At 72.0% G+C, this 57014-nt stretch carries 50 protein-coding genes, 1 tRNA gene and 1 pseudogene (1 of these 52 cut by a window edge); 15 read left to right on the forward strand and 37 right to left on the reverse strand.

Annotation, left to right across the window (positions count from 1 at the left end; all coding sequences use genetic code 11):
* Positions 1 to 2374: the 5' portion of a sensor histidine kinase gene (locus tag ACZ6TV_RS16175; protein ID WP_465297941.1), read on the reverse strand. It extends 1094 nt beyond the left edge of the window; only the first 2374 of its 3468 coding nucleotides appear in the window; the start codon lies at positions 2372 to 2374; its stop codon lies off the left edge, out of view.
* 246 nt (positions 2375 to 2620) lie between these two features.
* Positions 2621 to 3691, reverse strand: coding sequence for an adenosine deaminase (locus ACZ6TV_RS16180; RefSeq protein WP_465297942.1), 1071 nt, complete (start codon positions 3689 to 3691; stop codon positions 2621 to 2623).
* Between the two features lie 17 nt (positions 3692 to 3708).
* Between ACZ6TV_RS16180 and ACZ6TV_RS16185 the strand changes: the two genes are divergently transcribed.
* Positions 3709 to 4533 carry a putative RNA methyltransferase gene (locus ACZ6TV_RS16185; protein WP_465297943.1) on the forward strand — a complete coding sequence of 275 codons (825 nt, stop codon included), beginning with the start codon at positions 3709 to 3711 and terminating at the stop codon, positions 4531 to 4533.
* Here the strand turns inward: ACZ6TV_RS16185 and ACZ6TV_RS16190 are convergent.
* From ACZ6TV_RS16190 to ACZ6TV_RS16230, 9 genes are all read right to left on the reverse strand, one after another.
* The gene (locus tag ACZ6TV_RS16190; protein WP_465297944.1) at positions 4525 to 5205 is read right to left on the reverse strand and encodes a DUF4272 domain-containing protein; all 681 of its coding nucleotides are present in this window, start codon (positions 5203 to 5205) and stop codon (positions 4525 to 4527) included. The genes ACZ6TV_RS16185 and ACZ6TV_RS16190 overlap by 9 nt on opposite strands.
* A 46-nt stretch (positions 5206 to 5251) precedes the next feature.
* Entirely contained in the window at positions 5252 to 5608 is a 357-nt protein-coding gene (locus tag ACZ6TV_RS16195) for a cupin domain-containing protein (protein WP_465297945.1), read from the reverse strand.
* Positions 5608 to 6888 (reverse strand): thymidine phosphorylase, encoded by a 1281-nt coding sequence (locus tag ACZ6TV_RS16200; protein WP_465298001.1) that lies wholly within the window; start codon positions 6886 to 6888, stop codon positions 5608 to 5610. Before ACZ6TV_RS16200 ends, ACZ6TV_RS16195 begins: the two co-directional genes overlap by 1 nt.
* Positions 6885 to 7598 carry a cytidine deaminase gene (locus ACZ6TV_RS16205; RefSeq protein WP_465297946.1) on the reverse strand — a complete coding sequence of 238 codons (714 nt, stop codon included), beginning with the start codon at positions 7596 to 7598 and terminating at the stop codon, positions 6885 to 6887. Before ACZ6TV_RS16205 ends, ACZ6TV_RS16200 begins: the two co-directional genes overlap by 4 nt.
* 2 nt (positions 7599 to 7600) lie before the next feature.
* Positions 7601 to 8851, reverse strand: a complete 1251-nt coding sequence (locus ACZ6TV_RS16210) for an ABC transporter permease (protein WP_465297947.1) — start codon at positions 8849 to 8851, stop codon at positions 7601 to 7603.
* Complete coding sequence (locus tag ACZ6TV_RS16215) at positions 8848 to 10005, reverse strand: ABC transporter permease (RefSeq protein ID WP_465297948.1); 1158 nt, start codon at positions 10003 to 10005, stop codon at positions 8848 to 8850. Before ACZ6TV_RS16215 ends, ACZ6TV_RS16210 begins: the two co-directional genes overlap by 4 nt.
* A 180-nt stretch (positions 10006 to 10185) precedes the next feature.
* Positions 10186 to 11706, reverse strand: coding sequence for an ABC transporter ATP-binding protein (locus tag ACZ6TV_RS16220; protein ID WP_465297949.1), 1521 nt, complete (start codon positions 11704 to 11706; stop codon positions 10186 to 10188).
* Between the two features lie 69 nt (positions 11707 to 11775).
* On the reverse strand, positions 11776 to 12834 hold the full coding sequence (locus ACZ6TV_RS16225; RefSeq protein ID WP_465297950.1) for a BMP family lipoprotein: 1059 nt from the start codon (positions 12832 to 12834) through the stop codon (positions 11776 to 11778).
* Between the two features lie 193 nt (positions 12835 to 13027).
* Positions 13028 to 13369, reverse strand: a complete 342-nt coding sequence (locus tag ACZ6TV_RS16230; RefSeq protein WP_465297951.1) for a hypothetical protein — start codon at positions 13367 to 13369, stop codon at positions 13028 to 13030.
* A gap of 57 nt (positions 13370 to 13426) precedes the next feature.
* On the opposite strand from ACZ6TV_RS16230, the gene ACZ6TV_RS16235 reads away from it, so the two are divergent.
* Positions 13427 to 14341: a MerR family transcriptional regulator gene (locus ACZ6TV_RS16235; protein ID WP_465297952.1), complete on the forward strand. Its 915-nt coding sequence runs from the start codon at positions 13427 to 13429 to the stop codon at positions 14339 to 14341.
* A 1-nt stretch (position 14342) separates the two neighbouring features.
* Positions 14343 to 15764 (forward strand): glycoside hydrolase family 13 protein, encoded by a 1422-nt coding sequence (locus tag ACZ6TV_RS16240; protein WP_465298002.1) that lies wholly within the window; start codon positions 14343 to 14345, stop codon positions 15762 to 15764.
* Here ACZ6TV_RS16240 and ACZ6TV_RS16245 read toward each other — a convergent pair.
* The 4 genes from ACZ6TV_RS16245 to trpS are packed head-to-tail and all read right to left on the reverse strand — an operon-like array spanning position 15761 to position 18890.
* Complete coding sequence (locus ACZ6TV_RS16245; RefSeq protein WP_465297953.1) at positions 15761 to 16189, reverse strand: hypothetical protein; 429 nt, start codon at positions 16187 to 16189, stop codon at positions 15761 to 15763. The two genes, ACZ6TV_RS16240 and ACZ6TV_RS16245, sit on opposite strands and share 4 nt — an antisense overlap.
* Positions 16190 to 16197: 8 nt before the next feature.
* On the reverse strand, positions 16198 to 17289 hold the full coding sequence (locus ACZ6TV_RS16250) for a YhjD/YihY/BrkB family envelope integrity protein (RefSeq protein WP_465297954.1): 1092 nt from the start codon (positions 17287 to 17289) through the stop codon (positions 16198 to 16200).
* Positions 17290 to 17293: 4 nt separating this feature from the next.
* The gene (locus tag ACZ6TV_RS16255) at positions 17294 to 17863 is read right to left on the reverse strand and encodes a 2'-5' RNA ligase family protein (protein WP_465297955.1); all 570 of its coding nucleotides are present in this window, start codon (positions 17861 to 17863) and stop codon (positions 17294 to 17296) included.
* Positions 17850 to 18890 carry a tryptophan--tRNA ligase gene (trpS, locus tag ACZ6TV_RS16260; protein WP_465297956.1) on the reverse strand — a complete coding sequence of 347 codons (1041 nt, stop codon included), beginning with the start codon at positions 18888 to 18890 and terminating at the stop codon, positions 17850 to 17852. The genes ACZ6TV_RS16255 and trpS overlap by 14 nt, the downstream gene beginning before the upstream one ends.
* 75 nt (positions 18891 to 18965) lie before the next feature.
* Here trpS and ACZ6TV_RS16265 point away from each other — a divergent pair, with 75 nt between their 5' ends.
* From ACZ6TV_RS16265 to ACZ6TV_RS16280, 4 genes are read left to right on the forward strand one after another with little or no spacing between them, the layout of a single operon-like run.
* Positions 18966 to 19559 (forward strand): RNA polymerase sigma factor, encoded by a 594-nt coding sequence (locus ACZ6TV_RS16265; RefSeq protein ID WP_465297957.1) that lies wholly within the window; start codon positions 18966 to 18968, stop codon positions 19557 to 19559.
* Entirely contained in the window at positions 19549 to 20850 is a 1302-nt protein-coding gene (locus ACZ6TV_RS16270) for a hypothetical protein (RefSeq protein ID WP_465297958.1), read from the forward strand. The genes ACZ6TV_RS16265 and ACZ6TV_RS16270 overlap by 11 nt, the downstream gene beginning before the upstream one ends.
* Positions 20851 to 20900: 50 nt before the next feature.
* Complete coding sequence (locus ACZ6TV_RS16275; protein ID WP_465297959.1) at positions 20901 to 21407, forward strand: RNA polymerase sigma factor; 507 nt, start codon at positions 20901 to 20903, stop codon at positions 21405 to 21407.
* On the forward strand, positions 21400 to 22590 hold the full coding sequence (locus ACZ6TV_RS16280) for a hypothetical protein (RefSeq protein WP_465297960.1): 1191 nt from the start codon (positions 21400 to 21402) through the stop codon (positions 22588 to 22590). Before ACZ6TV_RS16275 ends, ACZ6TV_RS16280 begins: the two co-directional genes overlap by 8 nt.
* Positions 22591 to 22597: 7 nt before the next feature.
* Here the strand turns inward: ACZ6TV_RS16280 and galE are convergent, their stop codons facing one another.
* A complete protein-coding gene (gene galE / locus ACZ6TV_RS16285) occupies positions 22598 to 23569 on the reverse strand; it encodes a UDP-glucose 4-epimerase GalE (RefSeq protein ID WP_465297961.1) in 972 nt (323 codons plus the stop codon).
* Positions 23570 to 23654: 85 nt separating this feature from the next.
* Between galE and ACZ6TV_RS16290 the strand changes: the two genes are divergently transcribed.
* Positions 23655 to 24437, forward strand: coding sequence for a hemolysin family protein (locus ACZ6TV_RS16290; protein ID WP_465297962.1), 783 nt, complete (start codon positions 23655 to 23657; stop codon positions 24435 to 24437).
* Between the two features lie 12 nt (positions 24438 to 24449).
* Here the strand turns inward: ACZ6TV_RS16290 and cysN are convergent, their stop codons facing one another.
* The 9 genes from cysN to ACZ6TV_RS16335 form a co-directional block, all read right to left on the reverse strand.
* Complete coding sequence (gene cysN, locus ACZ6TV_RS16295) at positions 24450 to 25739, reverse strand: sulfate adenylyltransferase subunit CysN (protein WP_465297963.1); 1290 nt, start codon at positions 25737 to 25739, stop codon at positions 24450 to 24452.
* Between the two features lie 2 nt (positions 25740 to 25741).
* Positions 25742 to 26650, reverse strand: coding sequence for a sulfate adenylyltransferase subunit CysD (gene cysD, locus ACZ6TV_RS16300; protein WP_465297964.1), 909 nt, complete (start codon positions 26648 to 26650; stop codon positions 25742 to 25744).
* A gap of 19 nt (positions 26651 to 26669) precedes the next feature.
* On the reverse strand, positions 26670 to 27509 hold the full coding sequence (locus ACZ6TV_RS16305) for an inositol monophosphatase family protein (protein WP_465297965.1): 840 nt from the start codon (positions 27507 to 27509) through the stop codon (positions 26670 to 26672).
* A complete protein-coding gene (locus ACZ6TV_RS16310) occupies positions 27509 to 29695 on the reverse strand; it encodes a sugar transferase (protein WP_465297966.1) in 2187 nt (728 codons plus the stop codon). Before ACZ6TV_RS16310 ends, ACZ6TV_RS16305 begins: the two co-directional genes overlap by 1 nt.
* A gap of 134 nt (positions 29696 to 29829) precedes the next feature.
* Positions 29830 to 30417: an aminoacyl-tRNA hydrolase gene (gene pth / locus ACZ6TV_RS16315; protein ID WP_354789509.1), complete on the reverse strand. Its 588-nt coding sequence runs from the start codon at positions 30415 to 30417 to the stop codon at positions 29830 to 29832.
* Positions 30418 to 30484: 67 nt separating this feature from the next.
* Positions 30485 to 31123, reverse strand: coding sequence for a 50S ribosomal protein L25/general stress protein Ctc (locus ACZ6TV_RS16320; protein WP_465297967.1), 639 nt, complete (start codon positions 31121 to 31123; stop codon positions 30485 to 30487).
* 324 nt (positions 31124 to 31447) lie between these two features.
* Entirely contained in the window at positions 31448 to 32428 is a 981-nt protein-coding gene (locus ACZ6TV_RS16325; protein WP_465297968.1) for a ribose-phosphate diphosphokinase, read from the reverse strand.
* 32 nt (positions 32429 to 32460) lie between these two features.
* The gene (gene glmU / locus ACZ6TV_RS16330; protein ID WP_465297969.1) at positions 32461 to 33930 is read right to left on the reverse strand and encodes a bifunctional UDP-N-acetylglucosamine diphosphorylase/glucosamine-1-phosphate N-acetyltransferase GlmU; all 1470 of its coding nucleotides are present in this window, start codon (positions 33928 to 33930) and stop codon (positions 32461 to 32463) included.
* Positions 33931 to 33974: 44 nt separating this feature from the next.
* Positions 33975 to 34049: transfer RNA gene (locus tag ACZ6TV_RS16335), tRNA-Gln, on the reverse strand.
* A 207-nt stretch (positions 34050 to 34256) separates the two neighbouring features.
* Here ACZ6TV_RS16335 and ACZ6TV_RS16340 point away from each other — a divergent pair.
* Positions 34257 to 35249 carry an acyl-CoA desaturase gene (locus ACZ6TV_RS16340; RefSeq protein WP_465297970.1) on the forward strand — a complete coding sequence of 331 codons (993 nt, stop codon included), beginning with the start codon at positions 34257 to 34259 and terminating at the stop codon, positions 35247 to 35249.
* Between the two features lie 74 nt (positions 35250 to 35323).
* On the forward strand, positions 35324 to 35926 hold the full coding sequence (locus tag ACZ6TV_RS16345) for a TetR/AcrR family transcriptional regulator (RefSeq protein ID WP_354789530.1): 603 nt from the start codon (positions 35324 to 35326) through the stop codon (positions 35924 to 35926).
* A gap of 50 nt (positions 35927 to 35976) precedes the next feature.
* On the opposite strand, the gene ACZ6TV_RS16350 is transcribed toward ACZ6TV_RS16345, so the two are convergent.
* Genes ACZ6TV_RS16350 through ACZ6TV_RS16370 form a run of 5 tightly spaced genes read right to left on the reverse strand, consistent with a single transcriptional unit; the run spans position 35977 to position 40928 of the window.
* Positions 35977 to 36447, reverse strand: coding sequence for a DUF4383 domain-containing protein (locus ACZ6TV_RS16350; RefSeq protein WP_465297971.1), 471 nt, complete (start codon positions 36445 to 36447; stop codon positions 35977 to 35979).
* A 20-nt stretch (positions 36448 to 36467) separates the two neighbouring features.
* Positions 36468 to 38264 carry an ABC-F family ATP-binding cassette domain-containing protein gene (locus ACZ6TV_RS16355; protein ID WP_465297972.1) on the reverse strand — a complete coding sequence of 599 codons (1797 nt, stop codon included), beginning with the start codon at positions 38262 to 38264 and terminating at the stop codon, positions 36468 to 36470.
* Entirely contained in the window at positions 38265 to 39215 is a 951-nt protein-coding gene (locus ACZ6TV_RS16360; protein ID WP_465297973.1) for a 4-(cytidine 5'-diphospho)-2-C-methyl-D-erythritol kinase, read from the reverse strand.
* 10 nt (positions 39216 to 39225) lie between these two features.
* Positions 39226 to 40080, reverse strand: coding sequence for a 16S rRNA (adenine(1518)-N(6)/adenine(1519)-N(6))-dimethyltransferase RsmA (rsmA, locus tag ACZ6TV_RS16365; RefSeq protein ID WP_465297974.1), 855 nt, complete (start codon positions 40078 to 40080; stop codon positions 39226 to 39228).
* Entirely contained in the window at positions 40071 to 40928 is an 858-nt protein-coding gene (locus ACZ6TV_RS16370) for a TatD family hydrolase (protein ID WP_465297975.1), read from the reverse strand. The genes rsmA and ACZ6TV_RS16370 overlap by 10 nt, the downstream gene beginning before the upstream one ends.
* A 158-nt stretch (positions 40929 to 41086) precedes the next feature.
* Here ACZ6TV_RS16370 and ACZ6TV_RS16375 point away from each other — a divergent pair, with 158 nt between their 5' ends.
* Positions 41087 to 42289: a hypothetical protein gene (locus tag ACZ6TV_RS16375; RefSeq protein ID WP_465297976.1), complete on the forward strand. Its 1203-nt coding sequence runs from the start codon at positions 41087 to 41089 to the stop codon at positions 42287 to 42289.
* A gap of 231 nt (positions 42290 to 42520) precedes the next feature.
* Here the strand turns inward: ACZ6TV_RS16375 and ACZ6TV_RS16380 are convergent, their stop codons facing one another.
* From ACZ6TV_RS16380 to ACZ6TV_RS16400, 5 genes and pseudogenes are all read right to left on the reverse strand, one after another.
* Positions 42521 to 42760: a hypothetical protein gene (locus tag ACZ6TV_RS16380; protein WP_465297977.1), complete on the reverse strand. Its 240-nt coding sequence runs from the start codon at positions 42758 to 42760 to the stop codon at positions 42521 to 42523.
* A 418-nt stretch (positions 42761 to 43178) separates the two neighbouring features.
* On the reverse strand, positions 43179 to 43670 hold the full coding sequence (locus ACZ6TV_RS16385) for a MarR family transcriptional regulator (RefSeq protein WP_465297978.1): 492 nt from the start codon (positions 43668 to 43670) through the stop codon (positions 43179 to 43181).
* Positions 43671 to 43694: 24 nt separating this feature from the next.
* On the reverse strand, positions 43695 to 44834 hold the full coding sequence (locus ACZ6TV_RS16390) for a PP2C family protein-serine/threonine phosphatase (RefSeq protein WP_465297979.1): 1140 nt from the start codon (positions 44832 to 44834) through the stop codon (positions 43695 to 43697).
* Between the two features lie 158 nt (positions 44835 to 44992).
* On the reverse strand, positions 44993 to 45874 hold the full coding sequence (locus ACZ6TV_RS16395) for a dolichyl-phosphate-mannose--protein mannosyltransferase (RefSeq protein ID WP_465298003.1): 882 nt from the start codon (positions 45872 to 45874) through the stop codon (positions 44993 to 44995).
* A 90-nt stretch (positions 45875 to 45964) separates the two neighbouring features.
* Positions 45965 to 46603 (reverse strand): annotated as a pseudogene (locus tag ACZ6TV_RS16400) (phospholipid carrier-dependent glycosyltransferase); the annotation flags it as partial.
* On the opposite strand from ACZ6TV_RS16400, the gene rsmI reads away from it, so the two are divergent.
* A complete protein-coding gene (rsmI, locus tag ACZ6TV_RS16405; protein ID WP_465297980.1) occupies positions 46558 to 47418 on the forward strand; it encodes a 16S rRNA (cytidine(1402)-2'-O)-methyltransferase in 861 nt (286 codons plus the stop codon). The pseudogene ACZ6TV_RS16400 and the gene rsmI sit on opposite strands and share 46 nt — an antisense overlap.
* Before the next feature lie 7 nt (positions 47419 to 47425).
* Here the strand turns inward: rsmI and ACZ6TV_RS16410 are convergent, their stop codons facing one another.
* On the reverse strand, positions 47426 to 48253 hold the full coding sequence (locus ACZ6TV_RS16410) for a hypothetical protein (protein WP_465297981.1): 828 nt from the start codon (positions 48251 to 48253) through the stop codon (positions 47426 to 47428).
* Between the two features lie 108 nt (positions 48254 to 48361).
* Between ACZ6TV_RS16410 and metG the strand changes: the two genes are divergently transcribed.
* Positions 48362 to 50125, forward strand: a complete 1764-nt coding sequence (metG, locus tag ACZ6TV_RS16415) for a methionine--tRNA ligase (RefSeq protein WP_465297982.1) — start codon at positions 48362 to 48364, stop codon at positions 50123 to 50125.
* Here the strand turns inward: metG and ACZ6TV_RS16420 are convergent.
* Positions 50070 to 52373 carry an ATP-binding SpoIIE family protein phosphatase gene (locus tag ACZ6TV_RS16420; protein WP_465297983.1) on the reverse strand — a complete coding sequence of 768 codons (2304 nt, stop codon included), beginning with the start codon at positions 52371 to 52373 and terminating at the stop codon, positions 50070 to 50072. The genes metG and ACZ6TV_RS16420 overlap by 56 nt on opposite strands.
* 768 nt (positions 52374 to 53141) lie before the next feature.
* Here ACZ6TV_RS16420 and ACZ6TV_RS16425 point away from each other — a divergent pair.
* Positions 53142 to 55916, forward strand: coding sequence for a winged helix-turn-helix domain-containing protein (locus tag ACZ6TV_RS16425; protein WP_465297984.1), 2775 nt, complete (start codon positions 53142 to 53144; stop codon positions 55914 to 55916).
* A gap of 144 nt (positions 55917 to 56060) precedes the next feature.
* Positions 56061 to 56756 (forward strand): PP2C family protein-serine/threonine phosphatase, encoded by a 696-nt coding sequence (locus ACZ6TV_RS16430; RefSeq protein WP_465297985.1) that lies wholly within the window; start codon positions 56061 to 56063, stop codon positions 56754 to 56756.
* Positions 56757 to 57014 lie beyond the last annotated feature (258 nt).

The raw sequence follows: 57014 nt of genomic DNA on the forward strand, positions 1-57014 counted from the left end.
GACCGGGGCCGACCTCACGGGGTCCGCTGTCGCGGAAGGCGCTGGGTCCGCCGTGGCCGCCACCATACGGAGGCTGCCCGTTGGACGCCGGCGGCGTCTCCCGCCGCGGCGGGGCGCCGTTGGCGAAGCCGTTGACCGTCGGCCGCTCACCCGTGTGCGGGCCGGAGCCGAAGAGGCCGCTGCTGGTGAGCGTGCCGAAGCGCGGTCCACTGCCGTTGCCGCCGCCGCCGGCCGGGGCCGGGCCGCTCTCCAGTGCGAGCGGCGAGGCGAGCGGGGAGCGCGGCGCGGGCGTCGACGGGATCGGCCGGGCCTGGACCGTGTCGTTCGGTCCGACGGCGGGCATGCCCGCGGTCGGCATGCCGGCGTTGGCGCGGCCGGACAGGGCCCGCGGCACGAGGACACCGGCGGGCAGCGTCATGTCGGCGATGGTGCCGCGCTCGCGCGCGGCCCGCAGCTCGACCTTGACACCGTGCCGGGCGGCCAGCCGGGCGACCACGACGAGGCCCATCATCCGGGAGACGGCGACGTCGACCATCGGCGGGTTGGCGAGGCGCTCGTTGAGCTCGTTGAGCTGCTCGGGCGAGACGCCGATGCCGTGGTCCTCCACCAGCAGGACGGCGCGGTCGCCGACGCGGCGGGCCTCCACGATGACCGCCGAGTCCGGCGGGGAGAAGGCGGTCGCGTTGTCGAGCAGCTCGGCGACCAGGTGGACCATGTCGTTGACCGAGTGGGCCGCGATCTCGATGTCCCGGTCGATCATGCCGAACTCGATGCGCGTGTAGTGCTCGACCTCGGACTGCGCGGCGCGGAGCACGTCCATGAGCGGGGCGGGCTCGCGCTGGATGCGGGTGGAGTCGGCGCCGGCGAGGACCAGGAGGTTCTCGTCGTTACGGCGCATCCGGGTGGCGAGGTGGTCGAGCTGGAAGAGCTCGGCCAGCCGGTCCGGGTCCTCCTCGCCGCGCTCCAGCCGGTCCAGGTGACCGATGAGCCGGTCGACCAGGATCTGGGAGCGGCGGGCGAGGTTGACGAACATCGTCGCGACGCTGGCGCGCAGTGCGGCCTGCTCGGCGGCGGTGCGGACGGCTTCCAGGTGGACGGCGTTGAACGCCTCGGCGACCTGGCCGAACTCGTCCCGGCTGCGGACCGGGAGTGGCTCCGCGATCTGCAACGCCAGCTGGTGCGGCGACATCTGACCGGCCAGGGCCGGGTCACGCAGTCGCTGCACGGCCTGGGGCAGCCCGTACTGCGCGACGGTCAGCGCGCCGTGGCGCAACTCCCGCAGCGAGCGGGCCATGGACCGGGCCACGATCCAGGCGAAGAGGATGGCCAGCAGCAGCATGCCGAGCAGGGCGCCGGCGGTGACGAGCACCTGGCGCTGCAGGTCGTTGCGGTGCGCGGTCGCGTCCTCGATGTTGTGCTCGTCGAACTCGACCTCGATGCCGCGCAGCAGGTTGGCCTTGTTGACCATCGAGTTGTCCCAGTCGGCCGTGCTGAACAGGCCGCCGGGCAGGGCTTCGGTGGTGAGCGGCGTGAGCTGGCCCTCGAACTTGGCGGCCTCGCGCAGGTCGGAGCCGGCGATCTTCTTGTCGAAGAGGTCGCGGTGCCACGGCTCGGAGACGACCCGGAACTGCTCCTCGGCCTGCTCCTGACCGTTGATCGAGGCGTCGAACTCCTTGCGCAGCTGCGGCGTGAACGCCTTGCTCGTCAGGACCCGCAGCACGACGACCCGCTCGAGGGAGACCTGCTCCTTCATCTCGGAGATCGCCGCGGCGGCGCGCATGTCGGCGCCGAGCGCCGGGTTGTTGGACAACTCGGCGGCGGCGTCGCGGATGCTCAGCAGGTCGTCGATGAGCGTGCGATACCTGCTCACGACGGTGCTGGCGAGGATCTCCTTGCCACCCTCGGAGATCTGCTTGCGCATCCCAGGGAGGTCGAGCAGCTGGGTGTCGATCGAGGCGAGCTGCTTGCGGAAGTCCTCCGGCGGGTCGGCCAGGCCGGACCGGGTGAGCCGGTAGCCCTTGCTCGCTTCCTCGGACTTCTGGATCTGACGGTCGAACGTGGTGCGCGCCTCGACGGCGGCGGACTGCTGGTCGAGCACGCCGAGGAGCAGCGCCGCGTTGGCGCGCTCACTCTGCAGCTCGTGCACGAGGGCCGAGGCCTGGGCCGACAGGCCCGACAGGGTGCGGGCGCGGTCGGCGTCGTTGGCCTGACCGATGTTGTTGACGAGACCGTTGGTGCCGACCACGATCGTCGCGATGATCGGGACGATCATGATGAGGCCGAGCTTCGACCAGATCGGCAGGTCTCGGAGCCGGCCCACCGGGAGACGCAGACGCGACGAGACCGGCTCCCGCGTCGTTGGCCGTTTGCTCACTTCACCGCCCTCCGAACCGGGGCCTCGTGCATCCGAAGGCACCCGCGACCGGCCGACCCTACTGGGCCGAACCTCCGAGATTCCACCATGTCCCGTCGCAAGAAGAAAGCCCAGCCCTCCCGGTAGTCGATATGTTTCGGCTCAAGAAATAAGTCCGTTTACAGCCAACTTCGTCCTATCGGTTCCTTACGCTGGGCGATTTACCCGATACACGCGGATGAAGGTGGCTGACAAATCAGGACAAAGTCACGACATCAACTTCGCGTATGCGGGCTTGATCACGTCGTTGATCAAGGCCAGGCGTTCATCAAACGGAATGAAAGCACTTTTCATTGCATTCACCGTGAACCACTGCAACTCGGACCATCCGTAGCCGAAGGCCTCGACCAGCAGCGCCATCTCGCGGCTCATGGAGGTCCCGCTCATCAGCCGGTTGTCGGTGTTGACGGTGACCCGGAAGCGCAGGTCACGCAGCAGCCCGATCGGGTGCTCCCGGATCGAGGCGGCGGCGCCGGTCTGCACGTTGGACGACGGGCAGAGCTCCAGCGGGATGCGCTTGTCCCGCACGTACGCCGCGAGCCGGCCGAGGGAATTGTCCGGCGCGACGTCGTCGACGATGCGCACACCGTGTCCGAGCCGGTCGGCGCCGCACCACTGGATCGCCTGCCAGATCGACGGCAGACCGAACGCCTCGCCCGCGTGGATGGTGAAATGCGAGTTCTCGCGCTGGAGGTATTCGAAGGCGTCCAGGTGCCGGGTGGGCGGATAACCCGCCTCCGCGCCGGCGATGTCGAAGCCGACCACGCCGGCGTCGCGGTACTGCACCGACAGCTCGGCGATCTCCATCGAGCGGGCGGCGTGCCGCATCGCGGTCAGCAGCGTCCCGACCCGGATCGGGTTGCCCGCGGCGGCCGCCTCGGCGGAGCCCTCCCGGAAGCCGTCCAGGACCGCCTCCACCACCTCGGTCAGCACGAGGCCCTGGGCGAGGTGCTGCTCCGGGGCGAAGCGCACCTCGGCGTAGACGACGCCGTCGGCCGCGAGGTCAAGCGCGCACTCCCGGGCGACCCTGGCGAGGGACTCCCGGGTCTGCATCACGGCGACCGTGTGGGCGAACGTCTCCAGGTAGCGCTCCAGCGAGCCGGAGTCGGCGGCGGCGACGAACCACTCCCCGAGCCCTTCCGGGGTCGCGGCGGGCAGCTCGTGGCCGATGGCGGCGGCGAGGTCGAGGATGGTGGCGGGGCGCAGGCCCCCGTCGAGGTGGTCGTGGAGGAGGGCCTTCGGCGCGCGACGGATCTCGTCGTAGGTAGGAGCAACCATGGAACGACACTAGTAGCGTGCACGCCTCCGTCATCACACATCTTCGGTGTCCTGTCTGTGCCGGCCCCCTCACCGCCGCGGACCGGGCCCTGCGCTGCGCCGCCGGCCACTCGTTCGATCTGGCGCGGCAGGGCTACGCCGACCTGACCGCCGGCAGGTCCGTGCACGCCGGCGACAGCGCCGACATGGTGGCGGCCCGGGAGGCCCTGCTGGAGGCGGGGCACTTCGATGTCGTGTCCGACGCCGTTTCCTCGGCCGCGGCGGGTGTACCGGGGGAAGGCCTGATCCTGGAGGTGGGCGCCGGCACCGGCAGATACCTGGCCCGTGCGCTGGGCCCGGCCCGGGTGGGCCTGGCCGTGGACGTGTCGAAGGCGGCGCTGCGCCGCGCGGCCCGGGCCGACCCGCGGATCGGTGCGGTGCGCGCCGACGTGTGGCGGGGCCTGCCGGTGCGCGACGGCGCCGCCGACGTCCTGCTCGACATCTTCGCGCCGAGATCGGGCCAGGAGTTCGCCCGGGTGCTGCGGCCCGGCGGCGTCGCGGTCGTGGTCACCCCCGCCCCGGGCCACCTCGCGGAGCTGGTGGCGGCGCTGGGCATGGTCGGCGTCGACCCGGCGAAGCCGGAGCGGCTCGCGGCGAGCCTCCAGCCGTGGCTCACCCACCTGGGCACGACCCCGCTGCGGGCGGAGCTGACGCTGGACCGCGCCGCCGCGGCCGCGCTCGTCGGCATGGGCCCGAGCGCGTGGCACACCGACCCGGCCGAGGTCGCCGCCACCCTGGCCAGGATGGCGGAGCCGATCGTCACCACGCTGGAGGTACACCTGAGCAGGTGGCGGTCAGGTTGAGAGATCGACCTCTTCCCAGCCCGGCGGATCCCCGTGATAGGGGCCGGTGAAGACGACCGCCCACTCCAGGGCCCAGCGGCGCTGCCCGACGGCGTTGGAGTCCAGCTGCCCGGGCAGCGGCAGCCGCCGACGGTCCGCCTCCAGATATGACCAGTCCAGGCAGTAGTAGAGGTCGAGCTGGACCGCGGCGGCGCCGGCCCCGCGCGGCGCGGCCAGGGTGCGCTGCCGCCAGGCCGCGAAGGTCTCCCCCTGCGGCAGGTTGGGCAGCCGCTCCATGAGGCCGCCGGCCGCCGGCAGCAGCGGGTCGAGGTCCATGGCGATGCCCAGCAGCCAGGCCAGCGCGAACAGCGCCTCCAGGTGCAGCGCGAAGGAGCGCCCGTCGCCGTCGCCGTCGGAGACGAACTGCCACTCGGGCGCGGTCACCCGCTCCTCCAGCCGCGCCTCGCGCAGCCACTGCGTGGCCAGCTGCGACGGCATGCCGAAGGCCCGGGCGAGGACCACGTTGAGGATCGCCGCGCGCGCCTCGATCTCCTCGCCGGGACGCAGCTCCACCTGGTCACCCGGCTCCCACGCGAGGGGGAAGTTGGGCGGTGGCAGGGGGAGCCGCAGGCGGTGCAGCTCTTCGAGGCTCGCCTCCCGCACCCGCTGCGGATCCGGCGCCGTCACGGTCACCCGGGCACTGTAGCCGCCCGGCCAGGCGGTGTCTCCAGTGCGTTTCCTAGGCGTCCCGGCGGGCCAGCTCCGGCCCGAAGGCGGGCAGGCAGACCGCGACGTACTCCGCGCCCTCGGGGGTCGGGGTGGTGTAGCGGATCCGTTCCCCCGCCCGGGTGACGATCGCCTGACCCGCCACGACGTCGAAGTGGCCGCGGTCGTGCTCGACCCTGACCGTGCCGCGGAGCACGATCGTGAACTCGTCGAACTCCGGGGTCTGGAACGGCTCGGTCCAGCCGCCGGGCGCGATCATCTTCGCGATCGACACCGACGACTCGCCGGAGTTGACCCGGCCGACGTATTCGTCGATGACCTTGCCGCCCGGGACCGGGATCTGCGTCGGGGCGTCGATGAGCTGGGGCATCAGGAGATCCTGTCGAGAATCAGGGGTCGGGACGGTGGTGGCGTGTCGGAGACGGTGACGGCGTCGCGGGCCACGGACAGCGCCGCCGGCAGCTTCGCCGCGTCCTCCGCCCGCAGTTCCATGATCACATCGCCGGCCCGGACGGCGTCGCCGGGCTTGCGGTGCAGGACGATGCCGGCCGAGGCGCTGACCGGGTCCTCCTTGCGGGCCCGGCCCGCGCCGAGACGCCAGGCGGCCACGCCGACCGCGTAGGCGTCCATGGTGGAGACGAAGCCGTCGCGGCCGGCGGTGATCGTCTCGACCTCGTGCGCCACGGGCAGCGGCGCGTCCGGGTCGCCGCCCTGCGCGCGGACGAGCGCCCGCCACGAGTCCATGGCCCGCCCGTCGGCGATCGCGGCCTGCGGATCGGCGTCGCCGAGGCCGGCCGCGTCGAGCATCTCCCGGGCGAATGCCAGGGTCAGCGCGACCACGTCCTGCGGCCCGCCGCCGGCCAGGACCTCCAGGGACTCCTCGACCTCCACGGAGTGCCCGACCGTGCGGCCGAGCGGCACCTCCATGTCGGTGAGCAGCGCGACGGTGGTCACGCCGTGCGCCTTGCCCAGCTCGACCATGGTGCGGGCGAGCTCCCGGGCGTCGGCGACCTGGCGCATGAACGCGCCCGAGCCGAACTTCACGTCGAGGACCAGCGCGCCGGTGCCCTCCGCGATCTTCTTGCTCATGATCGAGCTGGCGATCAGCGGGATGGCCTCGACCGTGCCGGTGACGTCGCGCAGCGCGTACAGCTTCCGGTCGGCGGGCGCGAGCCCTTCGCCGGCGGCGCAGATCGCGGCGCCGACGGTGCGCAGCTGCTCGACGAACTGCTCGTTGGACAGCTTCGTCCCGAAGCCCGCGACGGCCTCCAGCTTGTCCAGGGTGCCGCCGGTGTGCCCGAGCCCGCGCCCGGACAGCTGCGGCACCGCGGCGCCGCAGGCGGCGACCAGCGGGGTCAGCGGCAGCGTGATCTTGTCGCCGACACCGCCGGTGGAGTGCTTGTCCACCGTCGGCCGGCCGACCCCGGACAGGTCCAGCCGCTCCCCCGACGCGATCATCGCGGCGGTCCAGCGGGCGATCTCGCCGGCGCTCATGCCGTTGAGCAGGATCGCCATCGCGAGCGCGGACATCTGCTCGTCGGCGACGGCGCCTCTGGTGTACGCGTCGACGACCCAGTCGATCTGCGCGTCGCTCAGGACGCCCTTGTCGCGCTTGGCGCGGATCACGTCCACGGCCGCGAAGGTCATCAGATGCTCCAGTCCTCGTCGATGCCCGCCGGCCGGGGGGTGTCCCCGGCCCAGCGGGAGATGCCCTGGGCGTCCACCACGATCACCCGTGGCGTGCGGATCCGGCCCCAGGCCACGGCCTCCTCGGCGGTGGCCCAGGTCGGTCCCTCCTCCAAGATGCCCGCCGCCTCGCCGTCGCCGGTGCCGGACGACCGCTCCCAGTAGGAGGTCCAGACCTGCCTGCCGTCGGCCACGTCGGGGTGCACGAACACCGTCCCCGTCCCGACCTTCAGCGCGAGCGCGGCCGGGACGGTGGGTGCCGAGGACGCCGCGCCGCCGCCGATCCGCCCGAGGTCGCGGTCGTCGAACGCGTACGGCAGCAGCGCCGACATCGGCAGCGGGCCGTCGGCGTGGTCGATGAGGCAGTCCGGGCCGCCGTGCTCCCACAGCAGCTGCCGGCAGCGCCCGCACGGCATGAGCGGCTGCCCGTCGCCGTCGACGCAGGCCAGGGCGACCAGCCGGCCGCCGCCGGTGACCTGGAGGTTGGAGACCAGGCCGCACTCGGCGCACAGGCCGAGGCCGTAGGAGGCGTTCTCGACGTTGCAGCCGACGACGACCCTGCCGTCGTCGACCAGCGCCGCGGCACCGACCGGGAACTTCGAGTACGGCGCGTAGGCGCGCGCCATCACGGTGACGGCCGCCGTGCGCAGCGCCACCCAGTCAACGTCCGCCACGCTCAGCCTCCACGCCGGTACGGCTTGCCGTCCGCCGCGGGCGGTCTGAGCCGCTGGGCCGCGAGCGCCAGCACCACCAGCACGGTGATGTACGGCGCCGCCTGCACCATCGCGGTCGGGATGGTGTCCACAGCAAAGAACAATACGTAGGACAGGACGCCGAGGACGGCGGAAGCGATCGCCACGACCCGGTTGCGGCGGATGAACTCCCACACGGCGAGCGCCAGCAGCAGCGCCCCGACCAGGATGAGCAGGGCGTGCACGGACTCGCTGCCGCGCCGCAGCTGCAGCGCGTCGGTGTAGCCGAACAGGGAGGCGCCGACGGCGAGGCCGCCCGGCCGCCAGTTGCCGAAGATCATCGCGGCGAGGCCGATGTACCCGCGCCCGCCGGTCTGCCCCTCGCGGTAGATCGCGGAGGTGACCGTGGACAGGTACACGCCGCCGAGCCCGGCCATCGCGCCGGAGATCACGACGCCGTAGTACTTGTAGCGGTAGACGTTGAGGCCGAGGCTCTCCGCCGCCTGGGGGTCCTCGCCGACGGAGCGGACCCGCAGGCCGAAGGCGGTCTTCCACAGCAGCCACGCGGAGAGCGGGATCAGCAGGACGGCGAGGATCGTCACCAGCGAGACCTCGTGGAGCAGGCCGCGCAGCACCCCGGCGACGTCGCTCACCAGGAACCACTCGTGCTCCTCGAGCCCCTTGAGGCTGTTGACGCCGGGCACCGAGATCCTGGGCACCTGGTCCACGACCTGCGGCGACTGGGTCGCGCCGGCGCTGCCCCAGGTGATGTACGACAGGTAGCGCACGACCCCGGGCGCCAGGATCGTCATCGCGACGCCGGAGATGATGTGGTCGACGCCGAACGTGACGGTGGCGACCGCGTGGACGAGGCCGCCGATGGCGCCGCCGAGGATGCCGATGAGCAGCCCGATCCACGGCCCGAACTCCAGGCTGCCCCACGCGCCGAACCAGGTGCCGAGGATCATCTGGCCCTCGAGGCCGATGTTGACCACGCCGGCGCGCTCCGCCCAGAGGCCGCCGAGACCGGCGAGCCCCAGCGGGACCGCCGCCTGGAGCGCGGCCTGGATGGCCCCCGACGACGTGACGTCGGGGGCGCTGGCGAGCTGGTGGACCAGGGACAGCCCGATCAGCGCGCCGGCGATGATCAGCAGGATCGTGCCGGTGGACATGCGCCGGCTGCGGGGCTTGGCCGCGGGCTGCGCCGCTGCCGAGAGCATCGTGTCGGTGCTCACTTCGACTCCTCCACTACCACGGCTGCGGGCGCGGCCGCGGCGGTGGCCACGCCGACCCGCCGTTGCTGCGCCCGCCTGCCGACGCGGGCCGCGAGCTCGTAGGCGATGACGACCGACAGGACGGTGACGCCCTGCATGATCAGGATGATCTCTTTCGGGATCCCGTCGAGGTCGAGGATGATCTGCGAGCTGGCCAGGAAGCCCCACAGGATCGCGCCGAGGGCCATGCCGATCGGGTGGTTGCGGCCGAGCAGGGCGACGGCGATGCCGGTGAAGCCGATGCCGCCGAAGCCCTCCGTGTAGGTGTGGCTCTCCCCGAGCATGCGGGGCAGGTTGACCAGGCCGGCGACGGCTCCGGAGATCAGCATCGCGGTGATCACCATGCGCTTGGCGTTGACGCCGCTGGCGACCGCCGCGAAGGGGTTGTAGCCGGTGGCCCGCAGGTCGAAGCCGAAGCGGGTGCGGTTGATGGTGAACCAGTACGCGACGCCGAGGACCACGGCGATCGCGAAGAAGCCGAGCACCTTCTGCTCGGTGCCGGAGACGATCGGCAGGCCGGGCATCCAGGAGCTCTCCGGCAGGATGCCGGTGGTCTTGATCTGGGCGCCGGGCTCCGTCACGCCCCAGTGGTCGTTGAGCAGCCAGGTCACCAGCAGGCCGCCGATCGCGTTGAGCATCAGCGTGGAGATGACCTCGCTGACGCCCCGCTGGGTCTTCAGCAGCGCCGCGATGGACGCCCACAGCGCGCCGACGATCATCGCGACCACGATGATGAGCACGATCCGCAGGCCGCCGGGCATCCATTTCATGAACGACGCGCTGGCCAGGGCACCCGCGAAGAACGCGGCGACCTTGGACTGGCCCTCGACGCCGATGTTGAACAGGCCCATCTTGAAGCCGAACGCCACCGCGACGGCGGCGATGTAGAGCTCGCTGGCCTTGTTGAGGATCTCGACCTTCTGGTCGGGCTGCATGCCGAACTCGTACATGTGCTGGAAGGCCAGCAGCGGGTCCTTGTCGCTGATCAGCAGCGCGACCGAGGAGATCGCGGCGGCGATGACCAGCGCGGCGACCGGCGCGATCAGCTGCGGGAGCAGCTTGCCGACGTCGATGCGCCGGGCCCCGACGGCGGGGGCCGCGGGGGCCGCGCTCATGCCGCCACCTCCGCTGCGCTGCGGCGACGGCCTGAGCCAAATGCTGCGTTCATGATGAGCGGCTCCTCGCTCCGCTGCGGCCCGCTCATGCCGCCACCTCCGCTGCGCTGCGGCGACGGCGTGGGGCACCGGATGGGCTGAGCCGATGATGCCCGGCTCCTCCGCTGCGCTCCGGACCGGTCATGAAGGGGTCTCCTCACCTGTGGCGCCGGTCATGGCGACGCCGAGCTGCTCGGGGGTGACGGTCGACGGGTCGGCGTCGGCCACCAGCCGCCCACCGTAGATGACCTTCAGCGAGTCGGACAGACCGATCAGCTCGTCCAGGTCGGCCGAGATGAGCAGCACGCCCATGCCGGCGATCCGGGCGTTGCGGATGTGGTCCCAGATGGCGGCCTGGGCGCCGACGTCCACCCCGCGGGTCGGGTGGGCGGCGATCAGCAGCTTCGGCTGGTGGCTCATCTCCCGGCCGACGATGAGCTTCTGCTGGTTGCCGCCGGACAGCGCGACCGCGGCGACGTCGATGCTGGGGGTGCGGACGTCGTACTCGGCGACGATCCGGGTGGTGTCGCGGCGGGCGCCGCCGACGTTGATCAGGGCACCGCTGGCGTTGGGCTTCTCGGTCTGGTGGCCGAGGATGCGGTTCTCCCAGAGCGGGGCGTCCAGCAGCAGGCCCTGCCGGTGCCGGTCCTCCGGGATGTAGCCGAGGCCCGCCTCGCGGCGCCGCCGGGTGCGCCAGCCGGAGATGTCGGCGCCGTCGAGGCTGACGGTGCCGGTGGAGTCGCGCATGCCCATGATGGCCTCGGCGAGCTCGGCCTGGCCGTTGCCCTCGACGCCGGCGATGCCGACGACCTCGCCCTTGTGGATCGTGAAGGTGGCTCCGTCGACGATCGGCCGCCCGTCGGCGCCGCGGACGGTGAGCTTCTCCACGACCAGGACCGGCACGTCGGTGACGGTCGACTCGCGCGCCTCGGGGCTGGGCAGCTCGCTGCCGACCATGAGGGTCGCCAGCTGGCGGGCGGTGACCTGGTCGGGCTTGACGGACGCGACGGTCGTGCCGCGCCGGATGACGGTGATGTCGTCGGCGACGCCGCGGACCTCGTCGAGCTTGTGGGAGATGAACAGCACGGTCAGGCCCTCGCGGATGAGCTCGCGCAGGTTGCCGAAGAGCTCGTCGACCTCCTGCGGGACCAGCACCGCGGTCGGCTCGTCGAGGATGAGGATGCGGGCGCCCCGGTACAGCACCTTGAGGATCTCGACCCGCTGGCGGTCGCCGACGCCGAGGTCCTCGACCAGCGCGTCGGGCTCGACGCCCAGCCCGTACCGCTCGGAGATCTCGCTGATCTTCCGCTTCGCCTGGGCGCCGATGCCGTGCAGCTTCTCGGCGCCGAGGACCACGTTCTCCGTCACCGTGAAGTTGTCGGCCAGCATGAAGTGCTGGTGCACCATGCCGATGCCGACCGCGATCGCGCCCTGCGGCGAGGAGAACCGCACCGGGCTGCCCTCGATGAGGATCTCGCCCTCGTCCGGCGGCTGCATCCCGTAGAGGATCTTCATGAGGGTCGACTTGCCGGCCCCGTTCTCACCGACGATCGCGTGGATCGTGCCCTTGCGGACGGTGAGGTTGACGTCCGAGTTCGCCACGACGCCGGGGAACCGTTTGGTGATCCCCTTCAGCTCGACGGCGGGTGGGTCCGCGGTCACGAGATGCTCCTTCAACGAGTGATGGCGGGGGACCGGATCACAGTCCCCCGCCTCACGTCCAGCTATGGATTACTTGGTCGGCACCGTGATCTTGCCGGAGACGATGTCGGCCTTGAACTCGTCGAGCTTGGTCTTGATGTCGTCGACCTGACCACCGGAGGTGGCGTAGCCCACGCCGTCGGCCTTGAGGTCGAAGACCGTCGGGCCCGCCTTGAACTTCTCCTCGGAGTAGTCCTTGACGAAGTTGAACACCGCGTTGTCGACCCGCTTGAGCATCGAGGTCATGATGACCGTCTTGAGCGACGCGTCGGTCACGGTGTTGTACTGGTCCGAGTCGACGCCGATGGCCAGGGCGCTCTTGGCCTTGGCGGCCTCGAAGACGCCGGTGCCGGAGCCGCCGGCGGCCGCGTAGATGATGTCGGCCTTCTGGTCGTACATACCGGTGGCCGCGGTCTTGCCACCCGCGGGGTCGTTGAAGCCCTTGCAGGCCTCGGCCGGGGTCGACAGGTAGTTGGTCAGCACCTTGACGTCGGCCTTGGCGGCCTTGGCGCCCGCGGTGAAGCCCGCCTCGAACTTCTTGATCAGGTCGACCTGGCAGCCACCGATGAAGCCGACCGTGCCGGTCTTCGTCTTCAGGGCCGCGGCCGCACCGACCAGGAAGGAGCCCTGCTCCTCGGCGAACACGAGGTCGGCCACGTTGTCGGCGGCGGTGCCGCCGTCGACGATGGCGAACTTCGTGTTCGGGCAGTCCTTCGCGGCACGGGCGAGCGGACCGTTCTTGGCGTCCGCGCCGTCGTAGACGAAGCCGACCGCGATGACCGGGTTGTAACCCGTCGTGCAGAGCAGCTTCAGGCGCGAGTACTTGTCGTTCTCGCTCTCGCCGGCGACCGCGGCCAGGTCCTTGACCTCGATGTTGAGGTCGGTCTTGACCCGGTCCAGACCGGCGGCGGCGGAGTCGTTGAACGACTTGTCGCCGCGGCCGCCGATGTCGAACGCGAGGCCGACCTTGATGCTCTTCTTCGTGCTGCCGCTGCTCGTGCTGCCCGGCTCGTCGCTCTTGTCATCGCCGCAAGCGGCCATGCTGCCCAACGCGACGATCGCCACCGCGGCGGCCGCGAGAACCTTCATCCCACGCACTCGGCGCAAGACGGTCTCCCTTCACCAAAGCACCGCCCCAACGCGGTGAATCCCAACGGCGGGAGCGTACGCCCTCGGACCGGCAGTTCCCCCGTTTGCTGCCGGGTTGGGAGGAGTGCGTTATAGGGCCGTGACGTGCCAGAGGTCCCTTCAGCCTACCGAGATCGATCTTGTAACGCCCGCTTTACTTCCAAAAGACGGCAACGGCGGCGTTAACGAGCGTTAGCCCCACCAAAGCCAGGAAATGCCCCCGGTTGACCTGCTCACGCTTGCGCGAGAAGAACGCCATGGCGAAGATCGCCAGGCCGATGACCGCCTTGACGGCGAGCTTGGCGGCCGGCGGCTCGTCGCCGTCGCGCAACGGCGCGGACAGCGCGATGCCGGTCACCACCTGGACGATCGCACCCCACAACATCGCGTTGTTGATCCGCAGTTTGCCGGTGAGGTACTGGGCGATCGAGCCACCCAGCAGCAGCGCGAAGCCGATGAGGTGGGCATAGAGGAGGATGAGCCGCAAAGGTTCCACCCCGGGAACGTAGCGTCCACTTGACTGTCCAGTCACTGGAGGGTCGACGATGGCGACATGAACATCGGCGAGCTGTCGAGGCTGTCCGGGCTGCCGGTCAAGACGATCCGCTACTACTCCGACGTCGGCCTGGTGCCGGAGGCGGAGCGCTCCGCGGCCGGCTACCGGCGCTACGACCACGACTCGCTGGTCAGGCTGGAGTTCGTGCGCACGCTGCGCGACCTCGGGCTGGACATCGCGACGATCAGGCGGGTGCTGGACCGCGGCGAGGACCTGGGCGCGGTGGCCGCCGCGCACGCCGAGGCGATCGGCGTGCAGATCCGGGTGCTCCGGCTGCGCCGGGCGGCGCTGCGCGCGGTGGCCCGCCGCGATCCGACGCCCGGAGAGCTCGATCGGATGACCCGCATCGCCCAGGCGAGCACCGACGAGCGCCGCCGGATCGTGGACGAGTTCTTCGACACCATCTTCGCCGGGATCGCCGAGACGGAGCAGGCCGCCGAGTTCACCGCGCGGATGCGCGGGGTCTCCCCCGACCTGCCCGACGACCCCACCGACGCCCAGGTCGACGCGTGGATCGAGCTCGCCGGGATGCTCCGTGAGCAGGACTTCCGGGCCCGCCTCAACGAGATGAGCAAGCGGAGCTTCGCGCCGGGCGAGCGCCGCCTGACCCCGACCGACACCTCGGAAATAGCATGGTTCACCGGCCACATCGCCGCGCACATGGACGCCGGGACGGCGCCCGGCAGCCCGGCGGCGGTGCCGGTGGTCGCCGAGGTGCTGCGGCGGTGGGGCGTCGCCGAGGAGGACCGCGACGAGCTCGTCGACCAGCTCACCCTCGCCGTCGACCCGCGCGCCGAGCGCTACTGGCAGCTGATGGCCGTGATCAACGGATGGCCGCCGATCCCCCCGGCGATGCACCGGTGGGAGTGGTTCCTGAACGCCCTCCGTGAGGGCCGCGGCCCGTTAGCGTGACCTGGTGGAGTGGTGGCGGCACGCGGTCATCTATCAGGTCTATCCGCGCAGCTTCGCCGACGCCGACGGGGACGGCGTCGGCGACCTGCCGGGCATCACCGCCCGGCTCGGCCACCTCGCCGACCTCGGCGTCGACGCCCTGTGGCTCTCCCCGTTCTACCGCTCCCCCATGGTCGACGGCGGCTACGACGTCAGCGACTACCGCGACGTCGACCCGGTCTTCGGCACCCTGGCCGACTTCGACGCCCTGCTCGCCGAGGCGCACCGGCTCGGGCTGCGGCTGATCGTCGACATCGTGCCCAACCACACGTCCTCGCGGCACCCCTGGTTCGTCGACGGGCGGCGCGACCGGTACGTCTTCCGCGACGAGCCGAACGGGTGGCAGTCGCTCTTCGGCGGCCCCGCCTGGACCCGGGTCGCCGACGGGCAGTGGTACCTGCACCTGTTCGACCCCGAGCAGCCCGACCTGAACTGGCACAACCCCGAGGTCCGCGACGAGTTCGACGACATCCTGCGCTTCTGGCTGGACCGGGGCGTGGACGGCTTCCGGGTCGACGTCGCCCACGGCATGATCAAGGACCTGGCCGGCGTGACGCTCTTCGACCACGAGGACGTGCACGAGATCCACCGCCGCTGGCGCAAGATCCTGGACTCCTACCCGGGCGAGCGGATGGCGGTCGCCGAGGTGTTCGACACCGCGCCGGACCGGGTCGCCCGCTACGTGTCCGTCGGCGAGCTGCACCAGGCGTTCAACTTCGACTTCCTGGAGGCGCCGTGGGACCCGGCGGTCCTGCGCCGCATCATCGACGCCTCGCTCACGGCGGCGGCCGCGGTCGGCGCGCCGCCGACCTGGGTGCTGTCCAACCACGACCGGCGCCGGCACGTGACCCGGTTCGGCGGCGTGCGGCGGGCCCGGGCGGCGGCCCTGCTGATGCTCGGCCTGCCCGGCAGCGCCTACCTGTACCAGGGCGAGGAGCTCGGCCTGCCGGAGGTCCTGGACCTGCCGGACGAGGTGCGCACCGACCCGCAGTGGGTCCGCTCCGGCGGCAAGGAGCTCGGCCGGGACGGCTGCCGGGTGCCGCTGCCCTGGTCCGGTGCCGTGCCACCGTTCGGCTTCGGGCCCGGGGGCTCGTGGCTGCCGCAACCGGCGGACTGGGCCGGCCTGACCGTCGAGGCGCAGCGGCAGGACCCGCACTCGACGCTGTCGCTCTACCGCGCCGCGCTGCGGCTGCGCCGGCCGTCCGGCGTGCTGCGCTGGCTGGACGCGCCCGACGGGGTGCTGCGCTTCGAGACGGACACGATGCGCGTGGCGGCGAACCTGAGCGGGACCCCGGTCCCGATTGAGCCGGCCACCCCGCTGCTGAGCAGCGACGAGATGGCCGGCGAGCTGCCACCGGACACGACCGCCTGGTGGACGATCTAAGCGGTCAGCTTGGCCGCGATCCGGGCGAAGCCGGCGCGGATCTCCTCGATCGACGGGGCTTCGTGCGTGTGGTCCGGGTCGTCATGGTCGTGGTCGTGATGGTGGTGGTCGTCGCCGTAGTCCGCGAGCTCCTCGTCGAGCGCCGCGGTCTCCAGGTCCTCGTTCTCCGCCGCCAGCCGGGAGGCGGCGATGTCACCGAGGATCTGCTCGGCGGTGACGTGCGGCTGGAGCGGCTCGACCACCGCCATCAGGTCCTCGTCGGCGACGACGGCCTCGGCGAGGGCGAGCGCGTGCGCCCGCTCGTAGGGCCCGGCCACGACGGGCTCCCACTCCTCGTCCTCGTTCAACGGGCCGAAGGTGATGATCCACGGCAGGGTCAGCGCCGGCGCGTCGGCCGGCAGGTCCAAAGTCACAAGTGCACCCACGGCGCCCATCATGACCCCTCGCGCGGCTCCACAGGCGACGAACCGCCGGACGGTGCGATCCGCCCGGCCATGTCGGCGGCCGCCGCCACCGAATCCGGGTCCGGGCCACCCTGGTGGGGTGGGTGGTCGGCGCGTACCTCGGCCGCGACCCGCTGGGTGGTCTCCGCGGCCTCCTCGACCAGCTCGGCCGCGCGCAGCGCCGCCCTCACGTCGCTGCGCGGCTCACCCCCGGCCAGGTCCTTGGCCCGGCCGTGGGTGTCGGTGGCGGCGAGCGCGGCGGCGAACAGCAGCAGCTGGTGCAGCAGGTACATGTAGAGCAGCAACCCGATCGTGCCGGCCACCAGCTGGTATGCCGGGTTGTCCTCGATCCGGGTGATGTAGAGCTTCCCGAGCGTCTTGAGCAGGCCGAGACCGACCGCGAAGAGCGCCGCCGAGGGCAGCAGGCGGCGCAGCGACATCCGCAGCCGCGGCACGCCGGCCAGCAGGGCCATGCCCAGCACCAGGTCCACGATCCCGGACAGCAGCGTCGAGGTGCCCCGCAGCGCCACCCGGACCGGGTCCTGCTCGAAGTCGCCGGCCAGCCAGTACAGCAGCTCCTGGACACCGGCGAAGATGCCGATCGACACGATCAGCAGCAGGCCGAGCGCCACCAGGACGCCGAGGTCGACGAGCCAGCGCACGAAGTAGTTGCCGGGGTGCTCCTGCAGGTGCCACAGGGCACGCTGCGACGAGCGCAGGTTCTCCACCCAGCCGACCCCGGCGATGACCAGGCCGACCAGCGCGATCAGCCCGATCTGCTGGCTACCGGCGAAGACCTGGTCGGAGTGCAGCTGTGGCAGGTTGACCGCCAGGTAGGCCTGCACCCGGGCGACCACGGCGTCGTTGCCGCCGAGCACCCGGCCGAGGATGAAGAACGCCACGACCACCATCGCGAAGACGGCGAAGAAGCCGTAATAGGCCGTGGCGGCGGCCAGGCGGGCCGCGTCGACGTCGAAGTAGCGCTCCTGGGCGCGCCAGACGTGGTCGAACACGCGGGAGCGGCGGCGGCCCGCGGCCACCGCCCGATCGAAGCCGGCTTCCAGCCGGTCCAACAGGCCCACGGTTCTATCGTCGCTGATCGGCGGCGGACCGGCGCGGCGAGAGCCGGTACTGCGCGTGCGGCCGCCACCTGCCGCCCTCGTCGTGCTCGAACAGCGCGAAGCCGTCGACGGCGAAGACCGCCTCGTAGCCGGCGAGGTCGGCGAAGACGGCGTCGAGCGCCTCCGGCGCCACGTTGTGCGCGACCGTCACGTGCGGGTGGTACGGGAACGGCACCGACGCCTCGATCGCGGCGGCGCCCAGCACGGCCTCGTGCAGCCGCTCGCACTCGCTGATGCCGGCCGCGACCGCGACGAAGACCACCTGGGTGAGCGGGCGGAACGTGCCGGTCCCGCGCAGCCGCACCTCGAACGCGCTGTGCCGGGCCGCGACGCCGGTGAGGTGCCGGTCGATCGCGGGCAGGTCGGCGGCGGCGACGACGGTCGGGCCGAGCAGGGTCACGTGCGCGGGCACGTGCGCGGCGGCGGGGTCGCCCGCGGCGAGCCGGGCGGCGGTGAGCTCGCTGCCCCACGGGTCGGGGAGGTCGATCGCGACGCCGATGGTGGTCCGCTCGCGCGCCACGTCAGTGCGCAGCACCCGGTGCGAGGAACCCGATCCGGTCGTAGACCGTCCTCAGGGTGGCCGAGGCGACCGTGCGGGCCTTGTCGGCGCCGATCGCGAGCAGCTTGTCCAGCTGCGCCGGGTCCTCCAGATAGGTGTTGGTGCGCTGCTGGATCGGGCGCATGAACTCCACCACGACCTCGGCGAGGTCCTTCTTCAGGTCGCCGTAGCCCTTGCCGTCGTAGGCGGCGACGAGGTCCTCGATGCTCCGCCCGGTCAGCGCCGAGTAGATCGTGAGCAGGTTGGAGACGCCCGGCTTGGCGGCCTGGTCGAAGATGATCTCGCGGCCGGTGTCGGTGACCGCCGACTTGATCTTCTTCGCGGCCTTCGCCGGGTCCTCGAGCAGCTCGACCAGGCCGGCCGCGGTCGACGCCGACTTCGACATCTTCGCCGTCGGCTCCTGCAGGTCGGTGATCTTCGCCGTGTCCTTGATGATGTACGGCGCCGGCACGGTGAACGTCGCGCCGAACGTGGTGTTGAAGCGCTGCGCCAGGTCGCGGGTCAGCTCCAGGTGCTGCCGCTGGTCCTCGCCGACGGGCACCGCGTCCGCCTGGTACAGCAGGATGTCGGCGGCCTGCAGGATCGGGTAGGTGAAGAGCCCGACGCTGGAGCGGTCGGCACCCTGCTTCTGGGACTTGTCCTTGAACTGCGTCATCCGGCTGGCCTCGCCGAAGCCGGTGATGCAGCCCATCACCCAGCCGAGCTGCGCGTGCTCCGGCACCTGGCTCTGCACGAACAGCGTGCACCGCTCCGGCTCGAGCCCGACCGCCAGCAGCTGCGCCGTGCTCACCCGGGTGCGCTTGCGCAGCAGCGCCGGGTCGTGGCCCGCGGTGATCGCGTGCAGGTCGACGACGCAGTAGAACGTATCGTGCGTGTCCTGCATCGCCACCCAGTTGCGCAGCGCACCGAGATAGTTCCCCAGATGGAACGAGTCGGCGGTGGGCTGGATCCCGGAGAGCACCCGAGGCCGGGCGGTGCTGACGGACGACGACATGCGCGCCATTCTGTCAGCACCACCACAGCGGTGGCGCAACCGGGAGCACGACACAGAGGTCTTCATCGGTGAGGGGGTGACGGGGTGGGTGAAGAGCTCGAGGCGCGCGAAGCCGTCCGTGACGCATATGAGGCGCACTACCGGCGACTGGTCGCTGCCCTCTACGCGCTCACCGGCGACCACGCCGAGGCCCAGGACCTGGTCCAGGAGGCCTACGCGCGCGCCCTCGCCCGGCCCCGGCAGTTCCTCGACGTCGCCGACCCCGAGGCGTGGTTACGCACCGTCGCGATGAATCTCGCCAGGACCCGCTGGCGGCGCCGCCGCCTGTTCGACACACTGGTCCGCAGCGGGCGGGTCGCCCGTCCGGTGGAGAGCGTCCCCGGCGTCGACCCGAACCGGGTCGCCCTCGTCGCCGCGCTGCAGCAGCTGTCGCAGGCGACGCGGGAGACGATCGTGCTGCACCACCTGGCCGACATGTCCGTCCACGAGGTCGCCGACGCCCTCGGTGTGCCGGTCGGCACGGTGAAGGCGCGCCTGTCACGCGGCCGCGCCATGCTCGCCGCCCTGCTCAGCGACACCGAGGCCGACCCCAGGATCGACTACCGGGCCGACGCGCCCCGCCGCCGTCCCGCGCCGCTGGCCCAACCCGACGTCCAGGAGGTGCGGGATGCGCCCTGACCTGGACTTCCGCACCCTTCGCGCGCAGGTCGAGTCGGCGACGTGGATGCCCGACTTCAGCCTGCTGTACCGCCGTGCGGGCCGGGTCCGCATGCGCGACCGGATGGCCGTCGTCGGCGCCCTCGTCGGCACGCTCGCCGTGTTCGCGCCCGTCGCCCTCGCCGGCGTGTTCGGCCGGCCGACCCCCGCCGCCCTCGGTCCCAACCCCGACATCGGCGACCCCTGGAGCCCGCTGCCGACGGCGTCCGCCCCGCCCAGCGGCTCCTTCGAGACGACCCGGTCGATCCGGGCGGCCGCCGGCGACCTGCCCGGCGGCGTGGTCGCGGCCATCGACATCTGCGACGAGGCGCCCCAGGCCCGCCGGTGCAACCTGCAGGTGGTCATGCTCCGGGTCGAGACCGCGCACCGCCGCGTCCCGTTCGTCACCGACGCGCTGCGCACCAGCCCGCTGGACAAGCTCGACCACGTCGAGCTGGTCCGCATCTCCCCGCAGACGTTCATGCTCAGCGCCGAGGTGAGCGGCGGGTCGCGCAGCAGCGTCAAGTTCCGCATCGACGAGGCCGCCAGGGACCCCGACGCCGGGCCGGTGGCCAGCGGACCGGTCATCGGGCCGGAGACCCGCGAGACGCTCGCCGCCGGCGACCAGGCGGTGCAGCTGGTGCAGTACGGCGACCTGTTCGGCGTCCGGCAGGACAACGGCACCCTGAGTCTGCTCGTCGACCAGCCGCCGATGGCCCGGCGGGCCCTCGTCGGCGACCTGCCGGCCGCGGCCGGCTGGTGGGTCACCGGCACCGACCTGCACACCGGCGCCCCCGCGGTCGCGGTCAGCACCGACCAGGGCCGGCACTGGCAGGCCGTCACCCTCAACGCGCCGCCGGGCATCGACGCGCCGACCGTGACCACCGGCGACGGCGTCACGGCCCACGCGTTCATCCGCTACAGCAAGGGCATCCGGCACTTCCGTACCCGCGACGGCGGCCACACCTGGCAGGAGGTGGGCACCAAGATCGAGCTGCCGCCGCCCCTGAACAACGACGGCGCCCTCAACGGCCGTCCCTTCGGCGCGACGGTCCGCCCGGACCGGTCCGTGGTGCTGTGGATCGAGGGCAGCTCCGAGACCGTCTACCTGGACAGTCCCGACGGCGAGCGCTTCGGGATCGTCGCCGGGCCGGGCGGCCCGATCGACACCGTCAGCAACGGCTACGCCTCGCTCGGCGGCCAGCCCCGGCTCTCCGTCGACGGCCGCGAGTGGCCCGCGGCGACGATGTCCGGGACCATGCTGCCCAACTGATCGCCGTTTTTCGTGGGAACCACCCGCCGGGCTCGGGGATCGTGAGCGGTGTGAGCGAGCTCGAGGGGGTCTACCACGCCTGTTACCGCAGGCTGGTGACGCAGCTCTACGCGTTCACGACCGACCTCACCGAGGCCCAGGACGTGGTGCAGGAGGCGTTCGCCCGCGCCGCCGCCCGCCCCGGCGGCTTCACCGGCATCGAGAACCCGGAGGCGTGGCTGCGCACCGTGGCGGTCAACGTCGTCCGCCGCCGCTGGCGCCGGCGGAAGCTGCTCGACCTGATCCTGCTCCGCGAGCGCGCCGTCCAGCGGCACGTCGAGGCCGGCCCCTCGCCGGAGCGCACCGACCTGACCGAGGCCCTCGACGCCATCCCCCGCAGCTACCGGGAGGTCATCGTGCTGCACTACTACGCCGACCTCAGCGTCGAGGAGATCTCCGCCGCGCTCGGCGTGCCGTCCGGCACCGTCAAGTCGCGGCTGTCCCGCGGGCGGGCCGCCCTCGCCGAGCGGCTGCCCGGCTACCGCCCCGCACCCGCGACGGAGGCGCGTCATGCCTGACGAGCTGGAGACCCTGCTGCGCGCCCAGCGGCTCGACTTCGCCCAGCCGCCGCTGGCCGCGATCACCGCCCGGGCCCGCGTCCTGCGCCGCCGGCGGCGGGCCGTCCAGGCCGGCGCGGTCGCCCTGACCGCGCTCGCCGTCGCCGTGCCCTTCCTCGGGAAGGCCCCCGGGAAGACCCCGGACCCGCAGGTGGCGGCCTCGTCGCCGGCGCCCGGCGCGGTCTACACCGGCGGCGGCATCACCGTCAACGGCCTGCCCGGCCAGCCCAGGGACCTGCCCGGCAACGTCGAGGACGTGGAGTTCGTCGACGCCGACCGCGGGTTCATGCTCACGGTCGGCTGTGCCGCCGCCTGTACGGCCTGGGTCAGCGCCACCACGGACAGCGGCCGGACGTGGAGCACCGCCCGTGCGCCCGGCGCGTTCGAGGCGCCCCCGGCCGCCGCGCTGCCCTCGCTGGTCGTCACCGGGTCCCGGATCACCCTCGTCGGCGCGGACGGCACCCGGGCGAGCAGCACCGACGGCGTGGCCTGGGACACCGCGTCCGGCGCCCCGGCCACGCCCGGCACCGCGCTGCCCGGCGACGCCCGGCTGCTGCTGCTCGGCGGGCGGGTCGCCGCGCTGCGGCACGACGGCACCGCCCTGGTCGAGCCGCCGGCCCAGCCGCCGATCACGGTCGACTGGGTGTCGCCGGTACGCGCGGGCGACGGCTCCTGGTGGGTGGGCGGCTCGGCGGCGGGCCACCCGGCGGTCGCCGTCTCCCGGGACGGCGGCGCCACCTGGACCCCGCGCACCTTCCCGGGCTCCGGCACCGCCCGGGTGTCGTTCCTCGGCCGGGACGTGTACGTGGCGCTGCGCGACCCGCGGACCACCCCGGCCGGGCTGACCGGGGTGGCGGGCTCCACGGACGGCGGCGTCACCTTCGACGATCCCCGGCCGGTGAGCGGCACCTCGATCGGCGGTGACCTGGTGCCGCTGCTGGACGGCCGGCTGCTGATCGTCGACGGCGCCGGGCACTGGCTGGCCTCCGCCGACCGCGGCGGCACCTGGCAGCAGATCTCCGGGCTGCACCCGACCGACCACCTCACCAGGACGCAGACCGGGTGGATCGCCTACAGGATGTCGGCGATCTACACGGCCCACTCGGTCGACGGCAGCACCTGGCAGAAGCTCGACGCCCAGTGACGGCAGGTCAGCTGCGGATGAAGTCCCAGGCGTCCTGGACCATCGTGGACAGCTCGGCGAACCGCGGGGTCCAGGCCAGCTCGGACTTCGCCTTGTCGGAGGCGGCGACCAGCTGAGCGGGGTCGCCGGGCCGGCGGGGCGCCATCTCGACCGGGATCGGGTGGCCGGTGACCTCGCGGACGACCTCGACGACCTGCCGGTTGGAGAAGCCGGTGCCGTTACCGAGGTTGAAGACGCGGTGGCCCGGGCCGTCCATGGTGCCCAGGGCGAGCAGGTGCGCCGCGCCGAGGTCGCCGACGTGGATGTAGTCGCGGACGTTGGTGCCGTCGGGGGTGGCGTAGTCGTCGCCGAAGAGCTGCAGCTTCTCCCGGCGGCCGAGGGCGACCTGCAGCGCGATCGGGATCAGGTGCGTCTCCGGGTCGTGCCGCTCGCCGATCATGGAGCCGTCGGGGCGGCGCAGGGCGCCGGCGACGTTGAAGTAGCGGAGGCTGACGGCGGAGATGCCGTGCCCGACGGCCTCGCCGGTGAGGGCGTGGTCGGCGGCGAGCTTCGAGGTCGCGTACGGGTTGGGCGGGCGCACCGCGGCGGTCTCCGGGATCGGCACGACGTCGGGGTCGCCGTAGACGTTGGCCGTGGAGGAGAAGACCAGGCGGCGGGTGCCCGCAGCGCGCATCGCGTCCAGCAGCAGCAGCGTGCCGACGGTGTTGTTCTCCCAGTACTTCTCGGGCTTCTGCACGCTCTCGCCGGCGGCGATGAACGCGGCGAAGTGCAGCACGCCGTCGAACGCGGCGTCGCGGGTCAGCACGTCGCCGATCGCGTCGTGGACCCGCCCGCGGACGAAGACCGCGCCCTGCGGCACGGACGACTCGTGGCCGGTGGAGAGGTCGTCGAGCACTGTGACGTCGTGACCGGCGTCCAGCAGCAGGGCGGTGACGACGCTGCCGATGTAGCCGGCGCCCCCGGTGACGAGCAGTTTCACGGCGTTCCTCCAAAAGTCATCAGGAACCAACAAATTTACACGTCTGCAGTGAACATCGCGGTGCCCGCCGCCTACAATTCCGTGCATGCCGGAGCGCGCCCCCGGAACTATCAGGCAGACCGTGGCGGGTGTGCTGAGCCGCTGGGCGCAACGCCTTCACGCTACCAACGAGCCCTCCGACGTCAGCGAGGCCGAGCTGCGCACGCTGATCGCCGGCGGCACGGGCACCGGCCACGTGCGCGAGGTGATGGTGCCGCGCACCGAGGTGCTGTTCCTGGACGCGGGCCTGACGGTCGCGGAGGCGGTGGCGGCGGTGCGGGCCACCCGGCACTCGCGGTTCCCCGTGATCGACGGCGACCAGGACGACGTGCTCGGCTTCGTGCACGTGCGCGACCTGACGCTGCTGCCGGCCGTCGACCCGTGCCTGCGGCTGCGCGAGCTGACCCGTGAGGTGAAGCGGCTGCCGGCCAGCAAGCGGGTCCTCGCCGCGCTGTCCGAGATGCGCCGGGAGCGGCACCAGCTGGCGGTCGTCATGGACGAGTACGGCGGCACCGCGGGCATCGTGACCCTGGAGGACCTCATCGAGGAGCTCGTCGGCGAGATCCACGACGAGTACGACGCGCCGCCCGGCCCGGTGGAGTCCGCGGAGGTCGACGGCCGGATCAACCTGACCGACCTCGCCGAGCGGACCGGGCTGGCGCTGCCGAGCGGGCCGTACGAGACGGTGGCCGGCTTCGTGATGGCCCGCCTGGGCCGGCTGCCGAGGACGGGCGACGAGGTGCGGCACGACGGCTGGCACCTGCGCGTCGGCACGGTCGAGGGCCGCAGGGTGGCGCGGGTTTCAGTCATCCGCCCGCGCCAGCCATAGGTGAAGCGAAGCTCAGCCGGCCTCGATGATCATGCCGGCGCCGACGGTGCGGTTGGTGCTCTCGTCGATGATGATGAAGCCGCCGGTCGTGCGGTTGCGCCGGTACTCGTCGGCGAGCAGCGGCACCGTGGTGCGCAGCTTGACCCGGCCGATCTCGTTGAGCCCCAGGGACGTCGCCGAGTCGTCGCGGTGCAGTGTGTTGACGTCGAGCCGGTACTGCAGGCCACGGACGACGGCACGGGCCGAGCGGGTCGTGTGCTTGATGGAGTACTTCGCGCCGACCGCCAGCGGGCGGGACTCGTCCATCCAGCAGATCATCGCCTCGATGTCCTGGGCGACCGCCGGCGCGTTGTGCGGCCGGCAGATCAGGTCACCGCGGGCGATGTCGATCTCGTCGGCGAGCCGGATCGTCACCGACATCGGCGGGTAGGCCTCCTGCAGCTCCCCGTCGGCCGTCTCGATGTGCGTGATCTTCGTGGTGAAACCGGACGGCAGGACCATGACCTCGTCGCCGGGCTTCAGCACGCCCGAGGCGACCTGACCGGCGTAGCCGCGGTAGTCCGCGACCGTCGTGGACTGCGGCCGGATCACGTACTGCACCGGGAAGCGCACGTCGACCAGGTTGCGGTCCGAGGCGATGTGCACGTGCTCCAGGTGGTGCAGCAGCGACGGTCCCTCGTACCACGGCATCTTCTCGGACCGGGTGACCAGGTTGTCACCGTGCAGCGCCGAGATCGGGACGACCGTCAGGTCGGGCGCCTCGAGCTTCGCGGCGAACGAGGTGAACTCGTCGGCGATCCGCTCGAACACCTCCTGCGAGTAGTCGACGAGGTCCATCTTGTTGACGCACAGCACCAGGTGCGGCACGCGCAGCAGCGAGCACAGGAAGGCGTGCCGCCGGGACTGCTCGACCAGCCCCTTGCGGGCGTCGACCAGGATCAGCGCCAGGTCCGCGGTGGAGGCCCCGGTCACCATGTTGCGCGTGTACTGGATGTGCCCCGGCGTGTCGGCGATGATGAACTTCCGCCGCGGGGTGGCGAAGTAGCGGTAGGCCACGTCGATGGTGATGCCCTGCTCCCGCTCGGCCCGCAGGCCGTCGGTCAGCAGCGCGAGGTTGGTGTACTCGTCGCCGCGGGAGCGCGAGGTCGCCTCGACGGCCTCCAGCTGGTCCTCGAAGATCGCCTTCGAGTCGTACAGCAGCCGGCCGATGAGGGTCGACTTGCCGTCGTCGACGGAGCCGGCGGTCGCGAAGCGCAACAGGTCCATCTGCCGCTGGGCAGGAGTTTCAACCACGGCGGTCATCTCTAGAAGTACCCCTCACGCTTGCGGTCTTCCATGGCCGCCTCGCTGACCTTGTCGTCGCCGCGGGTCGCGCCGCGCTCGGTGATGCGGGTCGCGGCGACCTCGTCGATGACCTTGTCGATCGTGTCCGCGTCGCTGCGGACCGCGGCGGTGCAGGAGGCGTCGCCGACGGTGCGGTAGCGGACCCGCTCCACGAACGGCTTCTCGCCCGCCTTCAGCGGCAGGAACTCGTTGATCGCGTAGAACATGCCGTTGCGGTCGACGACCTCCCGGTCGTGCGCGAAGTAGATGTCCGGCAGGTCGATGCCCTCGCGGGCGATGTAGTGCCAGACGTCCAGCTCGGTCCAGTTGGACAGCGGGAACACGCGGATCGACTCGCCGGGCGCGATGCGGGCGTTGTAGAGCGCCCACAGCTCGGGCCGCTGGTTGCGCGGGTCCCACTGGCCGAAGTCGTCGCGGAAGCTGAAGACCCGCTCCTTGGCGCGGGCCTTCTCCTCGTCGCGGCGGGCGCCGCCGAACAGCGCGTCGAAGCGGTACTTCTCGACGGCCTCCAGCAGCACCGGGGTCTGGATCCGGTTGCGCATGCCGTCGCCGGACTCGCGCACGAGGCCGCTGTCGATCGCCTCCTGGACGCTCGCCACGATGAGCTGCACGTTGAGCTCGCCGACGCGGCGGTCGCGATACTGCAGGACCTCCGGGAAGTTGTGCCCGGTGTCGACGTGCATGACCGGGAACGGGATCCGGCCAGGCGCGAACGCCTTCTCGGCGAGGCGGAGCATGACGATCGAGTCCTTGCCGCCGGAGAACAGCAGGACCGGACGCTCGAACTCGGCGACCACCTCACGCATGATGAACAGGCTCTCGGCCTCGAGAGCGTCCAGATGCGAGACGCGGTAGGGCGCGCGACTCATGGTTGGCGGAAACCTTTCCCTAGGAAGCGACAGACGCGCTGATCGCGGCCAGCAGCTGAGGCGCCAGTGCCTTCCGACACACCACCAGGTCGGGCAACCGTGGGTCGGGCTGGTTGTATTCCAACGTAGTCCCGTCGATCCGGGAAGCATGCAGACCCGTGGCGACCGCCACAGCGACCGGGGCGGCGGAGTCCCACTCGTACTGACCACCGGCGTGGACGTAGGCGTCGACAGCGCCGTCGATCACCGCTGCGATCTTCGCACCCGCGGAGCCCATCGGCACCAGCTCGATCGGCAGTTGCTCGGCGAGCGCCGCGAGCAGCGCCGGCGGGCGGGTGCGGCTGGCGGCCAGGCGGATCGGCTCGCCCTGCACCCCCGGCATCGGCGGGAACGGCGGCGGGGCGTCGGTGCCGAGGACGCAGTGCTGCGCCGGCAGGGCCACCGCGCCCGCGAGGAGCCGGCCCCAACCGGCGGAGCGCTCCGGCTGCGGGGTGCCGTCACCCGCATACTCGGTGATCCGCGCGGACGTGCGGCCCCACAGGGCGACGTGCACCGCCCAGTCGGCGCGGCCGTCCTCGCCGAACTCGCGGGTGCCGTCGAGCGGGTCGACGATCCAGACCCGGTCGGCGCCCAGCCGGGTGGCGCTGTCTGCGCCCTCCTCGGACAGGACCGCGTCGGCCGGGCGCCAGCGCTCCAGCTGGGCGACCAGCAGCTCGTGCGACAGCCGGTCACCGGCCTTACGCAGGGCCGCCGGGTCGCCGTAGCCCATCTCCTCGCGCAACTTGAGCAGCAGATCGCCGGCACGCTGGGCGAGCCAGCGGGCGAACCCGCCGTCGGTGGCGGGTGGCAGATCGGTCATCAGTACGCTCCAGCCCCTCGGGTCACCGCGCTCAACGTCCGCAGCATGATCACCAGGTCGAGCGACAACGACCAGTTCTCCACATACTGCAGGTCGAGGCGGACCGCTTCGTCCCACGATAGGTCCGACCGGCCGGACACCTGCCAGAGGCCGGTCATCCCGGGCCGCACGGCCAGCCTGCGCCGGGCGTCGTCCGGATACACGGCGACCTCCTCCGGCAGCGGCGGGCGCGGCCCGACCAGTGACATGCTTCCCCCGAGCACATTGAGCAGCTGGGGCAGCTCGTCGAGCGAAAACTTGCGCAGAAACCGTCCGACGCGGGTGACCCGTGGGTCGTTGCGCAGTTTGAACAGCGCGCCGTCGACTTCGTTGAGGTGCCGCAGCTCGGCGAGGCGGGCTTCGGCGTCCGTGTGCATGGTGCGGAACTTGACGATCACGAACTCATGGCCGTCTTTTCCAACCCGTACTTGACGAAACAGTACCGGCCCTTTGGACTCCGCGCGAACCGCGAGCGCCAGACCAGCCAGAAGTGGACTCAACGCGACCAGGAGCACGACGGCGCCGACCCGGTCGACGACCGCCTTGAGGACCCGCCGCGCGCCGGTCAGCGTGGGATGCTCCACGTGCAGCATCGGCAGCCCGTCGACGGGGCGGATGGTCGTACGGCTGCCGGCGACGTCGATCAGCGTGCTGGCCACGATCAGGTCGATGTCGTCGCGCTCCAGCCGCCACGCGAGCCGGCGCAGCGCGTGCCCGTCCAGCTCGTGGCACGACAGGACCAGCACCGTGTCGGCCCTCGCCCGGCGGACCGCCCCGGCGATCTCGTCGAACGTGCCCAGCACCGGCACGCCCTGCACGCTGCCCTCGGCGGCGAGGCAGGCACCGACGACCTTCAGGCCGTGATACCGCTCCCGGCACAGCTGCCTGGTCATCGCCTCGACCGCCAGCTCGTGCCCGACCACCACGACCCGCCGCATGCAGGCACCGCGCGTCTTGCGGGCCCGGTGCAGCAGCTGGCGCAGCACGAACCGGGCGGCCAGGCAGCCGAACGTCACCAGTGGCAGGGCGAGGGCGAACCAGCCCCGGGCGATCTCGATCTCCGCGGCGTAGGCGCCGACGATGGTGGCGGCGGTCAGCGCCAGGCCGGCCCGCAGGACCCGCTGGTACTCGTCGGTGCCGACAAACAGGTAGCGCTTCTCGTAGGCGCGGTTCGCGGCGAGGGTCGCGGTGAAGGCGACCGGCAGGAGCGCGGACAGCAGCGCGTACCGGCTGTTGTAGTTGGTCAGCACCGAGCCGAAGCGGACCTCGAACGCGAACAGCCCGGCGAGGACCCCGATCACGGTGTCGATCAGCAGCAGGGTCCGCAGGTAGCGCCCCTCCCACGCCCACCGGGCCCGGTGCCGGGGTGCCCTGGTGGGCTCCAGCGGCGGTTCGAGTGGTTTCGCCGCCGGTACGAACGTGGCGGCGCCGGCGACCGCGTCCTCCACCTCGGCTTCGAGCTGGGGGGAGACGTGCGCGGGCGGGACGGGCCGGCCGGGGGCCGGCGAGACGGGGGCGGCCGCGGTCCGGGCCGCCGCGGACGGCGTGCGCTCGGGCCCCTTCGCGACGGTGCCACCCATCGGGCTGGGCCGCCGCCTGACCACCTGCCGCTCGGCCGGCTCGGCGGTCTTGACCCTGACCTCGGCCGCCGGCTCGGCGGCCCTGACCTTGACCTTGGTCGCCGGCTCGGCGGGCCTGGCCGGCGCCGCGGGCTCGGCGGGGCGCTGCAGGGTGTTGCTCAGCCGCTCCGGGCGGCGCAGGCCGGCGGAGCGCTCCTCGCGGCGGGCGCCGGCCGGGCGCTCCTGCCAGCGCAACCCGCCAGGACGCTCGCCACGGGCACCGGCCGGGCGCGACTGCCGGGCCACGACCTCGTGATCCTCGTTTCGCGCTCCGAAAGGCCGATCACGGACGGAGCGGGCAGGCCCGTCACCGGCGGCGTCCGAGCCGCCGGCGCCCAGCGCCGCGTCCTCGTGATCCTCGTTCCGCGTCCCTGCGGGGCGATCACCGTTGATCAGCGCGTCGGTGCGGGAAGCACGGCGGACGTCGCCGGTGCGCTCGCCGCGGCGCAGGCCGCCGGGGCGATCCTCCGGACGCAGGTGGGCCGGACGGTGGAAGCCGTCCCGCGTACGCCCGCTGTCGACAGCCACGCCCGCCTCCTCAAGTCCGCCTTCTTTGCAAAAGGTGCGACTTGGAGTACAACGTGCAACTCGGACATGCGTCACGGCGCCACACGGAGCGGCATGGACGGTTCAGACCGGACGGCCGATGGACAACCGGGCCGTTACGACGCGTGATACTGGTTCTGGGCAGGCTCGAGCCCGCGCTCGATTACCATCTCCACGGCGTCGGCGGCGCGGTCGACGAAGAAGTCGAGCTCCTTGCGCTCCGCCGTGCCGAAGTCGGACAGCACGAAGTCGGCCGGGTTCTGCCGGCCGGGCGGGCGGCCGATGCCGAAGCGCACCCGCACGTAGTCCTTGCTGCCCAGCGACTGCGACATGGACCGCAGCCCGTTGTGCCCGCCCTCGCCGCCGCCCTGCTTGAGCCGCAGCTGCTCGTAGGGCACATCGAGCTCGTCGTGCACGGCGATCACCTGGGCGACCGGCACCTTGTAGAACTGCGCCAGCCCGGCGACCGGCCCGCCGGACAGGTTCATGAAGGTCATGGGCTTCACCAGCACCACCCGCGGCCCGCCGATGCCGAGGCGGCCCTCGGCGACGTCGGCGGCGACCCGGCGGTGCCGGGAGAAGCGCAGCCCGGCCCGCTGGGCGATCAGGTCGGCGACCATGAAGCCCACGTTGTGCCGGTGGCGCGCATACTCCGGGCCGGGGTTGCCCAGCCCGACGATCAGCCAGGGCGCGGTGTCCGTCATGACGTCCCCTCATACGGCAAGGTCGCGGACGCCCGGCAGGGGCATCCGCGACCTTGTGCGAAACGGATCAGGCGTCGGCCGGCTCCGGCGCCGCCTCGGCCTCTTCGGTCTCCTCGGCGGCAGCGGCGGCCTCGCCGGTCTCACCCTCGAGCGCCTCGGCGGTCGGGGCGGCGGAGATGACGGCGACGATGGTCTCGGCGTCGGCGGCCAGCTCGGCGCCGGCGGGCAGCTTGACCTGGCCCGCGGTCACGTGGGTGCCGGCCTCGAGGCCGTCGATCGAGGCCTCCAGGAACTCGGGCAGCTTGGTCGCGTCGGCCAGGACGGCGAGCGTGGTGTTCTCCACCATGACGAGCGTGTCGCGGGCGGCCTCACCGGTCAGGTGGACCGGGATCTCGACAGTGACCTTCTCGCCGCGACGCACGATGAGCAGGTCGATGTGCTCGTAGGTGTCCTTGATCGGGTCACGCTGGATGGCCTTCGGCAGGGCGAGCGCGGTGCCGCCGCCGGAGATCTCGATGTTGAAGATCTGGTTCTTGCCGCCGTGCCGGATGGCGGCGGCGAACTCGCGGGCGGGGAGGGCGATGTGGCGGGGGGCTTCGCCGTGGCCGTACAGCACGGCGGGCACCTTGCCGGCCCGGCGCGTGCGGCGGGCACCACCCTTGCCGAACTCGGTGCGGGGCTCGGCGCTGATCTTTACCTCGGACACGGCAAAAACTCCTGATGCGGTTGTGCGGCGGGCACCGGCCGGCGCGACCGGTAACAGTTGTCGTGGTGCGGCGCTCGGGCGAGGAGGCGCACGGGGCACAGGCCCGGAGCACCGCGTCGATCACGGAGCCCGATGGCCGTCATGCTGACCCGGCGACCGGCTTCGCGGTGGTCACTGGATCGCACGCCCGGCCCTTGGAGCACCCTCGCCGTGGCAACCGCACTAGCTTACCCGAGACTCCTGAACGCCCTCACACTGCACCCGTCCGGTTGTCCAGATCACGCGCCTGTGTCAACCGGACGGGCCGACGGGTGTGCCGGAGGATCAGGACAGACCGCCGAAAAGGGTCGTGACCGACCCGTCGTCGAACACCTCGCGGATGGCGCGGGCCAGCAGCGGGGCGATCGAGAGCTGGGTGATCTTGTCGACCTTCTTGTCACCCGGCAGTGGCAACGTGTTGGTCACCACGACCTCGCTGATCCGGCTGGCGTCGAGGCGGTCGCAGGCAGGGTCGGACAGCACCGCGTGGGTGGCGGCGACGATGACGTCGGCGGCACCCTCCTGGAAGAGGATGTCCGCGGCGCTGACGATGGTGCCGCCGGTGTCGATCATGTCGTCGACGATCAGGCAGACCCGGCCCTCGACCTCGCCGACCACCCGGTTGGCCACCACCTGGTTGGGCTTGAGCGGGTCGCGGGTCTTGTGGATGAAGGCGAGGGGGCAGCCGCCGAGGCGGTCCGTCCAGCGCTCGGCGACCCGCACCCGGCCCGAGTCGGGCGCGACGACGGTGATCGGGCGCCCGGCGTACTTGGCGTCGATGTGGTCGGCGAGGGTGTTCATCGCGAAGAGGTGGTCGACCGGGCCGTCGAAGAAGCCCTGGATCTGCGCGGTGTGCAGGTCGACGGTGAGGATCCGGTTGGCGCCGGCCGTCTTGAGCAGGTCGGCGACCAGCCGGGCGGAGATCGGCTCGCGGCCGCGGTGCTTCTTGTCCTGCCGTGCGTAGGGGTAGAACGGCAGGACGACGGTGATCCGCTTGGTCGAGCCGCGCTTGAGCGCGTCGACCATGATCAGGACCTCCATCAGCCAGTCGTTGATCGGCGCGACCATCGACTGCACGACGAACGCGTCCGAGCCGCGCACCGACTCCCGATACCGGATGAAGATCTCGCCGCTGGCGAAGTCGTAGGCGTCCATCGGCGTCGGCTCGACACCGAGCACCGCCCCGATCTCCTCAGCGAGCGCGGGAAACCCCCGGCCGGAGAAGAGCATGAGGTTCTTGCGGTTCTCCGAACTGATGCTGGCCATTGGGTTGCCCGCTCCCGATCTCGTGGTTGGGCTCATTGTTCGTCGCGCGGTCCCTCGTCGGCCACTTGACCGGCCCCGACGTGGTTTTCTTCACGTGCGAGGGCGTCGCGCGCGGCCTGCGCGGCGGCTGTGCCCGGCCGCCTGCGCTCCACCCAGCCCTCGATGTTGCGCTGGTGGGCCCGGGAGACGCCGAGCGCGCCGGGCGGCACGTCCTTGACGATCACGCTGCCGGCGGCCGTGTAGGCACCGTCGCCGATGTGCACGGGCGCGACGAACATGTTGTCCGCACCGGTGCGGGCGTGGGCGCCGATCACCGAGCGGCGCTTCTGCACGCCGTCGTAGTTGACGAAGACCGTCGCGGCGCCGATGTTGGTGCCCTCGCCGATCTCGGCGTCACCGACATAGGACAGGTGCGGGACCTTCGCCCCGTCGCCGACGTCGGCCGCCTTGGTCTCGACGAACGTGCCGATCTTCGACTTGCGTCCGAGCCGCGTGCCGGGACGCAGGTAGGCGAACGGGCCGACCGACGCCTGCGGGCCGATCTCGGAGGACAGCGCGTGCGTCCGGACGACGACGGCGCCCTCCCCCACGACGACGTCGATGAGCGACGTGTCGGGGCCGACGACCGCGCCCTCGCCGACGCGGGTCGCGCCGCGCAGGTGGGTGTTGGGCTCGACGACCACGTCGCGGGACAGGGTGACCGTGACGTCGATCCAGGTGGTCGCCGGGTCGACGATCGCGACGCCGGCGCGCATCCACTCGTCGTTGATCCGGTCCCGCATGAGCGCCCGCAGCCCGGCGAGCTCGGCGCGGTCGTTGGCGCCGAGGGTCTCCGTGGCGTCCGGAGCACGGTGCGCGACGATCGGCGCGCCGGCCTCGGCGAGCAGGCCGATGACGTCGGTCAGGTACTCCTCGCCCTGGTCGTTGTCCGTGGAGAGCTTGCCGAGCATCTCGCGCAGCCGCTCCGCGTCGAACACGTAGGCCCCGGAGTTGATCTCGCGGATGGCCCGCTGCTCGGCGGTGGCGTCGCGCTCCTCGACGATCGCGGCGAACTCGCCGCCCCGGTTGCGCACGATGCGGCCGAGCCCGGTGGGGTCGGCGACCTCGGCGGTCAGCACGGTGGCGGCGGCCTTGGTGCTCTCGTGCGTGTGCACGAGCGCGCTGAGGGTCTCCGCGCGCAGCAGCGGGATGTCGCCGTTGAGCACGACGACGGTGCCGGTCAGGTCCGGGCTCTCGTCGAGCGCGATGCGCACGGCGTGGCCGGTGCCGCGCTGCTCGATCTGGGTGACCGGCACGGCGGCCGGCGCGATCTGCTCCAGGTGGGCCCGGACGATCTCACCGCCGTGGCCGACGACCACGGTGGCGGCACCGCCGATGGCCTCCTCGGCGGCGGCGAGCACGTGGCCCACCAGGGTCCGGCCGAGCAGCGGATGCAGCACCTTCGGCAGGGCCGACTTCATCCGCTTTCCCTCGCCGGCGGCCAGGATGATCACATTTCGCACGGGCGCGCTCCTCGACGGTGTCGGTGCGCCTCATCGTAGTCAGGTGGCTGGGGTGCCAGGATTCGAACCTGGACTGCGAGGCTCCAAAGGCCTGCGGGCTGCCGTTACCCCACACCCCAAAGATCTGCGTGTGCAGCGTACCGGTTGCGACATTCCGGCTCGTATCGAGGCCGGTTCCCTCACCCCGTCGCCGGTCCGGCCGATCTTGCCGGACGAAGATCACACAAGACCGCGGGTAATCGGCTTGACACAGAGCTCGTATGGCGAACCTACGCTTCCGTAAGTTACGGTGACGTAGGCGTAGCGTCGATCCCCTGAGAGGTACCATGTCCGCTGTACTCCTAGATCCCGTCCCTGGTCAGAGCCCTGAGCGTGGGCCAAAAGCCCTCACCGAGGGCCGCCAGAGCGCCGGGATCCTGGTCGCCCTCTGGGGCTTCGTGGTCCTGCCGTTCGTCGCCATCCTGGCGGCCGTCCCCGTCGCCTGGGGATGGGGACTCACCTGGCTCGACGTCGCCCTCGGCACCGTCTTCTACGTGATCGGCGGGCTCGGCATCGGTTCGGGCTTCCACCGGTACCTCACCCACGGCGCCTTCAAGGCGAACCGCGGCCTGCGCATCGCGCTGACGGTCGCCGGCAGCACCGCGATCGAGGGCAACCCGACCCAGTGGGTCGCCGACCACCGGCGCCACCACGCCTACTCCGACCGCGAGGGCGACCCGCACTCGCCGTGGCGCTTCGGGGAGTCCTTCGGCGGCCTGGTCAAGGGGCTGTTCTACGCGCACGTGGGCTGGCTGTTCCACCGCGAGCTGTCCAACCGGGAACGCTTCGCCCCCGACCTGCTGGCCGACAAGGACATCCGGCGCATCGACAAGCTCTTCCCGCTGATCGTGGCGCTCTCCGCGACGCTGCCCGCGATCATCGCCGGCCTGGTCACCTGGTCGTGGCAGGGCGCGCTGTCGGCGTTCTTCTGGGCGGGGATCGTCCGCATCGGGCTGCTGCACCACGTCACCTGGTCGATCAACTCGATCTGCCACGTCTACGGGGAGCGCCCGTTCGAGACCCGCGACGGCGACAAGGCCAGCAACTTCTGGCCCCTGGCGATCCTGTCCTTCGGCGAGAGCTGGCACAACCTGCACCACGCCGACCCGACCTGCGCCCGGCACGGCGTCGACAAGGGCCAGATCGACATCAACGCCCGGCTCATCTGGATCTTCGAGAAGCTCGGCTGGGCGACCGACGTGCGCTGGCCCAAGCGTGACCGGCTCGATGCGAAGCGGGTCGCCGCCGCCTCCGGCGCGGCTGGCACGATGAGCGGGTGACCGATCCTTCGCAGGAATCGCCGCACGTCCGGCGCTCGACGAGCCCAGTGCCACCGCCGAAGTCCCGGGTGCGGATGTCCGCCGCCCAGCGCCGCGAGCAGCTCATCGCCATCGGACGGGCGCTGTTCGCGGAGCGGGGTTTCGACGCCACCTCCATCGAGGAGGTGGCGTCGCGCGCGAAGGTCTCCAAACCCGTCGTCTACGAGCACTTCGGCGGCAAGGAGGGGCTCTACGCGGTGGTCGTGGACCGCGAGGTGCGCAACCTGCTCGACCGCATCACCAACGCGCTGACCGCGGGCCACCCGCACGAGCTGCTCGAACAGGCGGCCCTGGCGCTGCTGGACTACATCGAGCACGAGACCGACGGCTTCCGGGTCCTGGTCCGCGAGTCGCCGGTGATGTCGCCGACCGGCAACTTCATGAGCGTCCTCAACGACGTCGCGCACCAGGCCGAGCACATCCTCGGCTCGGAGTTCAAGCGCCGCGGCTTCGACCCGAAGCTCGCCGAGCTCTACTCGCAGGCGCTGGTCGGGATGGTCGCGCTGACCGGCCGCTGGTGGCTGGAGGTGCGCAAGCCGCGCAAGGAGGTCGTCGCGGCGCACCTGGTCAACCTGGCCTGGAACGGCCTGTCCAACATGGAGGGCAAGCCCACGCTCGTCACGGGCCAGGGCAAGTAGGACGCACGAAGGCGGCGCCCCCCGGGGCGCCGCCTTCGCCGGTCAGACCGTCAGGCGGTGCGGGGACCGCGCCGGAACTGCTCCTCGGCCTCGGCCGCCGACGCGCTGCCGACCCGGTCGTAGAGGCTGGCGGTGCCGGTGATGCCCGCGAGGATGAACGTGACGACGCAGTTGACCATCGAGAACGCGAAGATGTTGGCCTCGGTCTGCAGCAGCGCGAGCGAGCCCATGCCGACCACCGTCAGCACGATGCCGGCCAGCTGGTTGACGTGGTGGCCCAGGTTGCGCCCGATGAGGTTGGCACCGAGCACGACGACGCCCGCGACGAGCGACAGCAGCGAGAAGGCGGGGTTGGTGCGCAGCCCCAGCACCCACTCGGCCCCGTCCGAGCCGGTGAACTGGTTGCCCGACGTCTGGACGAATCCGACCACGCCGAAGACCAGCATGTAGAGACCGGCGATGACGCACAGCAGCCGGTACAGGGGCCGGAGGTGGTGGTTGATCGGAAAGTGAGCGGCCATGACCGCATTCTAGGGCCGGGTCACCCGGCGATCTCCGCGAGGGCGAGCCATTGCTCCTCGATGAGAGCTTTTTCCTCCTGTACGGCGCGCAGTTCCGCGTCCAGCGAGGTGATCCGGGCGTAGTCCGTGGCGTGCTCCGCCAGCTGGGCGTGCAGCGCCGCCTCCTTCTGGCTGAGCCGGTCCATGCTGCGCTCCAGCTTGGACAGCTCCTTCTTCGCGGCCCGCGCGTCCTTGTCCGACGCCCGCAGGTCGGCGGCCTTCTCCTTGCCCGCGGCCGCCGGTGTGCCCTGCGCGAAGCCCTCGCCCTCGCTGTCGATGCGCTGCAGGTACTCGTCCACGCCACCCGGCAGGTGCACGAGGTGGCCGTCGCCGAACATGCCGTAGACGACGTCCGCGACCCGCTCGACCAGGTACCGGTCGTGACTGGCCACCACGATGGTGCCCGGCCACGAGTCGAGCAGGTCCTCCAGCGCCGCCAGGGTGTCGATGTCCAGGTCGTTGGTGGGCTCGTCGAGCAGCAGCACGTTGGGCTCCGTGGCGAGCAGGCGCAGCAGCTGCAGCCGGCGCCGCTCACCGCCGGACAGGTCCGCCACCGGCGTCCACACCCGGGCGCCGCTGAAGCCGAACACCTCGGCCAGCTGCGACGCGGTCAGCTCGCGGTCGCCGAGCTTGACCCGCTTGGCGACCTCCTCGACCGCCTCCAGCAGCCGCAGGCCGGACGGCAGCTCCTTGAGCTCCTGCGACAGGAACGCGGCGCGCACCGTGCTGCCGCGCAGGAGCCGGCCGCCGTCGGGATCCCGTACACCCGCCAGAACCCGCAGCAGGGTCGTCTTGCCGGCCCCGTTGGCGCCGAGGATCGCGATCCGGTCACCGGGTCCCACCAGCCAGTCCACATCGGACAGCAGGGTCCGCTCGCCGGCGCGCAGGTCCACCTTGGACAGCTCGTAGACCTGCTTGCCCAGCCGGGTGACGGCGAGGCGCTGCAACGACACCGTGTCGCGGGCGGGCGGCACGTCGGCGATGAGCGCGTTGGCCGCGTCGATGCGGAACTTCGGCTTGCTGGTCCGGGCCGGCGGTCCGCGCCGCAGCCAGGCGATCTCCTTGCGCAGCAGGTTCTGCCGGCGGGACTCGACCTCGGCGGCGACCCGCAGCCGCTCGGCCCGCGCGAGGGTCCAGGCCGCGTAGCCGCCGTCGTAGGCGCGCACGGTCGCGTCGGCGACCTCCCACGTGGTCGTGCAGACCGCGTCGAGGAACCAGCGGTCGTGGGTGACGACCATGAGCGCGCCGCGGCGCTGCAGCAGGTGCCGGGCCAGCCAGGCGATGCCGGCGACGTCGAGGTGGTTGGTGGGCTCGTCGAGGATCAGCAGGTCGGCGGGGCGCACCAGCAGCGCGGCGATCGCGATGCGGCGCCGCTCACCGCCGGACATCGGCCCGACGGGCGCGTCCAGGCCGAGGTGCGGCATGCCGAGCCCGTTGAGCACGGTGCGCACGCCGGAGTCGCCGGCCCACTCGTGCTCCGCGGCGAACGCGGCGGGCAGCCAGGCGGTGCCGATGATGACGTCGCGGACGGTCGCCGTTGGCGGCAGGTCCAGGTTCTGCGGCAGGGCCGACACCCGCAGGTCGCGGCGGTGCGTGACGCGGCCCTCGTCGGGCTCCTCCGCCTTGGTGAGCATCCGCAGCAGGGTCGTCTTGCCGGCCCCGTTGAGCCCGACCACCCCGATGCGGTCGGCGTCGTCGACGCCGAGGGACACCTCGTCGAAGATCCGCCCCGCCGGGTACGTCTTGCCGACCTTGTCCAGGTTGATGATGTTGGCCATCTACAGCACTCTCGCTCCGGGCACGGGACCGACAGCGGTGCGCACCGCGCGGCAGCAGTTGGCGGCCTCCAGGTCGGCCGCGAGCAGCGCGGCGTGCCGGGCGTCCTCGGCCAGGAAGACGATGGTCGGGCCGGAGCCGGAGACCAGCCCGGCGAGGGCGCCGGCGTCCAGCCCCGCGTCCAGGACCCCCCGCAGCTCCGGGCGCAGGTGCAGCGCGGCGGCCTGCAGGTCGTTGGTGAGGTGGGCGGCGAGCACGTCAGGGTCCTTCTGCCGCAGCGCGGCCATCAGCCCGTCCGGCGGGCCCGCCTCGCTCTGCGCGCCCAGCTCGTCGAACGCCTTGTAGACCGTGGGGGTCGACAGGCCCTCCTCGGCCACCGCCAGGACCCAGTGCCACGCGTGCCCGCCGGTCAGGATCGGGCTGACCAGCTCGCCGCGGCCGGTGCCCAGCGCGGTGCCGCCCAGCACCAGGAACGGGATGTCCGAGCCCAGCGTGCCGGCGATGCCGGCCAGGTCGTCGCGGGACAGCCCGGTCCCCCACAGCTGGTCGCAGGCGACCAGCGCGGCGGCCGCGTCGGCGCTGCCGCCGGCCAGGCCCGCGGCGATCGGGATCTGCTTCTTCAGGTGCAGCCGGGCGTGCGGGTCGTGGCCCGTCTCGGCCGCGAGGGCCCGCGCCGCCCGGACGACGAGGTTGTCCTCGCCGAGCGACAGGTGGCCGGTCCCCTCGCCCTCCATGGTGAGCGTCAGCGTGTCGCCGCGGCGGGCGGTGATCTCGTCGTACAGCCCGATCGCGTGATAGACGGTGGTCAGCTCGTGGTAGCCGTCGGGCCGGGTCGGGCCGACGTGCAGGTGGAGGTTGATCTTCGCGGGCACGCGGACCCGGACCGGTCCGTGCGCGGCCAGGCGCGGCCGGTCGAACTCCTCGTCATCTTCGGAGAAGAGCGGCTCGGTCACGTGGTGCACCCTACCCGTGCGATGCCTGTGCCTGCCGCTGGCTCGCGATGCGGGTGAAGTCCCGCACCGTGAGCTGCTCGCCCCGGGCGCCCGGGTCGACGCCGGCGGCGCGCAGGATCCGCTCGGCGGCGTCGGGCCCGCCGGCCCACCCCGCGAGCGCGGCCCGCAGCGTCTTGCGCCGCTGCGCGAACGCGGCGTCCACCACGGCGAACGTCTGCTTCCGGTCGTCCGTGGCCGGCACGTCGTGCCGGGTGAACGCGACCAGGCCCGAGTCGACGTTCGGCACCGGCCAGAAGACGCTCGGCGGCACCTTGCCGGCCTGCTTCGCCACCGCGTACCAGGCGAGCTTCACACTCGGCACGCCGTAGACGCGGCTGCCGGGCCCGGCGACGAGCCGGTCGGCGACCTCCTTCTGCACCATGACCAGCCCCTTGCGCAGCGACGGCAGCGTGGCCAGCAGGTGCAGCACGACGGGCACGGCGACGTTGTACGGCAGGTTGGCCACCAGCGCGGTCGGTTGCGCGTCGACGTCGACCCGCAGCGCGTCGCCCTCGACCACGTGCAGCTTCCCGGCGTGCTCGGGGGCGAACCGCCGCACGGTCTCCGGCAGCGCCTTCGCCAGCACCGGGTCGATCTCCACCGCGCAGACCGCCTTCGCGGACTCCAGCAGGCCCAGCGTCAGGGAGCCCAGGCCCGGGCCGACCTCGAGCGCCACGTCGTCGGCGGTGAGCTCGGCGGCGCGCACGATCCGCCGCACCGTGTTGGGGTCGTGGACGAAGTTCTGCCCCAGCTGCTTGGTCGGCCGGACCCCGAGCGACGCCGCGAGCTCCCGGATCTCCGCCGGGCCGAGCAACGTCATCGCCATTCCCCGAACGCGCGGGTGCCGTTGGCGGAGATGGCGGCGCACAACACCGCCAGGTCGTGCCCGGTCACCTCGGCGAGCGCCCGTACCGTCAACGGGATCAGATAGCTGGCGTTCGGCCGGCCGCGGAACGGCATCGGGGTCAGGAACGGCGCGTCGGTCTCCACGAGGATGCCGTCCAGCGGGGTGATCGCGGCCGCGGCCCGCAGGTCGCCCGCGTTGCCGAAGGTGACGGTGCCGGCGAAGCTCAGCAGGAACCCCCGGTCCAGGCACTCCCGGGCGAACGCCTCGTCGCCGGAGAAGCAGTGCATGACGACCTGGTCGGGGGCGCCCTCCTCGTCCAGGACGCGCAGGATGTCGTCGTGCGCGTCGCGGTCGTGGATGACCAGGGTCTTGCCGTGCCGCTTGGCGATCGCGATGTGCGCGCGGAAGCTCTCGTGCTGGGCCTTGCGCCCGTCGTCGCCGGTGCGGAAGTAGTCCAGCCCGGTCTCGCCGATGCCGCGGACCCTCGGGTGGGCGGCCAGGCGCTCGATCTCCCGCAGCGCGCCGTCCAGGTCCTTCTGCCTCGGCGCGTCGTTGGGGTGCAGGGCGACCGTCGCCACCACCTCGGGATGCTCCTGCGCCACCTGTACGCCCCACCTCGACGACTCGACGTCGACCCCGACCTGCACGAGACGGTCCACGCCGGCGGCTTTGGCTTTCTCAAGCGCATCCGCTACGGTCGATGGACCCCCGTCGGCCCCGCCCTCCAGCGTGATGTCGATGTGGGTATGGCTGTCCAGCACCGCCACCGGCAACGGGTCGGTCGGTGGGGGAAACGCCCCTTGACGGTTGTGTCTCTTAGCACTCACGGCGCCGGCTCGCTTCGCTCCCCGGCACCGCGAGGCACGGCACACTGCCACATCATTCGATCGCATAGCTCACTCATCGGCGTTAAGCATGCCACCCCCGGTCCGGCGTTCACGCGCCGTTCACCTGGGGCACACCACCCCGCCCTAGCGTCGCGAATGTGACAGTCATCGGGCATCCGGCAGGGTCGGCGACCCACAGCGTGACGCTCGACGGGACCACGTACCCCGCCGAGGAGATCGCGCAGGGCGCCGCGTTCGAGGTCTTCGCGACGCAACCCGGACCCGGCTTCCTGCCCAACCCGCGGCCGGGCGCCCGCTGGCCGTTCCGCCGCTTCGTGCACGCCACCGACGTCGTCACCTCGCTCGACGGCCTCCCCGGATTCGAGGACGAGCCCCTGGCCATGCCCGTCACCCGCACCATGGACTGGGCCGGCCTGCACAAGCTCACCCAGACCCCGTCGGCGGCCGGCCACCTGGCCCCCATCCGCCGCACCGCCACCGTCCGCCGCGGCACCCGGATGATCAAGTTCCTGACCGGCCGGCAGCTCGGCGGCCACCTGCGCGGCTGGCCGATCAGCGGCTTCTGCTACCGCGCCTTCGACGTCGCCCACCTGCGGACCCCCCAGGACCTGGCGATCCTCAGCGAAGGCAACCCCGCCCCGGACGGCGTGGTGTTCGCCATCCGCTGGCGCGCCGTCGACCCGTGGGACTACGAGGTGCCGCTCGCCGACTCGTACGGCGGCCTCATCACCATGCCGCCGCACGACCGGCTCGGCCCGCCCGTCATCGGCACCGGCTTCGCGCCCAGCGGCCGGCACATCGTGCCCGAGTTCGTCACCCGCGACCTCGCCGAACTCCCCGTCCCGGCGAACACCTCCCTGGTCGCCTACACCGCCGACGGCACCGAGGTCACGCTGTACACGTACCTGCCGGAACAGCGGGCGTGGAGCCGCATGCACGGCCCCCAGTGGCGCCACCTGCTGCCCGACACGATCGCGGCCGACCAGGAGTACTTCCCGACCACCACGCCGCTGGCCTGCTACGTGGGCCGCTACCGCGAGAACATCTACGAGGCGATCGTCGACCCGCCCGGCGAGTTCAGGGTCGCGGCGAAGACCCGCGCCGCCCGCTACCCCCTCGACGCCCTGGCCCGCCGCGTCCCCTCCGCCACCTGGCGCAACGCACCGTGCACCGTCATCCGCGAGGAGGGTGACTGGCTGCGCCTGCGGCTGAGCCGCCCGGACGGGGAACAGGTCGCCCGCCTCGGCGCCCACTGCGTGGAACGCGGCCTCTACGAAGCCTGGGCCCCCGGCGCCGAGATCACCGACGCCCGCGAAGACGACCACTGGTTCGAGCTGTAACCCGCTGTGTCGCCTGCGGCGATGGGCTCGCCGCCCCACGCTTCGCGCGGGTCCCGCCGGGGGGATTCTCACCCCCCGGAGCCCCCAATGCGCCGCTCCGCGACGCACTGCCAGCACGCAGAGCGCGCGGCAGCCTCCTACGCATCCGCGTGCCATCCGCGGTGGCAGGCCGCCGCACTCCCCTCCCCCTCATGATCCGGAAGCCTTCGTGCAGCCTGAGGTGCACACGGTCTACCGGATCACGGAAACCAGCCAGCCCACCCGGCGCCCGGTCGGCATCGCCCATGATCCGGAAGAGATTTCGTCGCCCTGACGACTAAACGTCTTCCGGATCACGGAAAGCAGGCCCGTCTGGCGGCTGGTCGGCGGGACGTCCATGATCCGGAAGAGTTCGCGTGGCCAGGGGTGCACAAGGTCTTCCGGATCACGGAGAGCAGCCAGCCCAGCCAGCGACCGGTCGGTGCGACTCATGATCCGGAAGAGATGTTGTCGCTCTGGCGACCAAAAGTCTTCCGGATCACGGAAAGCAGGCCCACCCAGCAGCCGGTCGGCGTGACGCCCGTGATCCGGAAGAGTTTGTGTAGCCAGGGGTGCACAAGGTCTTCCGGATCATGAAGGGCCAGCCCAGCCCAGCCGGCCTCACCCGTGATCCGGTAGAGATTTCGTCGCTCTGGCGACCAAAAGCCTTCCGGATCATGGAAAACGCAGCGGCGAGCCACCGGATGGCACGCGGATGCGTAGGAAGCTGCCGCGCGCCTTGCGCGCTGGCAGTGCGTCGCGGAGCGGCGCATTGGGGGGCTCCGGGGGTGAGAATCCCCCCGGCGGGACCCGCGCGAAGCGTGGGGCAGCGAGCCAATCGCCGAAGGCGACACAGCGGGAAACAGTACAGCTAGCTGGCTTGGGCTGTTGAGTCTTCGGCTACCGGGGTGCCGGCGGCGTGGGAGAAGGACTGGAGGCCTTGGACGAGGGCGGCCCGGTCGTCCGGGGACATGCGGCGCAGGACCGCGGCGATCGTCTCCTGGCGCTGGCGGCCGAGGCCGTCCAGCAGGCGCCGCGCCGTCGGGGTGAGGACGAGCCAGACCTCGCGCCGGTCGCGGTCGTCGTTGGTGCGGCGGAGCAGGTCCGCGGCCTCGAGACGGTCGCAGAGGCGGCTGGCCGAGGAGGGGGCGGTGTGCAGTGCGATCGCCAGCTGGGTCAGGTTGATCGAGCCGGCCTGGTCGACGACGCCGAGAACGCGCAGCTGGGCCGCGGACACGCCGGAGTTGTCGTTGGCGGCGCTGGTGGCGAGCACCAGCGCCTGACCCGCGGCGTCGACCAGGGCGGCGGCCATGGCGGCCGCGTCGTCACTGCCAGCCGGGTGCGGTGAAGGTCGGGTCCGCACGTCGTCCTCCGGGGCTCGCGGGGATCACGGGTCGGCTCTGGGCGACCAGTCGAGGCAGACGATCAGCGCGTCGTCGGCGAGCTCGGCGCCCGCGTGATAGTCACGAAGGCTCCGCATGACGCTGCCGATGGCCTCGGCCGGTGGTTGCAACCGGGTCGATCGTATGGCACGGCTCAACTCGCGCTCACCGTACGCGGCCTCGTTCGGCCGGGTGGCCGAGTGCACCCCGTCGCTGACGATGAAGACACGGTCTCCCGCCTGGAGGCTTTCGCGTTCCTCGACGTAGCGGGTGTCGCCGAACATGCCGAGCGGCAGCTGCGGGTCGAGGACCATGTCGCGGACCTGGCCGCCGCGGACGAGCAGCATGCGGGGCGAGCCCGCGTCGATGATCCGCAGGTCGCCGGTGACGAGGTTGAGCGAGAGGAGCAGGGTCGCCACGTGCCGGGTCCCGCCGTACTGCGAGAAGATCGCGTCGGCGGCGAGGACGGCCTGGTCGGCGAGGTCGCCGGGGGCGCTCTGGCCGGTCGGGATGGAGCGGCGGGCGTTGCGCATCGCGTTGACCGCGAGGGTCGTGAGCAGGGCGGCGTCCAGGCCGTTGCCCATGCCGTTGAGGGCGGTGACGGTGAGCCAGTCGCCGTTGACGGACCAGTCGAAGTGGTCGCCGCCGACGGCGTACGCCGGCTCCAGCTGCCCGGCCAGCTTGACGCCGGGCTGGTCGTAGCCGCGCGCGGGCAGGAGGTCCCACTGCATCTCGGCGGCCATCGTCAGCCGGCCGTCGCGCCGGCGGTCGAGGTGGTAGCGGTCGGTGCGCCGGTACGCCGCCTGCAACGCGACCGCGAACGCCCCGGCCACGTCGCGCAGCCCTTCGCGGGCCTGCTGCGCCCGGTCGGCGTCCAGCACCACGCTGAGCACGCCGACGCGCTCGCCCCACGCCGTGATCGGCAGGTGCAGCCGGGCGAGGGCGTGCCCTTCCCGGGCGTCCAGGACGACCGTCTGGCTGGCGAACGCCCTGGTCGCCGCCGCCAGCTGGTCGTCGGCCGCGCCGGGGTCGGCGCCGTTGGCCGGCTGCGACGCCGAGAGCGACGTGGAGCGGTAGTCGGCGAGCCACACGGTGCTGCTCTTCGTCCCGTGCGACGCGCTCAGGTGGGCGTCGAGCACCTCCACCAGGCGATCTGGTGGTGCGGTGCGCAAAGCCTTCTCTATGGTGCCAACGCCGGACATTCGAGCCTTTCACCATCCGCGACTGAAGCCTTTGCTTGCCGTGCGGCAAATAATATAAGGCAGTCTGTCGACAGTGGTGTTACCCAGTCACCCCGTGATCGCTACACCCAACGGGATCCAAGCCACATCCGGGAGAACCATTCGGTGTACGTAATGTCCATACCACTATAGATCGGGTAGAAGTACGCGAAACAGGCCGCGACGAGCAGGACGTACGCTCCCGCGACGATCGACCCGATCAGCCGGTGGTCGCTGGTGGGCCGCACGTGGCGCGGCGGTCCGATGATGGCGCCGAGCACGTAGACCACGGCCAGGACAAGGAACGGCTCGGCCGGCAGCGCGTAGAAGTAGAACATCGTGCGGTGCTCGGGCATCGACTGGAACCACGGGACGATGCCGGCGAGGGCGCAGACCATGACCAGCCAGGCGCGGCCGTCGCGGCGGGCGATCGCCAGCCAGCCGAGGGCGATCAGCGCGGGCAGGAACGACCACCACAGCAGCGGGGTGCCGAGCAGCAGGATCTCCGACGCGCAGCTGCTGGCGTCGCACGGGCCGTCGGTGTTCCAGTAGAACGCGACCGGGCGGCCGAGCAGCAGCCACATCCACGGCCACGACTGGTACTGGTGCTTCGTGCTCAGCCCGGTGTGGAACTTGTACGCCTCGTGGTGGTAGTGCCACAGGTTCAGCAACGGGTCGATGAGGCGGTCGGACGGGAGGCCGTTCGTCTGCGCGTACCAGTGCCGGAAGTAGCCGTCGTCGGAGATGAACCAGCCGGTCCAGGTCGCGAGGTAGGCGACCAGCGCGAGACCGAACACGGCGAAGATCCAGGCGCCGTCGTCGAGGATGCCGTCGCGGATGCTGTGCCGCGAGCCGGCCGCCCGCCGGGCGCTGATGTCGAAGATCAGCGTCAGCGCGACGAACAGCAGCACGTACCACAGCGCGCTCCACTTGACGCCGCAGGCGAGGCCGAGCGAGACGGCCATGACCAGCCGATACCACGGCACGCCGAGACGGGGCCGGTTCCCGGCGCCGGGGCGGCCCGGGTCGATCCCGCGCTCCAGCGCCGCGAGCCACCTGGCCCGCCGCTGCTCCCGGTCCAGGACCAGGAAGTAGAACGCGACGACGATCCAGAACATCAGGAAGATGTCGAGCAGCGCGGCACGGGACAGGACGAAGTGCATGCCGTCCAGGGACATCAGCAGGCCGGCGGTGGCGGCGAGGATCGTGGAGCGGAAGAGCCGCCGGGCGGCCAGGACGATGAGCAGGATCGCCAGGACGCCGACCGTGACCGCGGCGATGCGCCACCCGAACGAGTTGTATCCGAAGATCTGTTCGCCGAGCCCGATCATCCATTTGCCGAGCGGCGGGTGCACCACGTACTGCGGGGTGTTGTCCTCAGGGTTCCACTCGACCCCGTGCTGCAGCAGGTCCCACGCCTCGTTCGCGTAGTAGACCTCGTCGAACACCGTCTCCTTCGGATGGGACAGATTCACCATCCGAAGCAGCAGCGCGATGCCCGTGACCAGCACCGCCGCCAGCCAGAACGCCGGCGTGGCCGGTCCGGGGCGGGCGAGCCGGCGACGCACCGCGTCGGCGACCGGGCGGGAAGGGGACGGCTCCGCGGGCTGCGGCGGCGTCTCGCTTGCGTCGGTCAGCACCGAGGTCATTGCGCGATCGTAGGCGGTGGGATGCCACCATCGCACATGTGCCATTGATTCTCCTCGGAGCTCCGCTGGGTAACCCTGACGACGCCTCGCCCCGGCTGCGGTCGGTCCTCGAGACCGCCGACGTCGTGGCCGCTGAGGACACCCGCAGGCTGGGGCGCCTCGCCCAGCACCTCGGCGTCACCATCGGCGGCCGGCTCGTAAGTTACTTCGAGGGCAACGAGGAGCGCCGCACCCCGGAGCTCGCCGACCTGCTCGCCGGCGGGGCGACCGTCGCGGTGGTCACCGACGGCGGCATGCCCAGCGTGTCCGACCCGGGGTTCCGGCTGGTCCGTGCGGCGGTCGCGCTGGGTGTACCGGTGAGCGCCGCCCCCGGACCGAGCGCCGTCACCACCGCGCTGGCGGTGTCGGGGCTGCCCTGCGACCGGTTCTGCTTCGAGGGCTTCCCGCCGCGCAAGCAGGGCGAGCGGCGCACGTACTTCGCCTCCCTGGCGGCCGAGCCGCGGACCCTGGTCTTCTTCGAGTCCCCGCACCGCGTCGGCGACACCGTGCGCGACCTGGCCGCCGCCTTCGGCGCGGACCGCCCGGCGGCGCTGTGCCGCGAGCTGACCAAGACCTACGAGGAGATCCGCCGCGGCACCCTCGGCGAGCTGGCGCAGGACGCGGAGTCGGCGCGCGGCGAGATCACGCTCGTCGTCGGGGGCGCCCCGGCCGTCGCGCAGGAGCGCCCGTCCGACGCGGCGCTGTCGGCGTCGGTCGCCGCGCTGGTCGCCGCCGGTACCACGAAGAAGGACGCGATCAGCGAGGTCGCAACGAGGCACGGCCTGCCCCGCCGTGAGGTCTACGCCGCCGCCCATTCCTGACGCCGGCTCAGTAGCAGCTGACCAGGACGCCCAGGCCGAGCACGACCGGGGCGGCGGTGGTGAGCGCGCAGGCGGCGAGGCGGGTGCGGAAGCGGCCCAGGCGAGCGGCGCCGGTGGCCCAGCACAGGGCGGCGCCGCACAGCAGGATCAGCGCGAGCCCGACGGTCCAGCGCACCCGCAGCCCGGTCGGGTTGCCCGCGTAGGCGATCCGCCCGCCGTCGCGCATCCGCGCGTCCAGCACGGTGCCGGGGGCGTCGTCGGCGCCGACGACCGGTACACCGGCGACCTCCGCACCGCCGGCGGACCGGAAGGTCGCGGAGCAGCGCCGCAGGACCCCGTCGCCCGTGCAGCGGGTGACCTGTGCCCGGCCCGCCTCGCCCTGGCCCATGTCGAGCCAGAACGGCTCCGCGCTGGTCCAGGCGAAGAAGCCGGCGAGCAGCGCGATGATCAGCATCGCGGGCAGGCCGACGGCCGGGCTGCGGGGGCGCGTCGTCCTGCGGGGCGGGCGCTTCGGCGGCGGCGAGGTGACGGCGGCGTCGCGCGGCCGGCGCATGATCCGCATCGTGGGCGGCGGCCACTGCTCCCCGGCGTCGGACAGCCGCGCCGCCGTCTCCTCCAGGTGGACGGTGGCCAGCTGGAGGTGCTCGACGACCGCGGTGGCGCCGGCGTCGCGGGCGACCGGGTCGGGGTCGAAGGGCACGAGGTCCGAGCCGGGCTCGTCGGGCTCGGGCGCCTTGACCGTGGTGGTGGTCGTGTTGGGCCACAGCGGGAAGGCGTCGGGAGCTTTCGGGGGGATTCCGGCGGCCTGGCCTCGCCACCACGCTTCTTCGGTCACCGGTTCATTGGACAACGGGCGATACCGGAGATTTAGGACGTCACCTAGCGTGTCGGGAGAAACTATCCGTTCGCCGAACGTCCCGGCGGTTCACTACGCTTGCAGGTCATGAGTCGTGTTCTCGCCGCGGTCGCCTGGCCTTATGCCAACGGGCCGCGCCACATCGGTCACGTGTCCGGCTTCGGGGTGCCCTCCGACGTGTTCAGCCGCTACATGCGGATGGCCGGCCACGACGTGCTGATGGTCTCCGGCACCGACGAGCACGGCACCCCGATCCAGGTCCAGGCCGACGCCGAGGGGGTGACCCCGCGGGAGCTCGTCGACCGGTACAACCGCGTCATCGTCGAGGACCTGCACGGGCTCGGCCTCACCTACGACCTGTTCACCAGGACGACGACCGGCAACCACTACCAGGTCGTGCAGGAGCTCTTCCAGGGGCTGCACGACAACGGCTACATCATCGCCAAGACCACCCTCGGCGCCCGGTCGCCGTCGACGGGGCGGACGCTGCCCGACCGGTACATCGAGGGCACCTGCCCGATCTGCAAGTACGACAGCGCCCGCGGCGACCAGTGCGACAACTGCGGCAACCAGCTCGACCCGGACCAGCTCATCAACCCCCGGTCGAAGATCAACGGCGAGACGCCGGAGTTCGTGGAGACCGAGCACTTCTTCCTCGACCTGCCCGCGTTCGCCGACCAGCTCAACGCCTGGCTCGACACCCGCGAGGGCTGGCGGCCCAACGTGCTGAAGTTCTCCCGCAACCTCATCGCCGACCTCCAGCCGCGCGCGATCACCCGCGACCTGGAGTGGGGCGTGCCGATCCCGCTGGACGGCTGGCGTGACCGCGACGACAAGCGGATCTACGTCTGGTTCGACGCGGTCATCGGCTACCTGTCGGCGTCGGTCGAGTGGGCCCGCCGCAGCGGCGACCCCGAGGCGTGGCGCAAGTGGTGGCAGGACCCGGACGCCGAGGCGTTCTACTTCATGGGCAAGGACAACATCGTCTTCCACTCGGTGATCTGGCCGTCGATCCTGCTCGGCTACTCCGGGCCGAAGCCCGGCTCGCTCGGCGCGCTCAACCTGCCGACCGAGGTCGTGTCGTCGGAGTACCTGACGATGGAGGGCAGGAAGTTCTCCTCCTCGCGCCGGGTCGTCATCTACGTGCGCGACTTCCTGGAGCGCTACGACGCCGACGCGCTGCGGTATTTCATCGCCGTCGCCGGGCCGGAGTCGACCGACACCGACTTCACCTGGTCGGAGTTCCGCCGCCGCAACAACGACGAGCTCGTCGCCGGCTGGGGCAACCTGGTCAACCGGTCGATCTCGATGGCCGCGAAGAACTTCGGTGAGATCCCGGCCGCCGATGTACTGACGGCCGAGGACAGCGCGCTGCTGGAGGCGGTCCGGGCGGGCTTCGGCACGGTCGGCGACCTGCTCGGCAAGCACCGGCAGAAGGCGGGGATCACCGAGGCGATGCGCATCGTCGGCGAGGTCAACAAGTACTTCTCCGACCAGTCGCCGTGGAAGCTCAAGGACGACAAGACCCGGATGGGCACCGTCCTGCACGTCGCGCTGCAGGCGGTGCGCGACTGCAACACGCTGCTCACCCCGTTCCTGCCGCACGCCGCGCAGCAGATCCACGAGCTGCTCGGCGGCACCGGCGTGCACGCGCCGATGCCGCAGATCGTCGACGTCGAGGACCTGGACAACGGCCTCACGTATCCGATCCTGACCGGCGACTACACGACCGGCGCGACCTGGTCGCCGCAGGACATCGTGGCCGGCACGCCCCTGCGGGCGCCGACGCCGGTGTTCAAGAAGCTCGACGAGTCGATCGTCGAGGAGGAGCTGGCCCGGCTGCAGAGCTAAGGGGGATCTCGGCCCAGACGATCTTGCCGTCGGTGACCGCGCGGGTGCCCCAGCGGTCCGAGCTGACGCGCACGATCTGCAGGCCGCGGTGGTGCTCGTCGTCGAAGGTGGGCTCGATCAGGAACGGCAGCCGGTTGTCCTGGTCGAGCACCTCGACCGCGATGTGCGCGGGCAGCAGGTGCAGGCGCAGCTCGACGTGGCGGGTGCGGGCGTGGGTCGCCGCGTTGGCGAAGAGCTCCGCGACGACCGCGACCACCGTGTCGGCGAGCTCCTCCGGCACGCCCCACCCGCGCACGGTGTCGCCGGCGAAGCGGCGCGCGGCCCGGCTCTCCGCCGCCGTCGCCGGGTACGCCGCGACCGCGGTCAGCGGCACCTCGGCCGGCGGCTGCCGGACGTAGAGCACCGCGATGTCGTCCTCGTGGTGTGCCGGGTCGACCATGCCCGCGACGAGGTCGTCGATCGCGCCGAGGGTCGGCCGCGGGTGCAGGGCGACGCGCGCCTGCAGGTCCGCGAGGCGGTCCTCGATGTTGCGGTCCCGGCGTTCGACGAGGCCGTCGGTGTACAGCAGCAGCGCCTCGCCCGGCGGCACCGCGACGACCTGCTCGGTGTACGGGAAGTCCTCGATCCCCAGCGGCGGCCCCACCGGCCCGGTCAGCAGCCGCGAGGGCTGACCGGCGAGGACCCCGACCGCCGGCGGGTGCCCGGCGTTGGCGTAGCTGAGCGTGCCGTGCACCAGGTCGTAGACCGCATACACGCACGTCGCCATCTGCGTGTCGAGGTCGGCCGCGAGCAGCGTGTTCAGCTGCCGCATCAGCTGTCCCGGGGAGAGGTCCAGCGACGCGTACGAGCGGATCGCCGTGCGCAGCTGCCCCATGACGGCGGCGGCGCGGATGCCCTTGCCCATGACGTCGCCGACGACGAGCGCGACCCGCCCGGCGGACAGCGGCACCAGGTCGACCCAGTCGCCGCCGACCTCGACGCCCTTCGCGGCCGGCAGGTACCGCGAGACGACCTCGAGCCCGTCCAGCCGCGGGATGCGGGGCAGCAGGCTGCGCTGCAGCTCGACGGCGGCGTTGCGCTGGCGCAGGTACATGCGGGCGTTGTCGAGTGCGACCGCGGCGTGCGCGGCGACGCCGACGGCCAGCCGCTCGTGCCGCTCGGTGAACCTGCCCGGGCGCGGGTGGCCGAAGAAGAAGCCGCCGAGCACCTCGCCGGTGGAGGAGATGACGGGCACGGCGAGGTAGCTCACGACGGGCAGGTGCCCCTCGGGGATGCCGGTGTAGGGCAGGTTCTGCCCGTAGCGCGGGTCCTTGCGGATGTCGTCGCTGCGCAGATACCCGACGCCACGGAACGTCGGGTCGAACACCTTCGTGTTGCGGGGCATCGGGAACTTCGTGAACGCCTCCCGGGGGACCCCGGACAGCGTGTAGAGCAGGTAGGACTCGCCGAGCTCGTCGGTGACGTTGTAGAAGAACGAGCCGAACGCCGCGCCGGTGAGCTCGGTCGCGACGTCGGTGGCACGCTGCACGACCCGGTCGACGTCGAGCTCCGAGGACAGGTCGGTGCCGACGGAGTGCAGCGCCTCGACGAGGCTGGTCTCCTCCCGCAGCCGGGCCTCCCGCTCGCGCAGCTCCTGCTGGCTGCGGCGGAGCCGGCCGGTGGCGGACGCGAGCTCGGCGATGGTCTGCTCCATGCGGGTCGCCTGCCGGTCCGCGGCCCGCTCCACGGCGGCGAGCAGGTCGCCGAGCGCCGCCTCGCGGCCGTCGGGGCCGGCGCCCTGATGCGCCAGCAGGCCGATGCGGAGGTTGAGGCTGATCAGCTCGAACAGGTCGGCGGTCTGCCGGTCGAGCCTGACGGTGACGCCGGCGGCCAGCCGGTGACCGGGGCAGCCGACCGCCAGCACGACCCGCACCGGATCGTCGTCGACCTCGCGCAGCCACACCCCGTCCGGTCCGGTGCACCCGTGCGATCCGGATGACCCGGACGGCGCGGACGGCGCGGGCGCCGGGAGGCCGGGCGGGAGCGACGCGGGGGTGAAGGAGCCCGCGGTGGCGGTGACGTCGCCGGTGGTGAGGTGGAGCCAGGCGAGGGCCGGCGGGCCGCCGTCGCCGTCGCGCATGCGATCGAGGAGCAGGGCGGCGACGGCGCGCAACGCTCCCGCGACGTCGTCCTGCGTCGCGGCGGCGGTCCGCACGTCGGTCCCGCAGCGCACGATCTCGCTCAGCGAGAGGCTGTTGAGGTCGTACACCGCACCTCCGGTCCCGGCACATTCACGGACGAACCATCCAAACCAACGACCCGGCATCCGCGCAACGGCGGCACCGGTCGCGGCCCTCACCATGAGCGCCTGGAATGTACCCTATGCCGGATGCCATGGCGTGCAACTTGCAGATTGGCATGTGTTTGAGTGAGCAGCCGGGCACTCATGAGGAGTGTTGCTGATGACACGATTGTAATTATCCGTGAAATACATCGTGACGCCTGCCGATGCATGAGTACTTCAGGACGATCACTTGAGTAGATCGCGTGTCGGCGCGCCATGAGCCGCGGCAGGACGATCTTCGCGGTCATGCAGAACGGTCCCGACGCGGGTCGAAACGGACCATTCCACACACCCCACGCGCCGCGCCGCGGAATTCCAAACGCGGGGGCTCACGCTGTGTAGCCACAAGACGCTGCGTCACAACTGACACGGACAGCAAAACTAGACAAGTTCCGCATGTCGCCGACACGGTCGCACACCCGGCGTACGGCAAGCCGCTGCAATCAATTGACTCATATCGATTAGTACAGCGCTCAACTTGACGATATTTGTCAATGTTTGCATCTATACAATCGACGCGCGCAAATGTGGGACTCCCCTCCGGCCGGGTCTGAGATCTAAGGTGTTGAGCGTCAGTCGAACGACGATTCCCACCCCCAGGGAAGGGCCGACCTGCACGTCAGAAACGCGTCTTCGGGAGTGACGGTGCAAACCAGCCACCACGGCGTTCCACGCGAGAGCACTCTTGACAAATTGGCGCACAACGACGCCGCCGAACGGTTCCGTGTATGGATCGCGCCGAGCCGGCCGACCGAGGCACCCGCGGCCGAGCGCCGCGCCGGCCCGCCCGAGCTGCCGGCGGTACACCTGGCGCGGCAGCGGCTCCTGGAGCACCTCGACGCCGCCGTCTCGCACCCCGTCACCCTGCTCTGCGCGCCCACCGGCTGGGGCAAGACCGCCCTGGTGGCCTCCTGGATCCACGCGGGCCACGCACCCGGTCGCGCCGCCTACGTGCGGTTCGAGGTCAACTGCGGCGCGGCGGCCTGGCGGCAGCTGACGAACGCGCTCGCCGCCGCCGGGATCGCCGTCGACCCCGCCACCTACGCGTGGAGCAACGCCCACCACCACGAGCGCGCCGTCATCGTCCTCGACGACCTGCACCACGTCACCAACCACACGGTGCTGCGCCGGCTCGAGCGGCTCATCACCCGCCTCGGCGACCGGATCAGCTTCCTCATCCTGGCCCGGACCGAGCCGCCGCTGTCGCTGTACCGCTGGCGCGTCCGCGGCCAGCTCAACGAGCTGCGCACGGATCACCTCGCCCTCACCCAGGAAGAGGTCGCCGGCATCGCCGACGGCTACGGGGTGCGCATCCCCCAGCACTTCCGCTATGCGCTGTGGCACGTCACCGAGGGCTGGCCCGCCGCGGTCGCCGTGATCCTGTCCGCGATGGTCGGCCGGCACGAGCCGGAGCGGCTGGTCACCGACATCATCCTCGGCGAGGCCGGGCGCAACGAGGAGGTCGGGCTCAGCGAGTATGTGCGGTACGAGATCCTCCAGCACCTGGACCCCGAGATACGCGAGGTCATGCTGCGCACGTCCATCCTGGAGACGGTCTGCCCGGGGCTGGTCGAGGCGCTCACCGGCAGCCGCGGCGGCGCCCGGCTCCTGGCGCAGATGAGCCGCGCGAACGCGCTCGCGAACTTCTACGGCGGCTCGCACTCCTGGTACCGCTACCGCAGGCTGCTGCGGGCGATGCTGCGCGCCGAGCTGCGCACCACCCTGTCCTTCGCCGAGGAGCGGGCCCTGCACCGCGCCGCGGCCGGCTGGTACGCGGCGAACGGCCTGCCCAGCGACGCCTTGACGCACGCCATCGCGGGCGGCGACTGGGTCTCCACCGAGCGGTTGTTCGCGCAGTACTGGCCCGAGCTGGCCGGCTCCGGACCGCGGGCGCTGACGACGCGGGACGGGCCGCAGCCGCCGCCGGACATCGCCGAGCGGCCCCTGCTCGCCTTCGCGCTCGCCATCTCGTGCCGCGACACCGGCGACATGGTCGGCATGTCGGCGTTCATCAGGCTCGGCGAGCGCGGCCTCGGCGAGGCGCCGAGCCCGCTGTCCGCCGAGCTCCTCGCGGCGATGCGGCTCGCGGAGGTCGTCGCCGTGGAGGACCCGGACCGCGCCCACGAGGCGGCCACGCGGCTGATGGAGCGCACCGGGGACGCGGCCGGCGAGCACGTCTACGCGGACTCGGCGGACGCGGCGCGGGCCGTGGCGCACCTGACCTTCGCCGGCTCGGCGGTGGCCGCCGGGCGGCTCGACGAGGTGGACGCGCAGCTGGAGCTCGGCGCCGACCTGGCCCGCAAGTCCGGGTTCAACCTGCTCACCGTCCAGGCGAACCGGCTCCACGCGCTCGCGCACCTCAGCCGGGGACGGCTGTCGGCGGCGGCGGCCTACGCCCGCCGGGTCCTCGACACCTGCCGGGACGCGGGGATCGCCGAGTCGCGCAACATCAGCTACGCGCGGCTGGTGCTCGCCGCCGTCTGCCGGGAGCGCGGCCAGCTCGACGAGGCGCGCTTCCACATCGAGGAGAGCCTCAACGCCAACGCCGTCCCCGACCCCAACGGGTGGGCGAGCGGGGCGATCGCCCTCGCGCAGCTGCTCTTCGACCGCGGCGACCACGCCGGCGCGGCGGAGGCCCTCGATCCGCTGCTGGACTCGCGGGTCGACGGGATGCCACGGTACGCCGACGTCATCGCCCGGTCGCTGCACGCCGACCTGTGCCTGCACGACGGCCGGATGGACCAGGCACACGCGGTCGTCGCCGAGGCGGTGCGGCGCTGGCCCGGCGCCGAGGAGCCGCTGCTGGCCCTCGGCCGCCTGCACCTGGCCGGTGGCCGGCCGGCCGCCGCCGCGCAGCTGGCCGAGCGGATCCTGGACGACCGGCCCGGGTCGCTGGTCACCGTCGTGTCGGCCACCGTCCTGCTGGCGCATGCGCTGCGGCAGCTCGGCGACGTGACCGCCGCGTCGGAGCAGCTCGACCAGGCGCTGCGGCTGGCCGCCCCCGAGGGCATCCGCCGGCCGTTCCAGGGGCACGCCACCTGGATCTCGGACGTGCTCGCCGCGCCGCCGGGGCTCCCCCCGGCCCGCACGCGCGAGCCGGAGCCCCGTCCGGCGCTCCCCCCGGCCCAGGCCCGTGAGCCGGAGCACGGCCCGGCACTCACCCCCGCCCGGTCGTGGGAGCCCGAGCAGGGTGAGGAGCAGCGCGCGGCCGAGCCGGAGGGTGCCCCGGCGGCGGGTCTCGCGGCGTGGACCGCGCCGGCGGGTGAGCCGCTGGCCGACCCGCTCACCGAGAAGGAGGCGCAGGTGCTGCTCTACCTGCGCAGCATGCTCTCGGTCGCCGAGATCGCGGCGGTGCTCAGTGTGTCGACCAACACCGTCAAGACCCACGTCCGGCACGTGTACCGCAAGCTCGGCGTCAGCCGGCGCCGGGACGCGGTGCGCCGCGCCCGGGAGCTGAGCCTGATCTGAGCCGTCACCCGGTCGTGTGGCGCGGGTCCCGCCGCCAACCACCCTTTCCGGGCGAGCCACCCACCCGGCCGTGAGGGCCACGATATGGGCGGTTGCCGGTGCTCCGGCCGGCGGCCGCCGGAGGCTCAGGGGTGTGACGTGGTGATGACGGATGTTGCGGTCAACGGCGTACGGGTCGGCGTCCGGTACGCGGTGGCGGACACGATCGCCGGGGTCGGCGGTGACTGGTTCCTCGGTATCGCCCTGCCGGGTGGCGACGTGATGCTGGCCGTCGGCGACGTGATGGGCCACGGCCCCGACGCGGCGGCCACCATGCTGCAGCTGCGGGCGTCGATGACGTCCCTGGCCCTCGCCGGCGACGAGCCCGGCACGATCCTCGCCGCGCTCAACCGGATGCTGTGCCGGCGCGGGACGACGGTGCTCGCGACCGCCGTGTGCGGCCGGTTCCGCCCCGCCGACCGGATGCTGATCTGGGCCCGGGCGGGTCACCTGCCGATCCTGCGGGCCAACGCGGACGGCGTCGGGCCGCTGCGCCAGCCGCCCGGCATGGCGCTGGGCGTCGAGCCCGGCGCCGCGTATCCGCACGCCGCCGTGCGCGTCGAGCCCGGTGAGCTGCTGTTCATGTACACCGACGGGGTCGTCGAACGCCGCGACCAGGCCATCGACCAGGGCGTGCAGGGTCTCGCGGACGACGTGCGGGCCGCGATGCGCGCCTGGCCGCCGGACGAGCGCATGGACCGCGTCCTCGACGGCGCCTTCGACATCGCGTCGGACCGGCCCTGGCGCGGCAACCCCGACGACGACGCCTGCCTGTTGGCCGCCGAGCCGGTGGCCGGATGACCCGGAACCTCACCCATCGAGGGTGATCCCTGATCACCCGTCTCGCTCGAATCATCTTCCCAGGCACGACGTGGACGTTCCGGGCGCGCGGGCGGCGCGTCCGGAACGGCCATCCGGGCCTGTTCCGGGGGGAACAGATAACAACGGGGGAGATAGGCCGTGCCGGTCCTGGTTTCGACCGGGGCCGGCACGGCCCGCACGTGTTTTCCGCACTGTTTCCCGAATGAAACCGATTCAGCAGACGGCAGAGGCAGGAGA

Source organism: Dactylosporangium sp. NPDC051087 (assembly GCF_055586325.1).

Excerpts from the sequence above, each read along its gene's own strand:
- ACZ6TV_RS16180 (WP_465297942.1), bottom strand. The coding sequence starts at position 3,691 with ATGGTTGCTCCTACCTACGACGAGATCCGTCGCGCGCCGAAGGCCCTC.
- ACZ6TV_RS16195 (WP_465297945.1), bottom strand. The coding sequence starts at position 5,608 with ATGCCCCAGCTCATCGACGCCCCGACGCAGATCCCGGTCCCGGGCGGC.
- ACZ6TV_RS16215 (WP_465297948.1), bottom strand. The coding sequence starts at position 10,005 with ATGAGCGCGGCCCCCGCGGCCCCCGCCGTCGGGGCCCGGCGCATCGAC.
- ACZ6TV_RS16225 (WP_465297950.1), bottom strand. The coding sequence starts at position 12,834 with ATGAAGGTTCTCGCGGCCGCCGCGGTGGCGATCGTCGCGTTGGGCAGC.
- ACZ6TV_RS16235 (WP_465297952.1), top strand. The coding sequence starts at position 13,427 with ATGAACATCGGCGAGCTGTCGAGGCTGTCCGGGCTGCCGGTCAAGACG.
- trpS (WP_465297956.1), bottom strand. The coding sequence starts at position 18,890 with ATGGCGCGCATGTCGTCGTCCGTCAGCACCGCCCGGCCTCGGGTGCTC.
- ACZ6TV_RS16270 (WP_465297958.1), top strand. The coding sequence starts at position 19,549 with ATGCGCCCTGACCTGGACTTCCGCACCCTTCGCGCGCAGGTCGAGTCG.
- ACZ6TV_RS16280 (WP_465297960.1), top strand. The coding sequence starts at position 21,400 with ATGCCTGACGAGCTGGAGACCCTGCTGCGCGCCCAGCGGCTCGACTTC.
- ACZ6TV_RS16290 (WP_465297962.1), top strand. The coding sequence starts at position 23,655 with ATGCCGGAGCGCGCCCCCGGAACTATCAGGCAGACCGTGGCGGGTGTG.
- cysN (WP_465297963.1), bottom strand. The coding sequence starts at position 25,739 with ATGACCGCCGTGGTTGAAACTCCTGCCCAGCGGCAGATGGACCTGTTG.
- cysD (WP_465297964.1), bottom strand. The coding sequence starts at position 26,650 with ATGAGTCGCGCGCCCTACCGCGTCTCGCATCTGGACGCTCTCGAGGCC.
- ACZ6TV_RS16305 (WP_465297965.1), bottom strand. The coding sequence starts at position 27,509 with ATGACCGATCTGCCACCCGCCACCGACGGCGGGTTCGCCCGCTGGCTC.
- pth (WP_354789509.1), bottom strand. The coding sequence starts at position 30,417 with ATGACGGACACCGCGCCCTGGCTGATCGTCGGGCTGGGCAACCCCGGC.
- ACZ6TV_RS16325 (WP_465297968.1), bottom strand. The coding sequence starts at position 32,428 with ATGGCCAGCATCAGTTCGGAGAACCGCAAGAACCTCATGCTCTTCTCC.
- ACZ6TV_RS16340 (WP_465297970.1), top strand. The coding sequence starts at position 34,257 with ATGTCCGCTGTACTCCTAGATCCCGTCCCTGGTCAGAGCCCTGAGCGT.
- ACZ6TV_RS16345 (WP_354789530.1), top strand. The coding sequence starts at position 35,324 with ATGTCCGCCGCCCAGCGCCGCGAGCAGCTCATCGCCATCGGACGGGCG.
- ACZ6TV_RS16350 (WP_465297971.1), bottom strand. The coding sequence starts at position 36,447 with ATGGCCGCTCACTTTCCGATCAACCACCACCTCCGGCCCCTGTACCGG.
- ACZ6TV_RS16355 (WP_465297972.1), bottom strand. The coding sequence starts at position 38,264 with ATGGCCAACATCATCAACCTGGACAAGGTCGGCAAGACGTACCCGGCG.
- rsmA (WP_465297974.1), bottom strand. The coding sequence starts at position 40,080 with ATGGCGATGACGTTGCTCGGCCCGGCGGAGATCCGGGAGCTCGCGGCG.
- ACZ6TV_RS16380 (WP_465297977.1), bottom strand. The coding sequence starts at position 42,760 with ATGAGTCGCACCGACCGGTCGCTGGCTGGGCTGGCTGCTCTCCGTGAT.
- ACZ6TV_RS16395 (WP_465298003.1), bottom strand. The coding sequence starts at position 45,874 with ATGGCCGTCTCGCTCGGCCTCGCCTGCGGCGTCAAGTGGAGCGCGCTG.
- metG (WP_465297982.1), top strand. The coding sequence starts at position 48,362 with ATGAGTCGTGTTCTCGCCGCGGTCGCCTGGCCTTATGCCAACGGGCCG.
- ACZ6TV_RS16430 (WP_465297985.1), top strand. The coding sequence starts at position 56,061 with ATGACGGATGTTGCGGTCAACGGCGTACGGGTCGGCGTCCGGTACGCG.